This window comes from Aeromonas sp. DNRA1 (genome assembly GCF_963888745.1).
Lineage (GTDB): Bacteria > Pseudomonadota > Gammaproteobacteria > Enterobacterales > Aeromonadaceae > Aeromonas > Aeromonas hydrophila.
Genome location: NZ_CAWPKQ010000011.1, coordinates 1 through 56530, shown reverse-complemented (window position 1 = coordinate 56530; position 56530 = coordinate 1). Strand labels below are relative to the sequence as shown.

Annotated in this window: 51 protein-coding genes, 1 tRNA gene and 1 riboswitch (1 of these 53 cut by a window edge); of the genes, 24 read left to right on the top strand and 28 right to left on the bottom strand. The window is 61.2% G+C overall.

Going from position 1 to position 56530, the window contains the following annotated elements; genetic code table 11:
• A protein-coding gene (locus AACQ43_RS21690) for an OmpA family lipoprotein (RefSeq protein WP_043168054.1) crosses the window boundary here: on the bottom strand, positions 1–109 show its beginning. Its footprint begins 548 nt before the window's first position; 109 of the gene's 657 nt are visible here — the first part of the coding sequence; its start codon is at positions 107–109; its stop codon lies beyond the left edge, outside the window.
• Positions 110–359: 250 nt separating this feature from the next.
• Between AACQ43_RS21690 and AACQ43_RS21685 the strand changes: the two genes are divergently transcribed.
• A complete protein-coding gene (locus AACQ43_RS21685; protein ID WP_076362845.1) occupies positions 360–2396 on the top strand; it encodes a bacteriohemerythrin in 2037 nt (678 codons plus the stop codon).
• 76 nt (positions 2397–2472) lie between these two features.
• Here AACQ43_RS21685 and AACQ43_RS21680 read toward each other — a convergent pair whose 3' ends face one another.
• The gene (locus tag AACQ43_RS21680; protein WP_135320871.1) at positions 2473–3054 is read right to left on the bottom strand and encodes a DNA-3-methyladenine glycosylase I; all 582 of its coding nucleotides are present in this window, start codon (positions 3052–3054) and stop codon (positions 2473–2475) included.
• 209 nt (positions 3055–3263) lie between these two features.
• Between AACQ43_RS21680 and glyQ the strand changes: the two genes are divergently transcribed.
• The 3 genes from glyQ (at position 3264) to AACQ43_RS21665 (ending at position 7243) form a co-directional block, all read left to right on the top strand.
• Positions 3264–4193, top strand: a complete 930-nt coding sequence (gene glyQ / locus AACQ43_RS21675; RefSeq protein ID WP_010672400.1) for a glycine--tRNA ligase subunit alpha — start codon at positions 3264–3266, stop codon at positions 4191–4193.
• Positions 4194–4202: 9 nt separating this feature from the next.
• On the top strand, positions 4203–6272 hold the full coding sequence (gene glyS / locus AACQ43_RS21670) for a glycine--tRNA ligase subunit beta (protein ID WP_021229264.1): 2070 nt from the start codon (positions 4203–4205) through the stop codon (positions 6270–6272).
• 89 nt (positions 6273–6361) lie between these two features.
• Entirely contained in the window at positions 6362–7243 is an 882-nt protein-coding gene (locus tag AACQ43_RS21665; protein ID WP_168968672.1) for an FRG domain-containing protein, read from the top strand.
• A 610-nt stretch (positions 7244–7853) separates the two neighbouring features.
• On the opposite strand, the gene AACQ43_RS21660 is transcribed toward AACQ43_RS21665, so the two are convergent.
• Positions 7854–8360, bottom strand: a complete 507-nt coding sequence (locus tag AACQ43_RS21660) for an AAA family ATPase (RefSeq protein WP_168968671.1) — start codon at positions 8358–8360, stop codon at positions 7854–7856.
• A 565-nt stretch (positions 8361–8925) separates the two neighbouring features.
• Here AACQ43_RS21660 and AACQ43_RS21655 point away from each other — a divergent pair.
• From AACQ43_RS21655 to AACQ43_RS21645, 3 genes are all read left to right on the top strand, one after another.
• Complete coding sequence (locus AACQ43_RS21655) at positions 8926–9306, top strand: hypothetical protein (RefSeq protein ID WP_026141454.1); 381 nt, start codon at positions 8926–8928, stop codon at positions 9304–9306.
• A 260-nt stretch (positions 9307–9566) separates the two neighbouring features.
• Entirely contained in the window at positions 9567–9965 is a 399-nt protein-coding gene (locus tag AACQ43_RS21650; protein WP_168968670.1) for a g-type lysozyme inhibitor, read from the top strand.
• A gap of 112 nt (positions 9966–10077) precedes the next feature.
• Positions 10078–10557, top strand: a complete 480-nt coding sequence (locus AACQ43_RS21645; RefSeq protein WP_076362838.1) for a DM13 domain-containing protein — start codon at positions 10078–10080, stop codon at positions 10555–10557.
• Positions 10558–10647: 90 nt separating this feature from the next.
• Here the strand turns inward: AACQ43_RS21645 and AACQ43_RS21640 are convergent, their stop codons facing one another.
• The 3 genes from AACQ43_RS21640 to AACQ43_RS21630 form a co-directional block, all read right to left on the bottom strand.
• A complete protein-coding gene (locus AACQ43_RS21640; protein ID WP_076362837.1) occupies positions 10648–11874 on the bottom strand; it encodes an aromatic amino acid transporter in 1227 nt (408 codons plus the stop codon).
• 288 nt (positions 11875–12162) lie between these two features.
• Positions 12163–13380: a 4Fe-4S binding protein gene (locus AACQ43_RS21635; protein WP_168968669.1), complete on the bottom strand. Its 1218-nt coding sequence runs from the start codon at positions 13378–13380 to the stop codon at positions 12163–12165.
• Positions 13381–13624: 244 nt separating this feature from the next.
• On the bottom strand, positions 13625–14332 hold the full coding sequence (locus AACQ43_RS21630) for a GntR family transcriptional regulator (RefSeq protein ID WP_044798810.1): 708 nt from the start codon (positions 14330–14332) through the stop codon (positions 13625–13627).
• A 284-nt stretch (positions 14333–14616) separates the two neighbouring features.
• Here AACQ43_RS21630 and AACQ43_RS21625 point away from each other — a divergent pair, with 284 nt between their 5' ends.
• A complete protein-coding gene (locus AACQ43_RS21625; protein ID WP_168968668.1) occupies positions 14617–16203 on the top strand; it encodes an alpha-glucoside-specific PTS transporter subunit IIBC in 1587 nt (528 codons plus the stop codon).
• Positions 16200–17525, top strand: coding sequence for a 6-phospho-alpha-glucosidase (locus AACQ43_RS21620; protein ID WP_206540886.1), 1326 nt, complete (start codon positions 16200–16202; stop codon positions 17523–17525). Before AACQ43_RS21625 ends, AACQ43_RS21620 begins: the two co-directional genes overlap by 4 nt.
• 69 nt (positions 17526–17594) lie before the next feature.
• On the opposite strand, the gene AACQ43_RS21615 is transcribed toward AACQ43_RS21620, so the two are convergent.
• On the bottom strand, positions 17595–18599 hold the full coding sequence (locus tag AACQ43_RS21615; protein ID WP_073348574.1) for a substrate-binding domain-containing protein: 1005 nt from the start codon (positions 18597–18599) through the stop codon (positions 17595–17597).
• 435 nt (positions 18600–19034) lie between these two features.
• On the opposite strand from AACQ43_RS21615, the gene AACQ43_RS21610 reads away from it, so the two are divergent.
• The 6 genes from AACQ43_RS21610 (at position 19035) to AACQ43_RS21585 (ending at position 24829) form a co-directional block, all read left to right on the top strand.
• Entirely contained in the window at positions 19035–20156 is a 1122-nt protein-coding gene (locus tag AACQ43_RS21610) for a branched-chain amino acid ABC transporter substrate-binding protein (protein ID WP_016348967.1), read from the top strand.
• A 64-nt stretch (positions 20157–20220) separates the two neighbouring features.
• Positions 20221–21147, top strand: coding sequence for a high-affinity branched-chain amino acid ABC transporter permease LivH (gene livH, locus AACQ43_RS21605; protein ID WP_011704141.1), 927 nt, complete (start codon positions 20221–20223; stop codon positions 21145–21147).
• A 94-nt stretch (positions 21148–21241) separates the two neighbouring features.
• The gene (locus tag AACQ43_RS21600; protein ID WP_168968667.1) at positions 21242–22510 is read left to right on the top strand and encodes a high-affinity branched-chain amino acid ABC transporter permease LivM; all 1269 of its coding nucleotides are present in this window, start codon (positions 21242–21244) and stop codon (positions 22508–22510) included.
• On the top strand, positions 22507–23280 hold the full coding sequence (gene livG, locus AACQ43_RS21595) for a high-affinity branched-chain amino acid ABC transporter ATP-binding protein LivG (protein WP_024945484.1): 774 nt from the start codon (positions 22507–22509) through the stop codon (positions 23278–23280). Before AACQ43_RS21600 ends, livG begins: the two co-directional genes overlap by 4 nt.
• Before the next feature lie 10 nt (positions 23281–23290).
• Entirely contained in the window at positions 23291–23992 is a 702-nt protein-coding gene (locus AACQ43_RS21590) for an ABC transporter ATP-binding protein (RefSeq protein WP_011704138.1), read from the top strand.
• A 3-nt stretch (positions 23993–23995) separates the two neighbouring features.
• Positions 23996–24829 carry an AraC family transcriptional regulator gene (locus AACQ43_RS21585; RefSeq protein ID WP_168968666.1) on the top strand — a complete coding sequence of 278 codons (834 nt, stop codon included), beginning with the start codon at positions 23996–23998 and terminating at the stop codon, positions 24827–24829.
• On the opposite strand, the gene AACQ43_RS21580 is transcribed toward AACQ43_RS21585, so the two are convergent.
• Positions 24826–25512 (bottom strand): LysE family transporter, encoded by a 687-nt coding sequence (locus AACQ43_RS21580; RefSeq protein WP_168968665.1) that lies wholly within the window; start codon positions 25510–25512, stop codon positions 24826–24828. The two genes, AACQ43_RS21585 and AACQ43_RS21580, sit on opposite strands and share 4 nt — an antisense overlap.
• 70 nt (positions 25513–25582) lie before the next feature.
• Between AACQ43_RS21580 and glpE the strand changes: the two genes are divergently transcribed.
• Both glpE and glpG read left to right on the top strand, forming a co-directional pair.
• A complete protein-coding gene (gene glpE, locus AACQ43_RS21575; RefSeq protein WP_011704135.1) occupies positions 25583–25906 on the top strand; it encodes a thiosulfate sulfurtransferase GlpE in 324 nt (107 codons plus the stop codon).
• Positions 25903–26736: a rhomboid family intramembrane serine protease GlpG gene (gene glpG, locus AACQ43_RS21570; RefSeq protein ID WP_168968664.1), complete on the top strand. Its 834-nt coding sequence runs from the start codon at positions 25903–25905 to the stop codon at positions 26734–26736. The genes glpE and glpG overlap by 4 nt, the downstream gene beginning before the upstream one ends.
• 137 nt (positions 26737–26873) lie before the next feature.
• Here glpG and AACQ43_RS21565 read toward each other — a convergent pair whose 3' ends face one another.
• On the bottom strand, positions 26874–29297 hold the full coding sequence (locus tag AACQ43_RS21565) for a VolA/Pla-1 family phospholipase (protein ID WP_168968663.1): 2424 nt from the start codon (positions 29295–29297) through the stop codon (positions 26874–26876).
• A gap of 301 nt (positions 29298–29598) precedes the next feature.
• Here AACQ43_RS21565 and ubiK point away from each other — a divergent pair, with 301 nt between their 5' ends.
• Positions 29599–29856, top strand: a complete 258-nt coding sequence (gene ubiK / locus AACQ43_RS21560; RefSeq protein ID WP_005307315.1) for a ubiquinone biosynthesis accessory factor UbiK — start codon at positions 29599–29601, stop codon at positions 29854–29856.
• A 129-nt stretch (positions 29857–29985) separates the two neighbouring features.
• On the opposite strand, the gene fre is transcribed toward ubiK, so the two are convergent.
• From fre to trxA, 5 genes are all read right to left on the bottom strand, one after another.
• Positions 29986–30684, bottom strand: coding sequence for an NAD(P)H-flavin reductase (fre, locus tag AACQ43_RS21555; protein ID WP_168968662.1), 699 nt, complete (start codon positions 30682–30684; stop codon positions 29986–29988).
• 168 nt (positions 30685–30852) lie between these two features.
• Positions 30853–32322, bottom strand: a complete 1470-nt coding sequence (gene ubiD / locus AACQ43_RS21550; RefSeq protein WP_017410827.1) for a 4-hydroxy-3-polyprenylbenzoate decarboxylase — start codon at positions 32320–32322, stop codon at positions 30853–30855.
• Positions 32323–32352: 30 nt separating this feature from the next.
• Complete coding sequence (locus tag AACQ43_RS21545; RefSeq protein ID WP_168968661.1) at positions 32353–33360, bottom strand: hypothetical protein; 1008 nt, start codon at positions 33358–33360, stop codon at positions 32353–32355.
• Positions 33361–33466: 106 nt separating this feature from the next.
• On the bottom strand, positions 33467–34732 hold the full coding sequence (gene rho / locus AACQ43_RS21540) for a transcription termination factor Rho (RefSeq protein ID WP_005307308.1): 1266 nt from the start codon (positions 34730–34732) through the stop codon (positions 33467–33469).
• Between the two features lie 207 nt (positions 34733–34939).
• Positions 34940–35266, bottom strand: a complete 327-nt coding sequence (trxA, locus tag AACQ43_RS21535) for a thioredoxin TrxA (RefSeq protein ID WP_005307306.1) — start codon at positions 35264–35266, stop codon at positions 34940–34942.
• Between the two features lie 113 nt (positions 35267–35379).
• On the opposite strand from trxA, the gene rhlB reads away from it, so the two are divergent.
• From rhlB to AACQ43_RS21520, 3 genes are read left to right on the top strand one after another with little or no spacing between them, the layout of a single operon-like run.
• The gene (gene rhlB, locus AACQ43_RS21530) at positions 35380–36669 is read left to right on the top strand and encodes an ATP-dependent RNA helicase RhlB (RefSeq protein ID WP_011704129.1); all 1290 of its coding nucleotides are present in this window, start codon (positions 35380–35382) and stop codon (positions 36667–36669) included.
• A gap of 14 nt (positions 36670–36683) precedes the next feature.
• Positions 36684–38174 carry a guanosine-5'-triphosphate,3'-diphosphate diphosphatase gene (gene gppA, locus AACQ43_RS21525; RefSeq protein WP_016348957.1) on the top strand — a complete coding sequence of 497 codons (1491 nt, stop codon included), beginning with the start codon at positions 36684–36686 and terminating at the stop codon, positions 38172–38174.
• A 12-nt stretch (positions 38175–38186) separates the two neighbouring features.
• Positions 38187–38447, top strand: coding sequence for a Rho-binding antiterminator (locus AACQ43_RS21520; protein WP_168968660.1), 261 nt, complete (start codon positions 38187–38189; stop codon positions 38445–38447).
• 70 nt (positions 38448–38517) lie between these two features.
• Here the strand turns inward: AACQ43_RS21520 and AACQ43_RS21515 are convergent, their stop codons facing one another.
• Entirely contained in the window at positions 38518–39264 is a 747-nt protein-coding gene (locus tag AACQ43_RS21515; RefSeq protein ID WP_168968659.1) for a class I SAM-dependent methyltransferase, read from the bottom strand.
• 76 nt (positions 39265–39340) lie between these two features.
• Here AACQ43_RS21515 and AACQ43_RS21510 point away from each other — a divergent pair, with 76 nt between their 5' ends.
• Complete coding sequence (locus AACQ43_RS21510; RefSeq protein ID WP_168968658.1) at positions 39341–40081, top strand: substrate-binding periplasmic protein; 741 nt, start codon at positions 39341–39343, stop codon at positions 40079–40081.
• A gap of 3 nt (positions 40082–40084) precedes the next feature.
• Here AACQ43_RS21510 and AACQ43_RS21505 read toward each other — a convergent pair whose 3' ends face one another.
• On the bottom strand, positions 40085–42628 hold the full coding sequence (locus tag AACQ43_RS21505) for a putative bifunctional diguanylate cyclase/phosphodiesterase (RefSeq protein WP_168968657.1): 2544 nt from the start codon (positions 42626–42628) through the stop codon (positions 40085–40087).
• A 204-nt stretch (positions 42629–42832) separates the two neighbouring features.
• Positions 42833–44875 (bottom strand): oligopeptidase A, encoded by a 2043-nt coding sequence (prlC, locus tag AACQ43_RS21500; protein WP_076362825.1) that lies wholly within the window; start codon positions 44873–44875, stop codon positions 42833–42835.
• A 424-nt stretch (positions 44876–45299) separates the two neighbouring features.
• Positions 45300–45385, top strand: a riboswitch (cyclic di-GMP riboswitch).
• Between the two features lie 54 nt (positions 45386–45439).
• Here prlC and AACQ43_RS21495 point away from each other — a divergent pair.
• Entirely contained in the window at positions 45440–47632 is a 2193-nt protein-coding gene (locus AACQ43_RS21495; protein WP_168968656.1) for an immunoglobulin-like domain-containing protein, read from the top strand.
• Between the two features lie 172 nt (positions 47633–47804).
• Here the strand turns inward: AACQ43_RS21495 and hemB are convergent, their stop codons facing one another.
• The 10 genes from hemB to AACQ43_RS21445 all read right to left on the bottom strand — a co-directional run bounded on the left by hemB (position 47805) and on the right by AACQ43_RS21445 (position 56037).
• Complete coding sequence (gene hemB, locus AACQ43_RS21490; RefSeq protein WP_168968655.1) at positions 47805–48821, bottom strand: porphobilinogen synthase; 1017 nt, start codon at positions 48819–48821, stop codon at positions 47805–47807.
• A 3-nt stretch (positions 48822–48824) separates the two neighbouring features.
• The gene (locus tag AACQ43_RS21485; RefSeq protein ID WP_076362823.1) at positions 48825–49610 is read right to left on the bottom strand and encodes a TatD family hydrolase; all 786 of its coding nucleotides are present in this window, start codon (positions 49608–49610) and stop codon (positions 48825–48827) included.
• A 111-nt stretch (positions 49611–49721) separates the two neighbouring features.
• Positions 49722–50477 carry a twin-arginine translocase subunit TatC gene (gene tatC / locus AACQ43_RS21480; RefSeq protein ID WP_042065849.1) on the bottom strand — a complete coding sequence of 252 codons (756 nt, stop codon included), beginning with the start codon at positions 50475–50477 and terminating at the stop codon, positions 49722–49724.
• Positions 50474–50938: a Sec-independent protein translocase protein TatB gene (gene tatB / locus AACQ43_RS21475; protein WP_146061131.1), complete on the bottom strand. Its 465-nt coding sequence runs from the start codon at positions 50936–50938 to the stop codon at positions 50474–50476. The genes tatC and tatB overlap by 4 nt, the downstream gene beginning before the upstream one ends.
• Positions 50939–50941: 3 nt before the next feature.
• A complete protein-coding gene (gene tatA / locus AACQ43_RS21470; protein WP_076362821.1) occupies positions 50942–51190 on the bottom strand; it encodes a Sec-independent protein translocase subunit TatA in 249 nt (82 codons plus the stop codon).
• Between the two features lie 40 nt (positions 51191–51230).
• Positions 51231–52871: a ubiquinone biosynthesis regulatory protein kinase UbiB gene (gene ubiB, locus AACQ43_RS21465; protein ID WP_011704118.1), complete on the bottom strand. Its 1641-nt coding sequence runs from the start codon at positions 52869–52871 to the stop codon at positions 51231–51233.
• The gene (locus tag AACQ43_RS21460) at positions 52871–53479 is read right to left on the bottom strand and encodes a ubiquinone biosynthesis accessory factor UbiJ (protein ID WP_168968654.1); all 609 of its coding nucleotides are present in this window, start codon (positions 53477–53479) and stop codon (positions 52871–52873) included. The genes ubiB and AACQ43_RS21460 overlap by 1 nt, the downstream gene beginning before the upstream one ends.
• 8 nt (positions 53480–53487) lie before the next feature.
• On the bottom strand, positions 53488–54240 hold the full coding sequence (gene ubiE / locus AACQ43_RS21455) for a bifunctional demethylmenaquinone methyltransferase/2-methoxy-6-polyprenyl-1,4-benzoquinol methylase UbiE (RefSeq protein ID WP_168968653.1): 753 nt from the start codon (positions 54238–54240) through the stop codon (positions 53488–53490).
• 65 nt (positions 54241–54305) lie between these two features.
• Complete coding sequence (crcB, locus tag AACQ43_RS21450) at positions 54306–54683, bottom strand: fluoride efflux transporter CrcB (RefSeq protein WP_168968652.1); 378 nt, start codon at positions 54681–54683, stop codon at positions 54306–54308.
• An 88-nt stretch (positions 54684–54771) separates the two neighbouring features.
• On the bottom strand, positions 54772–56037 hold the full coding sequence (locus AACQ43_RS21445) for a cytosine deaminase (protein ID WP_168968651.1): 1266 nt from the start codon (positions 56035–56037) through the stop codon (positions 54772–54774).
• Positions 56038–56130: 93 nt separating this feature from the next.
• On the opposite strand from AACQ43_RS21445, the gene AACQ43_RS21440 reads away from it, so the two are divergent.
• The gene (locus AACQ43_RS21440) at positions 56131–56385 is read left to right on the top strand and encodes a hypothetical protein (protein WP_016348944.1); all 255 of its coding nucleotides are present in this window, start codon (positions 56131–56133) and stop codon (positions 56383–56385) included.
• A 49-nt stretch (positions 56386–56434) separates the two neighbouring features.
• On the opposite strand, the gene AACQ43_RS21435 is transcribed toward AACQ43_RS21440, so the two are convergent.
• Positions 56435–56510: transfer RNA gene (locus AACQ43_RS21435), tRNA-Thr, on the bottom strand.
• Positions 56511–56530: the final 20 nt, after the last annotated feature.

Here is a 56530-nt window from a genome sequence, read left to right as displayed (position 1 = left end):
CGCCCCAGGCACCCTTGGAGGTCTGGGATTCGCCAGTATAGGGGTTGGTGGTACAGCCGGTCAGGGCTACGAGCAGGGCAACTGCGGGAACAAGTGTCTTGAAATGCATGAAAAACCTCTAAAAAAACCGACTCAAATCCAAAGAGGGCGCATTCTACCCCAGAGGTGTGCCAAGGTGTGACGTTATCAACATTACGCTCCTCTCTGCTCACCCCCAGTATCTGCAGACCGGCTGGATGCCGCCTGAACCGGTAGCCGGATCAAGCTCGCAACTGTGACCTATCTCCTTGTTCAACGGACCAAATACGTCTCCATTGACTACTATTGAATGCACCATCAATAGTGCTCAGAGGTCTCTCATGTCCGCACTGCTTCGCAACGTCTCGATCCGGCACCTGCTGTTGAGTGCCAGCCTCATCATTCTGATCACCATGGCGCTGGGCGGGCTCTGGCGCAGCAGCCTGACCGCCCGCCTCGGCGAGCTGCCCAACCAGCTCATCGTCAGCGCCAACGAGCAGATCGCCCTGCAGGAGCTGCGTTATCACACCACCCAGGTCCAGCAGTTCCTGACCGATGCCGCCGTCTCCGGCGAGATGGACTCCATCGGCGAGGCCGAACAGCACGCCCAGGCGGCCCGCCAGTTGCTGGAGCGGCTGCCGCAGCTGAAGGCGCTGCTCACCCCGTTGCTGACCCGCCAGCTGGAGATCGGCAAGCGGATGGTGGACATCTATCTCAAGGAGGGGCGCGAGGCCGGCAACCAGCTAATGAAGCAGCCGACCGAAGGGTTTGACGCCCTTACCGACAACATCGCCAGCCAGGTCGAAGCGGTACTGGAACAGCAGCAACAACAGTTCCAGCAGCGAGAGCAGGAGATCCGCAGCCAGAGCGAGACCCTGCAGCATCAGGACATGCTGCAGCTGGCCGTCAGTTTGGCCATCATCCTGTTGATGCTGCTGCTCATCTACTTCAAGACCGTCGGCCCGCTGCAGCACCTGATGGGCCAGCTGGTCGAGCTGGCCAACCACAGCCACAACCTCACCTTCCGGCTGCACAGCCAGGGCAAGGACGAGTTCGCCTATCTGGCGGAGGTGTTCAACCGCTTCCTCGGTAATATCGACAGCCTGATCGGTACGGTGCAGCAGGTTTCGCGCAAGACCCACGACAAGATGGCCCTGCTCATGTCGCACTCCGGCAGCACCCTCAGCAGCATGCAGCAGGCTCAGCAGAACACCGACATGCTGGCGACCGCCATCAACGAGATGACCGCCACCGTCCACAACATCGAGCACAACACCGAGCAGGCCAGCCAGGATACCCTGCTCACCCAGCAGCAGGCCCACGACGGCCAGCGGCAGGTGAGCCAGACCATCTCCCTGATCCGGCAGGTGGCCGACCACATCGAGCAATCCGCCGGGGAAGTGACCCAACTGGATCAGGAGAGCACCCAGATCGGCAACATCCTGCAGGTGATCCGCACCATCTCGGAACAGACCAACCTGCTGGCGCTCAACGCCGCCATCGAGGCGGCCCGGGCCGGTGAGCAGGGCCGCGGCTTCGCGGTGGTGGCCGACGAGGTGCGCCAGCTGGCGACCCGCACTCAGGCCGCCACCGTCGACATCCAGCAGCGTATCGAGGCGCTGCAGCACAACACCCGCCATGCGGTGACCACCATGCACACCACCCGCAACGTGAGCGAACAGGCGGTCAGCCAGGCGGCGGGCACCGGCGAGACCCTGACCGCCATCGTCGAAGCCATCACCCGGGTCAACGACATGAACGGCCACATCGCCACCGCCGCCGGCCAGCAGGCCCAGGTCACCGAAGAGACCAACCGCAATGTGATGGAGGTCGCCAGCATCGCCCGCGAATGCCTGGAGCTGGCGCGCCAGAGCCGCAGCCACACCCGGGACATGAACCAGGCCAACGAGGAGATCGGCCTCATCAGCGATCAGTTCGACGTCAGCAAGGCTGGCTCAGCCAGCCAGGATCAGGAGCTGCTGCACTGGAACGAGGCTTTCATGGTGCAGGTGCCCAGCATGGACAGCCAGCATCTGGGCTTGTTCGAGGCGATGAACCGGCTCTACCAGGCGGTGCTCGACAAGAGCCCGGCCCAGCTACGCAAACAACGGCTCGACGAGCTGCTCAAGCTCGCCACCCAGCACTTCGCCGACGAGGAGCGCGTGATGGAGCAGGCGGGCTACCCCGAGCTGCGCCGCCACAAGCAGGAACACGCCCGGCTGCTGGCGGAGCTCGACACCCTGATGCAGCGCAACGGCACGGACGACGAGGAGTTCAACATGGAGCTGCTGGTGTTTCTCAAGAATTGGCTGCTCAACCACATCTCCAAGGTCGACAAACAGTATTCAGGCACGCTCCGTCAGGCCGGGATCGCCTGACGGCCCCATGGCTGAGGCCATGCCGATATGCAAAAGGGAGGCATCAGCCTCCCTTCTCTTTTACCTTGCGCCCGGTTTATTGGCGCGCAGGCCCCTGTTGGCACTCGGCGTGGCAGGGGCAGGTCACCAGATGATCGTTCACCATCCCCACCGCCTGCATGAAGGCGTAGCAGATGGTGCTGCCGACGAAGGTGAAGCCACGCTTCTTGAGCGCCTTGGACATGGCATCCGACTCCGCTGAGGTCGCCGGAATGTCGCCGTTGCCCTGACGCTGGTTGACGATGGGGGCGCCGCCCACGAAGCCCCACAGATAATCGACAAAGTCGACGCCTTCGGCCTCCAGCGCCAGATAGGCGCGGGCGTTTTTGATGATCGACTGCACCTTGAGCCGGTTGCGGATGATGCCGGTGTCCTGCATCAGCCGTTCCACATCCTGCTCGTCGAACTGCACGATGCGCACCGGATCAAAGTCGGCATAGGCGCGATGGTAACTCTCGGTGCGCTTCAAGATGGTGATCCACGACAGCCCCGCCTGCTGGCCGTCGAGGCAGAGCTTGGCAAACAGCTCGCGGGCGTCATACACCGGCCTTCCCCACTGTTTGTCATGGTATTCAATGTATTCCGGGTCCTTGGTCACCCAAGCGCAACGCAACTCCATTCCCTCTCTCCTGTCATTTCATCCAATCCCCGGGGTCGATGGCAACCCGGGCGCGGGAGTGCCCACAACCCCTCCCGCCCAGGCCCGGCGCAGCGCCATCACATTAATCCGCTGTAATTTCGCCTATTATCCGACCATGCCAGACGGTATACTCCTTCGGTTCACATTCAGCAAATCTTGCTCTGATTTCATTTCGCGCGAAAAAAATTATGCAAAAATTCGATGTCAAAACCTTTCAGGGCCTGATCCTGCAGCTGCAGGACTATTGGTCCCGCCAGGGCTGTACCATCATTCAGCCGCTGGATATGGAAGTGGGTGCCGGTACTTCTCACCCCATGACCTGCCTGCGCGCCCTGGGCCCCGAGCCCATCGCCTGCGCCTACGTGCAACCGTCCCGCCGTCCGACTGACGGCCGCTACGGTGAAAACCCGAACCGCCTGCAGCACTACTACCAGTTCCAGGTGATCATCAAGCCCTCCCCCGACAACATTCAGGAACTCTATCTGGGCTCCCTGAAAGAGCTGGGTATGGATCCCGAAATCCACGACATCCGCTTCGTGGAAGACAACTGGGAAAACCCGACTCTGGGTGCCTGGGGTCTGGGCTGGGAAGTGTGGCTGAACGGTATGGAAGTGACCCAGTTCACCTACTTCCAGCAGGTTGGCGGCCTAGAGTGCAAGCCGGTCACCGGCGAGATCACCTACGGTCTCGAGCGTCTGGCCATGTACATCCAGGGCGTCGACAGCGTCTACGATCTGGTCTGGTCTGACGGCCCGCTGGGCAAGACCACCTACGGCGACGTGTTCCACCAGAACGAAGTGGAGCAATCCACCTACAACTTCGAACACGCCGATGTGGAGTTCCTGTTCCACTGCTTCGAGCAGTACGAGAAGGAAGCCCAGAATCTGCTGGCACTGGAAAAACCGCTGCCGCTGCCTGCCTACGAGCGCATCCTCAAAGCCGCTCACTCCTTCAACCTGCTGGATGCCCGCAAGGCCATCTCGGTCACCGAGCGTCAGCGCTACATCCTGCGCATTCGCACCCTGACCAAGGCCGTGGCCGAGGCATACTACGCCTCCCGCGAAGCGCTGGGCTTCCCGATGTGCCAACGTGGCAGCAACGAGAACAAGCAAGGTTAAGGAACGGACATGGCACAACATACATTTCTGGTAGAGATCGGCACTGCTGAGCTGCCGCCCAAAGCCCTGCGCTCCCTGGCCGAAGCCTTTGCCGACAACTTCAAAGCCGAACTGACCAAGGCCGATCTGGCCTTCGGCGACGTCGAGTGGTTTGCTTCACCGCGCCGTCTGGCGCTGAAGGTAAGCGAGCTGGCTGGCGAACAGCCGAGCAAGAGCGTCGAGAAGCGCGGCCCGGCCGTGGCTCAGGCATTCGATGCCGAAGGCAAGCCGACCAAGGCTGCCGAAGGCTGGGCCCGTGGCAACGGCATCACCGTTGAGCAGGCCGAGCGTCTGGTCACCGACAAGGGCGAGTGGCTGGTTCACACCGCCAAGGTCGAAGGCCGTCCGGCCGTCGATCTGCTAGGCGAACTGGTTAGCCAGGCACTAGCCAAGCTGCCGATCCCGAAAATGATGCGCTGGGGCGACAAGACCATCCAGTTCGTGCGTCCGGTCTTCACCGTGACCCTGCTGCTGGATGGCGAGCTGGTTCCCGCCCACATTCTGGGTATCGACTCTGCCCGCACCATCCGCGGCCACCGCTTTATGGGCGAGAGCGAGTTCACCATCGATAACGCCAGCCAGTACCCGCAGATCCTGCAGGAGCGCGGCATGGTGATTGCCGACTTTATGGCGCGCAAGGCCAAGATCAAGGCTGACGTCGAAGCGGCCGCTGCCGCCTTCGGTGGCGTGGCCGATCTGGACGACGCCCTGCTGGAAGAAGTGACCGCACTGGTCGAGTGGCCGGTGGTGCTGACCGCCAACTTCGAAGAGAAGTTCCTGGCCGTGCCGGCTGAAGCGCTGGTGCACACCATGAAGGGTGACCAGAAGTACTTCCCGGTCTACGACAAGAACGGCAAGCTGCTGCCGAAGTTCATCTTCGTCACCAACATCGAGTCCAAAGACCCGAGCCAGATCATCAGCGGCAACGAGAAGGTGGTTCGCCCCCGTCTCTCTGACGCCGAATTCTTCTTCAAGACCGACCTCAAGCAGACCCTGGCCTCCCGCCTGCCGCGCCTTGAAACCGTGCTGTTCCAGCAACAGCTGGGCACCGTCAAGGCCAAGGTCGAACGTATCGAGACCGTCGCCGGCTTTATCGCCGAGCGTATCGGCGCCGACGTGGCTCAGGCCAAGCGTGCCGGCCTGCTCTCCAAGTGTGACCTGATGACCAACATGGTCGGCGAGTTCACCGACACCCAGGGTGTCATGGGGATGCACTACGCCCGTCACGATGGCGAAGACGAAGCGGTCGCCGTGGCCCTCAACGAGCAGTACATGCCGCGCTTTGCCGGCGATGCCCTGCCGTCCGGTCTGGTTGCCTGCGCCGTCGCGCTGGCCGACAAGTTCGACACCCTGGCCGGTATCTTCGGCATCGGCATGCTGCCGAAAGGTGACAAGGACCCGTTCGCCCTGCGTCGCGCCGCCATCGGTGCCCTGCGCATCATGACTGAGAAGCAGCTGGATCTGGATCTGGTTGAACTGGTTGAAGAAGCGGTACGCGTCTACGGCGACAAGCTGACCAACAAAACCGTCGTCACCGACGTGGTCGACTTTATGCTGGGCCGCTTCCGCGCCGCCTATCAGGACGAAGGCATCGGTGCCGACGTGGTGCTGGCCGTACTGGCCCGCCGCCCGACCCGTCCGCTCGACTTCGATCGTCGCGTCAAGGCCGTCAGCCACTTCCGCACGCTGGATGCCGCATTGGCACTGGCTGCCGCCAACAAGCGCGTGAGCAACATTCTGGCCAAGGTCGAAGGCGAACTGCCGACTGCCGTCAAACCGGAACTGCTGGTCGATGCCGCCGAGAAGGCGCTGGCCACCCAGGTTGCCGAACTGCAAGCCGAACTGGCCCCGCTGTTCGCCGCCGGTGACTATCAGGCAGCCCTCACCCGTCTGGCCGCCCTGCGCGAGCCGGTCGATACCTTCTTCAACGAGGTGATGGTGATGGCCGACGACGAAGCCCTCAAGGCCAACCGTCTGGCACTGCTGAACAACCTGCGCAACCTGTTCCTGCAAGTCGCGGATATCTCCCTGCTGCAGTGATCTTGGTTGAGTAAGTGATATTAAAAACGGCGCCGTAAAGGCGCCGTTTTTGTTTAGAATAGCGAAATACTCCGCAATGAGGATTAAAAATGGCGATCGAGACAATAAACACAAGTTCTGTTGAGGAATTTTGGGAATATATCTCACCGATAGGGAAATTCGCTTCAAAACTTAGGAGGCCAATATATAGAGGCCAAGGAAATGCATCTTGGCCTCTCACTCCGTCCGTATTACGTTCAGATTTAATAGATAAATATCTAGACTCTCGCCATATAGCACATCATTCAGAAACGGATTTCATTATACTTTTCGAATATTTAATGATTGCAGACTTTGTAAATATGTGTGATCAGGCTGGTTATGATATACCAGCAGAGTCTGACGACTTTAGAAGGTCTATCGACCTCTCCACTTTTGCTGATAAACATCATAGAAATGCATCTGATTGGCCATCTAATAAATATTATTCTATTTTAGCTCTCGCACAGCATCACGGGATTCCGACTCGTCTTCTAGACTGGACATATAACCCCATCGTCGCATCATATTTTGCTACATCTCAAACTCTCAACATGCAGAATAGCGAGCATCCTTTAGCTGTCTGGATAATAGATAAAGAGGATATTCTCGCTAATAGTAGTAAAAGAATAGAAATAATCAGTGTTCCCGGAGGTACAAGCAAGAATTTAGCAGCCCAAAAAGGTTGCTTTATGATTTGCCGCAAAGAACATGGTGTAACACGAAACGATAAGTTTCTAAAAGGAACATATGAGAACCTAACAAACAATACATTGGATGAACTAAATATAAAAACCTACAAAATAACACTGCCAAATGATTTTGCCCCAGAACTATTTAAGCTATGTGGGAAGTTTCATATTTCTTCGGCAACATTATTCCCAGGAATAGATGGAATTGCACGCTCAGTGCTTGAGTTTCAATTAGCGAAGAAAAAGGGTGGCTGGTTATAATTTTTCATTCTCTAATAATATGTAGCCGGTAGGTTCGATTAGCCGTCAGGCGTAATCGGACGTTCGCGTAAATAGGTTCTATCGCCATAACGGCCAGCCGATTTCCCCCTACGGCTGGGCGCCCCTGCGTCACGGCAACAACCGTAATCAAAGCCTCTCGATCGTCCGATTACGCTGCGCTAATCGAACCTACATAAGGCGGTGAGATATGGTGCATGCCAGTCGGTGCCGAACATCGAGAAGCCCAACATTGACCTTGGGTTGGCATAACTCCCCCTCATCCCCACCCCTTCTCCCACAAGGGGAGAAGGGGGCAACTCGCAGGTTCGATTAGCAGTCAGGCGTAATCGGACGTTCGCGTAAAGGGATTCTCTCGCTATAACGGCCAGCCAAATTTCCCCTCCGGCTGGTCGCCGCTGACCCACGGCTACAACCGCAACAACAGCCCGTAGGTTCGATTAGCCGTCAGGCGTAATGGTGCATTCGCATAAATGGATTCTCCCACCATAACCGCCAGCCGAATTTCCCCCTCCGGCTGGCCGCCCCTGTTTCACGGCAACAACTGCGGCAAAAGCATCTCGTTCGTCCGATTACGCTGCGCTAATCGAACCTACGATTCCTGTACCAACGCGGCAATGATCCGCTCCACACTCTGCTCTACCGACAGGGTGGCGCTATCCAATACCAGACGCTCACTGTCCCAGGGTTGATAGTCGCGCTCGATCACCGCCTGCCAATCCGGCAACACCTGCCCCTCGATATCCGCCGTCCGATTTTCGACCCGCTCGCGGTGCAGCTTCGGATTGGAGCAGATCACCTCGACATCGAGACAGGGCACCCCGACCGAGCGGGCGATGTCGTGGTAAGCATCCCGGGTCAGCTGGATGGGATTAACGGAATCCGTGATGACGATCGAGCCAAGTGCCAGGTTCTCTCGAGCCAACCCATAGGCAACGAAATAGCCGGCGGGCCCCATCTCGTTATCCGCCTGCTCAGCGGCACGAATGGCCTGCTCTATGGTATCGATGCACAGGTAGACGGCGCCCAGTCGCCGGGCCAGGGTCCGTGCTATGGTGCTTTTCCCGCTGCCCGGCAAACCACTGAAGATGATCAGCATGTCCCATTCCCGTGATAAAAGAAGAATCCGAGCCATAGGGTATCGGATTGTCATCGCGCCCACAGCATCTTGTTCAGGGCTGCACGGATATGCCCGCCAGCGGCTTCTCTTGCTCGACAGTCGTCATCGAATATGCGCGAATATAAGCCTGCCTCTCTACCGACCATCCAAATTCATATGCAGGCTGGCTGATGGATAGCAATAACCACAAAAGATACTTTGTATGCCCTATTTCTTCTTGTTGTGCCTCATCAATGAAGCTGTTATTTATGCCAAGACATACCTAAAAATAAACAACGCAGCATTAAAATGGCGTTGTTTTATATATCCAACCATCTTTCATATCACCGTGATGATGAAAAATGATGACATCCACATTCAAAAACAAACCTTTGAAAATCAATGTTTTATTTTCAAATAAAAATAGGATGCCCAAACAACGCACTTGCAAAATAATATATAAAATCAATATCAGACTTATCAGGATTAAATAGGCATGGCCTTTTCCACCTCCCCATTTTAATTTCCGCCATTCACCCAAAACACACAAATGGAGATGTGTAGAATGATAATGAAACAGAAGTTCGTTATGTTGGCCGCCTTGTCCACCCTGATGTTATCTACCAGTGCTTTGGCCACTTACCGGGTCGACGTGCAGTGTCTTGATCGGGTCATGTTGACCGATGTGCATGCCGGTTATATCAAATCGGCCAGTGGCGGCCCCGACGCGGGCAATGCGGTGGTGATTTCATGGGAAAAGAATTATGAGCAGGGCAGCACGAGCTTCCATGTCTTCAAAAACCTGAATGATTACCCCGGCAGGGGCATGTTCGAAATGGCCCTGCTGGCGCTGGATCGCGGCCTGCCGGTCAGTGCCTGGGGCAATGATGCCCAATGCTCCGGTGGGATTCATCAGTTGAAGATTACCCGCAGCTTCAACCCCTAATCCTGCCCGCGCACTGATTCGTGCGATAAAGGGAGTGAACACCAAGCCGGGCCAGGCAGCTGCGCCCGGCTTTAACAACCCGTACGACCGTCGCTTGCCTTGCGCTGCAACATGCGAAGCAGCGTCGCCACCTATCTCACCTGTTCATGCCAACTCGGCCGGGACGATATCTCTGAGCCGGATAGGCAACCCGCCGATTTGGGCATATCTTGTCGAGGCGGCTCTGCCAGGGTGACAGGGCCCCTTCACGAGGTGCAACGATGAAACGAGCAATCCAGGCCGCCCTGCTGGCCGTCACCATGGCCGCCGGTGCGCAGGCCGCCGACAAGGTCACCACGATTCCGGTACAGTTTGCCAAGGGGGCCCACAGCGCCCAGCTCAAGGGCAGCTTCACCGGCTATGACACCATCCATTACACGCTGGTGGCCAAGGCGGGCCAGACCATGACGGTCAAGATCGGCGGCAGCAGCAACGCCAACTTCAATGTCTTCGCCCCCGGCGCCCAACCCGGCCAGGCCGAGGCGCTGGGCAGCAGCGATGGCCAGTGGCAAGGCGCCCTGCCCGCCTCCGGCAAATACCTGATCCAGGTCTATCAGATGCGCGCCTCCGCCCGTCGTGGCGAGCAGGTGCCCCACACCCTGGCGGTCAGCATCCAGTAAACCCCGCCCACGCGATGCCCGTGCCACCACCGTCATGCCCCATCCCGGGGTGGGCATGACGGCGGCCTGCTGGTAGGGTGGTGCCATCAATTAATCAACGACCGAGACAGCCATGCAACGCAAAACCCTGGCCCTGCTGCTGGCCAGCCATCTGCTGGTGGGCGCCGCCGGCTTTGCGGCCGGCATCTATGCCCTGCCGATCCTGATAGCCCCACCCGCTCCAGCCAACGAGCAGGTTGCCGCCCGGCAGGCCCAGGCCAGCTTTCACGGCACCTTTCGCCGGGATCTGCAAGACAGCGACCGGCTGCACTGGGGCGAAGGGCAGGTCAGCATCGGGCCCGATGCCATCAGCCTGATGGGCAAGCTGGCACCGGGGCCCGACTACCAGCTTTATTTGTCGCCCACCTTCGTCGAGACCGAGGCCGACTTTGCCCGCCTGAAGGAGAAGATGGTGAAAATCGGGCCGGTGAAGACCTTCGACAACTTCATCGTCCCCCTGCCTGCCGATATGAACCCGGCCGACTATGACAGCGTGATCATCTGGTGCGAGACCTTCGGCCAGTTCATTACCGCCGCCCGCTACCGGCAGTAACTCCACAAGTAGCCGCCAATGCTGCATCATAAAAAACGGCGCCATCAGGCGCCGTTTTTTGTCGCAGTCTGCCGGGGCAGGCCGGGGTGGTCAGCCGGTGTAAACGGGCAGCATGCCCGCCATGTTGAGCAGGTGGAATGCCGCGGTCAGCACCCCGAACAGGAAGACGCCGGCGATCATCGGCATGCCGCCCGGCACCCGGAAGCCATCCTGTTTGTCCCCTTGCTTGCCCTTGCCGGCGCGCACCTTCCAGGCCAGCAGGGCCGGGATGATGCAGGTCCACAGGGTGGCCACGGCGCCCGCATAGCCGATGGCCATCAGGAAGCCGAACGGGAACAGCAGGGAGAGCAGCAGCGGCGGCAGGAAGGTGGCCGCCCACGACTTGGCGCGGCCGCCACGGCCGTTGTCGAACTTGAACAGATCCGCCAGATAGTCGAACACCCCCAGCCCCACCCCGATGAAGGAGGAGAGGATGGCGGCCATGGAGAAAAGGTTGAGGGCGTTGGCGACCGCATCGGATTCGATCACCGAGGCCAGCGCCTTGAGCAGCACGTCGACGTTGCCACCCTGGGCCACCACCGGGCCGAACTCGCTGCGCGGCAGGTTGCCGAACACGCTCACCAGCCAGATGAGGTAGAACAGCAGCGCGATGGCGGTGCCGCCGAGGATGGCGTAACGGGCGCGGCGCTCCTCGCCGTAGTAGGCGCGCATGGACGACACCGAGTGGTGATAACCGAACGAAGTGAGTGCCACCGGCAGCATGGCCAGCGCATAGGGGGCATAGCTGGCATGCTCGCTCAGGGTATCGAACAGCAGGGTCGGTTTGATGTTGAGCGACAGGCCCGAGATGCCGAACACGAAGCTCAGCCCCATGGCGATGACCAGCACTACTGAGATGCGATCCACCGCCCGGGTGGAGTGCCACACCAGGCCAGAGAAGCCCAGGGTAAACAGGATTGAGCCCAACTGGCTGCCGATGCCGGTCATGCCGTCAATGATGAGGCCGGCCGAAGTGATGTAGGCGTAGAGCAGGATGCCGCCAACGAAATAGACGGTGAGGTTGTTGATGGCATTGAGCTTCTCCCCCAGCAGTTCGCGGGTAACGGTATCGAACGACACGCGCAGCGGATAGCCCTGATAGGACTCCAGCAGCATCCAGCCGGAGAGCGTCATCACGATCATGGTCAGGGTGATGGCCAGCACCGACCAGATGGTCCAGGCGCCCGCCCCCGCACTCGGCAAGCCCAGCATGCCGGCCCCTACACAGACGCCGGCAATGATGCATGCCCCGCCCACCAACGATGGTTTTTGTCCCATTTACTTCTCCAAAGACGATTGTGGATCTGATCGCGACCGCGGACCGTTGCATGTGCTACGCCGGTTGTCATGGTAGATCGCGCTCATCTAGGTGCCGGCGCCCGGCGCTGGCTGCTTCGCGTGGGAAGCAAGGTGCGCTCAAGGCGGGCTGCCGGCCCGACACGGCAGCAGAGCCGCCAGGTCGGGGAAGGGACTTTACCCTGCTACCCCTCAGGTATCAAATGCGGGTGCATGTTCAGGCTGCCCAACGGGCCCTTCGCAGACAGCCTGCAACTGGCTCCTCGCCACTCAATGGGTCAATTGCGGCAGCAGTTGCAGCAGGTGGGCGCGATCCGCCAGCGGCGTCTGGCTGACCCAGATCCCCAGCAGGCCGTAAGCGAGCAGCGGCAGCACCAGCAGCAACAGGCAGAGCAGCCCCAGCAGCTGGCGGGGAGCAAGCCGGCGCCCCCGTGTGCCCAAGTGCAGCGCATCGGCCCGCTTGGGGCAGGCGGCCACACAGCTCAGGCAGCTGGTGCACTCGAGACTGCGCACCGCGATAAGCTGGTGTACCTGAATACGCGACGGACAGGCCCGGCTGCACTTGTCGCAGTCGTGGCCCGCACTGCGCAGGCAACGGGCCGGGTCACGGCGAATGCGCAGCGGGGTCAGCAGGCCAAGCAGGGCCAGCCAGGCGCCATAGGGACAGAGGTAGCGGCAGAACCCTTGCCGGAAGGTGGCGGTGAGCAGCAGCACCCAGCCGAGGCACAGACCCGAGATCAGGGTCAGGTTGAAGAAGAAAGCCCCCATCTTCATGTCCGCCGCCTGATGGTAGGGGCTGGTGAAGTAGCCGGGCAGGGCGGCGCTTGGCACCGCGATCAGCACGATAAACAGCAGAAAGGCGAGCACCAGAAACTTCTGGCCACGCAACACGACATCAAGCCAGCGCGGCGGCGTCCACTCCCCCGCCAGCCATCGGCTGCGCAGGCCGTGCAGCCACTCGCCCACCAGCCCGAGCGGGCAGAACCAGGCACAGAACGCCCGCCCCAGCAGCAGGGCCGACAGCGAGAGCACCAACACAGTCACGGTGGCCGCCGGATGGTGCGGATCCACCAGCCCCTGCCCGAGCCAGGCCCGCAGCCCGAGCCCGCCGGCGATGGGCAGGAAGCCGTCCACCACGTCAGGGCGTACCAGCCAGGGGCTCATCCCCTGCCCCAGCTGCCAGACATGCAGGCCGTACTGCAGCGTCACCAGCCCCCAGCAGAGCAGCAGCAGCTGGCGTGTGCGCGTCCGCAGCCACTGGCTGTTGAGCGCCTCGAGGGCGGGCAGCGGCCGCCGCTGGTGCCAGAAGACAAGCACTGCGGCCACCAGCCCGACGCCGAGCCAGAGCAGGCTGTCAGCCGCCAGCAGCCAGAGCATGAGCAGCAGGCCGAGAGCAAGACGCCACTGCCAGCCCGATCGCGCCTGCCACGCCAGCAGCACCAGATAGGCCAGGCCGGCGGCCATGGTCACGGCTTCGATCACGCTCATGTTTCCCTCACTGCCTCATCCACCACTGGCGGCAAGGATAACGGACATCTGAATTGATTATTTTGATCTGCATGGGCAGAGGGGGACATTTGCGCCCAATGCCCCTCCCCATGGTTGAATCTATGCCTTGCGGCTGTTGAACAGCGGCTGGTCCGACTCGAACTGATGTGCCAACCCCAGACCCATCAAACAAAAACCCCCTCGCTGGCGAGGGGGTTTGCATACGCAACAAGGTGGGGGCAGGCTAGCCACGGGCGCGGCGCAGGTGGTAGTCGACGTGATAGTCGTTGGCATTGCGGAACATGATGGAGTAGTTGAGAAACTCGCCGTTCTCACCGTAGGAGAGCGAGGTGAGCCGCAGGATGGGCGCCCCCTGCTCGATATGCAACAGCTCGGCCATGCGCCGGTCGGCCAGCACGGCGCTGAAGCTCTCGTAGTTGCCGGCGATGGGGAGCTGGCACTCGTTCTCGATGTAGGCGAACTTGGATCCCTCCAGATGGGCCACCGAGAGGGTGCGAAACAGCCGCACCGGCATGTAGCTCTCCTCCACCAGCAGGGCCCGGCCGTCCACCGAGCGCACCCGGTTGGAGAAGTAGACCGGCTCGTTCACCTTAATCCTGAGCTGGCTGGCGATGGCGGGCGGGGCCGGCATGGTGCGAAACTCCAGCACCTCGCTGGTCAGGGTGCGGCCCTGTTCACGCATCAACTCGGTGAAACCGCTCAGCCCCTTGGTCTCGTGCTGCACGTCCTTCTTGGTCACGTAGGTGCCGCTGCCGTGGCGCCGCTCCACCAGCCCCCACTCGATCAGCATGTCCACCGCCTTGCGCACCGTCATCCGCGATACCCCGAACTGACTCGCCAGGGTTTTCTCGCTCGGCAGGACATCCCCCACCCGGCAATCCGCCCCGTTGACCCTGATACGCAACCGATCCGCCACCGATTTGTAGATCACTGCTAGACCTCTCTTCACCCAACCGAGGTGGCGACCCATTTGCTCGCCTTTATTTCAACCATCTGAAAATAAACAACTTTAAATTCAAATAACCCGATAAAAACGTCACAAAAACAAGACGTACAACAATATCGCAAAATTTAGATCTCTTTGTCTAAATAAGTGCATGCGCCGGATCACATAACCACCACATATTTCATGAGGGCCTGATCGCTTGTTGTTAGGTTCAATTCAGCAACACGACAACAGCAGTCAGACAATTCTCTAATAAAAAGGGACGCTATATGCTCAGTCAAATTCAACGTTTTGGCGGGGCAATGTTTACGCCTGTATTACTGTTTCCATTCGCAGGTATGGTGGTAGGCATTGCAATCATGCTGAAAAATCCCATGTTCGTGGGAGAGACGCTGGCCAATCCTCAGGGACTGTTTTTTCAAATAGTTCATATTATTGAAGAGGGTGGCTGGACGGTATTTCGAAATATGCCGCTGATATTTGCCATCGGCCTGCCGATCGGGCTGGCAAATAAGGCTCAGGCCCGCGCCTGCCTCTCCGTGCTGGTCAGCTTCATGACCTGGAACTACTTCATCAATGCCATGGGGATGACCTGGGGCGACTATTTCGGGGTCGACTTCAACCAGACGGTGGGTGGCGAGAGCGGGCTGGCCATGGTGGCCGGCATCAAGACCCTGGACACCAGCATCATAGGAGCCATCGCCATCTCCGGCATCGTCACCGCCCTGCACAACCGGCTGTTCGACCGGCAGCTGCCGGTCTTTCTCGGCATCTTCCAAGGCAGCTCGTTCGTCACTATCGTCGCCTTCTTCGTGATGATCCCCTGCGCCTGGTTGACCCTGCTGGGCTGGCCCAAGGTACAGATGGGCATCGCCTCCCTGCAGGAGTTCATGCTGGTCTCCGGCCCGCTCGGCGTCTGGGTTTACACCTTCCTCGAGCGGATTCTGATCCCGACCGGCCTGCACCACTTCATCTACGGCCCCTTCATCTTCGGCCCGGCCGCGGTGGAAGGCGGTATCCAGCTCTACTGGGCCCAGCACATGCTGGAGTTCAGCCAGAGCACCCGGCCGCTGATCGAGCTGTTCCCCCAGGGCGGCTTCGCCCTGCACGGCAACTCCAAGATCTTCGGGGCCATGGGGATTGCGCTCGCCATCTACGCCACCGCCGCCAAAGAGAACAAGGCCAAGGTGGCCGGCCTGCTGATCCCGGCGACCCTGACCGCCATGCTGGTGGGGATCACCGAGCCGCTCGAGTTCACCTTCCTCTTCATCTCGCCCCTGCTGTTCGCCATCCATGCCCTGCTGGCGGCCACCATGGCGACCGTGATGTACCTGTTCGGGGTCGTCGGCAACATGGGCGGGGGTCTGCTCGACCAGTTCCTGCCGCAGAACTGGATCCCCATGTTCCACAATCACGCCGGCATGATGTTTACCCAGATTGCCATCGGCCTGACCTTTACCGGGATCTGGTTCCTGATATTCCGCACGCTCATTCTGAAATTCAATTTGAAAACCCCTGGGCGGGATGAAAGCGAAATAAAACTGTATTCCAAGGCTGATTATCAGGCCGCCAAAAAACAGCGTGGCCATGATATTGCCGGCCATATTCTGGCGGCGCTCGGTGGCGCGGAAAATATCAACAGTCTGAACAACTGCGCCACCCGGCTGCGCATATCGCTACGCGATGCGAGCCTGGCGGCACCGGATGATGCTTTCAAACAATTGGGTGCCCACGGCGTGGTCCGCCACGGTGACAGCATCCAGATCATTATCGGTCTGCATGTCCCCCAGCTGAGGGAAAACATGGAGAGCCTGATGAACAACCCCTCCTCCTCTTCTTTCGTAACGGAGTCATGATCATGAAAAAATTCTCTGTCGTCATTGCCGGCGGTGGCAGCACCTTTACCCCGGGCATCGTTCTCATGCTGCTGGAGAACCAGCACCGCTTCCCGCTGCGGGAGATCAAGTTCTACGACAACGATGGCGCCCGCCAGGAGGTGATCGCCGAAGCCTGCCGCGTCCTGCTGCGGGAGCAGGCCCCGGATATCGCCTTCAGCTATGGCACCGACCCCAAGGCGGCCTTCAGCGGGGTGGACTTCGTGATGGCCCACATTCGGGTCGGCAAGTACCCCATGCGCGAGCTGGACGAGAAGATCCCGCTGCGCCATGGCGTGGTCGGTCAGGAGACCTGCGGCCCGGGCGGCATCGCCTACGGCATGCGCTCCATCGGCGGCGTGCTGGAGCTGGTCGACTACATGGAGCAGTACTCGCCAGATGCCTGGATGCTGAACTACTCCAACCCGGCCGCCATCGTGGCCGAGGCGACCCGTCGCCTGCGCCCCCACGCCAGGATCCTCAACATCTGCGACATGCCCATCGGTATCGAAGGGCGGATGGCCCAGATCGCCGGCCTGCCGTCACGTAAGGAGATGCGGGTACGCTACTACGGTCTCAACCACTTCGGCTGGTGGACCCGCATCGAGGATCTGGCGGGCAACGACCTGATGCCGGCTATCAAGGCCCACGTGGCCAAACACGGCTATGTGCCCAAGCAGGCCGGCCACGCCGAGGCCAGCTGGAACGACACCTTCGCCAAGGCCAGGGACGTGTGGGCCCTTGATCCTGACACCCTGCCCAACACCTATCTGAAATACTACCTCTACCCGGACTATGTGGTGGCCCACTCCAATCCGGAGCACACCCGTGCCAACGAGGTGATGGAGCACCGCGAGAAGCACGTGTTCAGCGCCTGCCGCGCCATCGTGGCAGCCGGCAACGCCGCGGCCGGCGAGCTGGAGATCGACGAGCACGCCTCCTACATAGTGGATCTGGCCACCGCCATCGCCTTCAACACCCAGGAGCGGATGCTGCTGATCGTGCCGAACCGGGGTGCCATCCCCAACTTCGACCCGGAGGCCATGGTCGAGATCCCCTGCCTGGTGGGCAGCAGCGGCCCCGAGCCACTGCAGGTGGGCAACATCCCGCTGTTCCAGCAGGGCATGATGGGTCAGCAGGTGGCCGTCGAGAAGCTGGTGGTGGAGGCGTGGATCGAGCGCTCCTATCAGAAACTGTGGCAGGCAATCACCCTCTCCAAGACGGTGCCGAGCGCCTCGGTGGCCAAAGCCATCCTGGACGACCTGATCGCCGCCAACAAAGAGTACTGGCCGCCCTTGCAATAAACGCGGGCCAAACAAAAACCCCCTCGCTGGCGAGGGGGTTTTCTTGTTGATGGCGCTGCCGTGGCGCGATCAGCGCAGGGACTTGACCGAGCGGCGGACGATCAGCTCCGGCTGGACCGTCATCGACTCGACCTCCAGCTCCTTGTTGCGGATCCGGCTCACCAGCTGCTGCACCGCCAACAGGCCGAGCTCGGCCTTGGGGTGGCGGATGGTGGTCAGCGGCGGGCTGGAGAAGCGCGCCATCTCCACGTCGTCATAACCGATCATGGAGATGTCGTCCGGCACCTTGACCCCGGCTTCCCAGGCGGCGCAGATGGCGCCGATCGCCATGGGATCGTCAAAGGCGAATACCGCGGTCGGTCGCGGCTTGAGGGCCAGGATCCGCTGCATGGCATCGAATCCGCTCTGGCTCTCGTAATCCCCTTCGAAGATCTGCTCGTCTTTCAGGGTCAACCCTTGTTCGGCCAGGGCATCGCGCACCCCGTCCAGCCGCTGCTGGGTAGTAGGCTTGGCGAGATGGCCGGTGATGCAGACGATGTCGCGGTGACCCTGCTCCAGCAGATGGCGCACCGCCAGACGCGCGCCGATGCGGGCGTTATCGTTGATCACGTTGGCGAAATCGCACTCATTGCCCCAGTCCAGCACCACCTGCGGCACATTTTTGTGGATACGCAGCATGTCCCTGAACTGGGTGTCGATATCGGTTCCCAACACCAACAGGCCGTCGACCCGCTTCTCCATCAGCATGCGCAGGTAGTGCTGCTGACGGGGCGGCTGGTTCTCGGTGTTGCAGAGGATCAGGCTGTAGCCCTGCTCGAAGCAGTACGCCTCCACCCCTTGCACCACTTCCGCAAAGAAGGGGTTGGCACTGGTGGTCACCAGCATGCCGATGGTCTTGGTCGAGTTTATCTTGAGGCTGCGCGCTACCGAGTTGGGCGCGTAGTTGAGTTCTGCCACCGCCTCAAGCACTTTTTGGGTTGCGTCTTCGCTGACCCGACGGGTGTGATTGAGTACATGTGAGACGGTGGAGATGGATACGCCTGCGCGGGAGGCGACATCCTTGATAGTGGCCATCTCTGTCTCCTGAAGATCAAAGGCGGAACATTAGCAGATTTCCCGAATAAAGGCTTGGTTTTAACGAGCACTGCCAATGAATTGTCAATGCTGGCTAATCTAGGCGCTCATTTCTATTTGCGCAAACGGATTTTGGTCAAAATGGGAGCAGTGTCAGGGTAAAATATCGTCAGTTTTTTCATCTATCATTTATCGAAAGAACACCTTGTTGAGAAGATGTTAATCAACACATTTAGCATCAATATCTAAATCAAATTTCAATATTGGTTATTTGTTTCAAAAAAGCACTATTCCACCCTCTCTGGTTAGTATCTTTAACAGCTTGTTATTGCCCAGCGAGGAATGATAGAACCATACCTATTGCCGGACTGGCGGGATCACGGTTCGGAATGGCACACGGAAAATGAAACAATCCACTGATTAAGGGACGAATCGATGAATAAGTTGAGCAAAATGGCAGTCAGGACAGCGGTTTCTATGGCCCTGTTCGGATCGGTATCACTGGTCCACGCGGCGGACACCATCAAGATCGGCATCGCCGGTCCGGTCACCGGCCCGGTCGCCCAATACGGCGACATGCAGTTCACCGGCGGCAAGATGGCGGTCGAGCAGATCAACAAGGCCGGTGGCATCAAGGGCAAGCAGATCGAAGCCGTCATCTATGACGACGCCTGCGATCCCAAGCAGGCCGTGGCGGTCGCCAACAAGGTGATCAACGACGGCGTCAAGTTCGTGGTAGGCCACCTTTGCTCCGACAACACCCTGCCCGCTTCCGACATCTATGAAGATGAAGGCGTGCTGATGGTCACCCCGGCCTCCACCAACCCCAAGATCACCGAGCGCGGCTATCAGCTGGTGCTGCGTACCATCGGCCTGGACAGCGACCAGGGGCCGACCGCCGCCAAGTACATCATCGAGCAGGTCAAGCCCAAGCGCGTGGCCGTCATCCACGACAAGAAACAGTACGGCGAAGGCATTGCCTCCAGCGTGAAAGCGGCGCTGGACAAGGCCGGCGTCAAGGTGGTGGCGTTTGAAGGCATCACCGCCGGCGACAAGGACTTCTCCGCCCTGATCGCCAAGCTGCAGAAAGAGAACGTCGACTTCGTCTACTACGGCGGCTATCACCCCGAGCTGGGTCTGATCCTGCGTCAGGCTGGCGAGAAGGGGCTCAAGGCCAAGTTCATGGGTCCGGAAGGGGTCGGCAACAAGGATATCTCCGCCATCGGCGGTCCGGCCTCCGAAGGCCTGCTGGTGACCCTGCCGAACAAATATGACCTGGTGCCGGCCAACGCCCCGTTGGTTGCCGCGTTCAAGGCCAAGGGCCAGGACTCCTCCGGTCCGTTCGTGTGGACCACCTATGCCGCGGTACAAACCCTGGCTGCCGGTATCGCCAAGGCGGGTGAGGATGACCCGGCTGCCGTGGCTGCCGCCATCAAGGCCGCACCGATCGATACCGTCATGGGCACCCTGAGCTGGGCGCCGAGTGGCGACCTGAAAGGCTTTGAATTCGGTGTGTTCCAGTGGCACGCCGACGGTACCTCCACTCAAGTCAAATAATCTGCCGGTCGGGGTGACATGAGTCACCCCTCCTTTCTTTGCGGGCAAGTACAGGGAACGCAGTATGTCCGAACACTTCCTTTACCTGGTTCAGCAGTTGCTGAACGGGTTAACCATAGGCAGCACCTATGCGTTGATCGCCATCGGCTACACCATGGTCTATGGCATCATCGGCATGATCAACTTCGCCCACGGCGAGGTCTACATGATCGGCTCCTATGTCGCTTTCATGGTGATGGCGGGGCTCATGATGATGGGCATCGACAGCACCTTTCTGCTGCTGGGGGGCGCCTTCCTGGTCAGCATCGTCATCACCGGCACCTATGGTTGGACCATAGAGCGGGTCGCCTACCGCCCGCTGCGGGGCGGCAACCGGCTGATCCCCCTCATCTCCGCCATCGGCATGTCGATCTTCCTGCAGAACATGATGCGGATGGCCCAGGGCTCGCGCGACATCGCCATGCCCACCCTGATCTCCGGCGGCTGGACCCTGGGTGAAGCCGACGGCTTCCAGGCCAGCCTCTCCTGGATGCAACTCATCATCTTCGTGGTGACCTTCATCACCATGTTGGCGCTGACCCAGTTCATCGGTCGCTCCCGCATGGGCCGCGCCTGCCGCGCCTGTTCAGAAGACATCAAGATGGCCAACCTGCTGGGGATAGACACCCACGTGGTCATCTCCATCACCTTCGTGCTGGGGGCGACCCTGGCCGCCGTCGCCGGCGTGCTGCTCGGCATGTATTACGGCGTCATCAACCCCTACCTCGGCTTCATGGCCGGGCTAAAAGCCTTCACCGCAGCGGTACTGGGCGGTATTGGCAGCATTCCCGGCGCCGTGCTGGGCGGCCTGCTGCTCGGCGTGGTCGAGGCGCTCACCGCCGGCTACCTCAGCACCGAATACAAGGATGTGATGGCCTTTGCCCTGCTGATCGGCGTGCTGCTGTTCATGCCGACCGGTATTCTCGGCCGTCCGGAGGTGGAGAAGGTATGATGCAACATCAATTCATTCATGCACCTATCACCTGTCTGATGCTGCTGTTCATGTCCATATACAGCATCCTGGGTCGCCCGGAGGTCGAAAAGGTATGAAAAAACAATTCATTCATGCCTGCATCGCCAGCCTGGTGCTGCTGGTGCTCTCCTTCTGGCTGCTCGGCTTCAAGCTCGAAACCGACGGTACTCGCCTGCTGGTAACCAGCCGGCTCGACGTGTCGCTGGCCTGGCTGCTGGGCGGCGCCACCCTGGTGTTCTGGTTCCAGATGCTGCGCGGCCAGATAAGCCGGCTGTTTCAGGCCTCCATCAGCGGCTTCTCGGTCGGCTTCACCAAGCTGGTGCTGCCGAGCCCCGAAGAGGCTCCCAAGCTCTATAACCTCACCGCCGTGCTGGTGCTGCTGTTTGCGGTGAGCTGGCCCTTCATGGCCTCGCGCGGTGCCATCGATCTGGCCACCCTGGCCCTCATCTATATCATGCTGGGGCTGGGCCTGAACGTGGTGGTCGGCCTCGCCGGCCTGCTGGATCTCGGCTATGTCGGCTTCTACGCGGTCGGCGCCTACAGCTATGCCCTGCTCAACAGCTACTTCGGGCTCAGCTTCTGGGAGTGTCTGCCCATCGCCGGGCTGACGGCGGCCACCTTCGGCTTCCTGCTCGGCTTCCCGGTGCTGCGACTGCGGGGGGATTATCTGGCCATCGTCACCCTGGGCTTTGGCGAGATCATCCGGATTCTGCTCAACAACATGACCAGCCTGACCGGCGGCCCGAACGGCATCTCCGGCATTCCCAAACCGACCCTGGGCGGCCTGGAGTTCAACCGCACCGTCAAGGATGGCGGCTTTGATACCTTCCACAACTTCTTCGGCATCGCCTATAACGCCAACCACAAGGTGATCTTCCTCTACCTGATGGCGCTGGTGCTGGTGATCGCCACCCTGTTCGTCATCAACCGCCTGCTGCGCATGCCGCTCGGCCGCGCCTGGGAGGCATTGCGGGAAGACGAGATCGCCTGCAAGTCGCTGGGGCTCAACCCCACCATCATCAAGCTGACCGCCTTCACCATTGGCGCCTGTTTTGCAGGCTTCGCCGGCAGCTTCTTCGCCTCGCGCCAGGGCTTCATCAGTCCGGAGTCCTTTGTCTTCATCGAGTCGGCCATCGTGCTCGCCATCGTGGTGCTGGGCGGCATGGGCTCCCAGATCGGAGTGGTGCTGGCCGCCATCGTGATGACGGTGCTGCCTGAGCTGGCGCGCGAGTTCAACGAGTACCGCATGCTGATGTTCGGTCTCTTGATGGTGTTCATGATGATCTGGCGGCCACAGGGATTGCTGCCGATGACCCGTCCGCATCTGGAGTTGAAAAAATGAGTACGCATCAGAAGTTAATGGAAGTCTCTGATCTGTCGATGCGCTTCGGAGGGTTGCTGGCCGTCAACGGGGTCAAGCTGGACGTGGACAAGGGGGAGGTGATCTCCATCATAGGTCCCAACGGGGCGGGCAAGACCACCGTCTTCAACTGCCTGACCGGCTTCTACCGCCCGAGCGGCGGCATCATCCGCTACAAGGGTGAGGAGATCCAGGGGCTGCCCGGCCACCTCATCGCCCGCAAGGGGATAGTGCGCACCTTTCAGCACGTGCGACTGTTCAAGGACATGACGGCGGTGGAAAACCTGCTGGTAGCCCAGCACAGGCACCTCAACACCGGCTTTCTGGCCGGACTGTTCAAGACCCCGGCCTTTCGCCGCGCCGAACGGGAGGGGCTGGAGCAGTCCGCCTTCTGGCTGGAGAAGGTGGGGCTCAAGGATCTCGCCAACCGCGCCGCCGGCAACCTGGCTTATGGCCAGCAGCGCCGGCTCGAGATTGCCCGCTGCATGGCGACCCGGCCCGAGCTGCTGATGCTGGACGAGCCGGCCGCCGGCCTCAACCCGCACGAGACCGACGAGCTGAACGAGCTCATCTCCAACCTGCGGGACGAGTTCGGGGTCTCGGTGCTGCTGATCGAACACGACATGAAGCTGGTGATGGAGATCTCCAACCGCATCTTCGTGGTCAACCAGGGCACCCCGCTGGCCCACGGCAAGCCGGACGAAATCCGCAGCAATCCGGCAGTGATCAAGGCCTATCTGGGCGAGTCGTAAGGACAAAAAGATGTTAGAACTTCGCAACGTATCGACCCATTACGGCAAAATTCAGGCGCTGCACGACGTCAGCGTCCAGGTAAAAGAGGGGGAAATCGTCACCCTGATCGGCGCCAACGGTGCCGGCAAGACCACCTTGCTGATGACCCTGTGCGGCGAGCCCAAGCCCAGCAGCGGCTCCATCTGGTTTGAGGGAGAACAGATAGACTCGCTCTCCACCGCCCGCATCATGCGTAAAGACATCGCCGTGGTGCCGGAGGGGCGCCGCATCTTCGCTCGCCTGACGGTGGAGGAGAACCTGCTGATGGGGGCCTTCTTCGTCGACAAGGCCGAGCAGCGCGGGCTGCTGGATCAGATTTTCACCCTGTTCCCCCGCCTGCACGAGCGATTGGAGCAGCGCGCCGGCACCATGTCCGGCGGCGAGCAGCAGATGCTGGCCATCGGCCGCGCCCTGATGAGCAAACCGCGCCTGTTGCTGCTGGATGAACCCTCGCTGGGGCTGGCCCCCATCGTCATCCAGCAGATCTTCGACACCATAGAGCAGCTGCGCCGCGACGGCATGACCATCTTCCTGGTGGAGCAGAACGCCAACCAGGCGCTCAAGCTGGCCGATCGCGGCTATGTGCTGGAAAACGGCCACGTGGTACTGCAGGACACAGGGGCGGCCCTGTTGGCCAACCCGGCCGTCCGCCAGGCCTATCTCGGCGGCTGACCCATGAGCAGGGCCGACACGGCGCCGGATCACCACAGTTTCTGGCACGATCCGGCCCTGCCTTTCATTGAGGCGCGGGCGGTGCAGGATGGCCGCCGCGTCTGCTACGACAAACACAGCCACCCCCACTTCTCCATCGGCGCCATCACCGGCGGCCACAGCCACTACCTCAATCAGCGCAGCCGGCAGGAGGTCGGCCGCGGCCATCTGGTGCTGATGAATCCGGAAGAGGTGCACGCCTGCAACCCCGTTGCGGATGAGCCCTGGTCCTATCTGATGTTCTACCTCGATACCGGCTGGCTGCAGCGCCAGCAGGAAGAGGCGGGTCTGGGCAACGCGTTTCGTCCCTTCGACATGACCGCAAGCCGGGATCCCCAGCTCTACCAAGGGCTGTGCTGGCTCCATCGGCAGCTGTGGCAAGAGCCGGAGCCGCTCGCGCGCGAGGTGGCCTGCCACCAGTTCAGTCGCCAGTTGCTGGCCAGGCTCACCCCGGCCAGCTGGGACGATCGGCCGCCGCAGCACCTGCAGCGGGCCGCCGAACTGATGCAGGACGACTGCAGCAGCCCCCTCACCCTCGCGCAATTGAGTACAGTGGCAGGGCTCACCCCCTCCCATTTCGTGCGCAGCTTCAGCCGCCATTACGGCATGACGCCCCACGCCTACCTGCTCGATCAACGCATCCGCCATGCCCGTACCCTGCTCAGGCGGGGAGAGCCACTGGCGGAGGTGGCGCTGGCCAGCGGTTTTGCAGATCAGGCCCACTTCCAGCGCCAGTTCAAGCGGCGGGTGGCCGCCACCCCGGGTCACTACCGCAATCAGCTGATCCGGCAAGGCTAGCGCACCAGATAGGCGGCGCAGAGCAGCAACAACAGCGCCATCGCCCGGTTGAACCAGCGCAGCCGCTGCGGCGCGAGCAGCAACCCCTGCAGGCGACTGCCGGCATAGGCCCAGCAGGCGATGGAGCCGAGACAGATGACCAGATAGAGGCCGCTGAACAGGGCCACCTGCCCCACCCCGCCCGCACTGCCATAGGCGCCCATCCCCATGCTGGCGGCGAGCCAGGCCTTGGGGTTGAGCCACTGCATCAGTGCCCCGTACCAGAAGGAGGGTGCCACCCCGTCGACCCCCTCCACCCGGCCGCTGTCCACCAGCAGCTGCCAGGCCATCCAGCCGAGAAAGATCACCCCGGCCCAGCGCAGTACCTCCGCCGCCAGCGGCCATTGCAGCAGGGTGGCACCCAGCCCCAGTCCCATCAACAGCAGCAACAGAATGAACCCCAGGGTGGCCCCGACCACATGGCGCAGGCTGGCCGCAAAGCCGTGCCTGGCGCCGCTGCCGAGGGCGACCAGATTGACCGGCCCCGGGGTGATGGACATGGCCAGGGCAAACCCGGCCATGGATAACAGCAGACTCGTCTCCATGAATAACGCTCGTAGCAGCAAAAGGAGCCCCCAGCCTAGCCGGCACCCCGCCCCCGGTATTGAAGGAAATTGCGATCGGTCACGGCAATAACCGGACACATTGCGGGCTTAGCGCCGGCCCCCGCTTGCGGTAAACTGACCCTCAATCACCTATTCGCAGGACATGTTAATGGACCAGTTTGCCCATATCAGTGCCCATGATGCCCACCAGAAGCTTGCCGCCGGTGCAGCCCGCCTCGTGGATATTCGCGACCCCCAGTCGTTCGAGACGGCCCACGCGGTCGGCGCCTTCCACCTCACCAACGGCACCCTGGTGCGTTTCATGAACGAGGTGGACTTCGATACCCCGGTGATCGTGATGTGCTATCACGGCAACAGCAGCCAGGGTGCCGCCCAGTACCTGCTGCAACAGGGGTACGATGAAGTCTACAGCCTGGATGGCGGCTTCGAGGCGTGGCGCAGGGAGTTCCCGATCCAGGCGGGCGACGCATGATCCAGCTGCTGGTGCTCGACAATGCCCGCATGGCCCAGGCGCTGGTGGACTATCTCTCCACCCTCGGCATCTCATGCGAACTGACCCAGTCCGAGCTTGGCGTCTCGGTCTGGCTGGCGGACGAACAGCGCCTCGCTCAGGCCCAGCTGGAGGTGAAACGCTTCCTGGCCGAGCCGACCCACCCCCGCTACATGGAAGCCTCCTGGCAATCCGGCCGGGCCGATGCCCGCATCGACTACAGCAAGGGGATGACCGACCCGGTCACCGACTTCCTGCATCAGGCCGGGCCGCTGACCCTGGTGGTGATCATCGCCTGTCTGGCCATCTACGGACTCGATGCCATCGGCCTGCCGATCTTCGATGAGCTGGCCTTCCACCCGACCCTGGCCCAGTTCACCGACTGGCAGGCGTGGCGCTACTTCACTCCGGCCTTCATCCACTTCTCGGTGCTGCATCTGGTGTTCAACCTGCTGTGGTGGTGGTATCTGGGGGGCCAGATCGAACAACGGCTCGGCAGCGGCAAGCTGCTGATCCTGCTGCTGGTAGGCGCCGCCCTGCCCAACCTGGCCGAGTTCTTCGCCAGCGGCCCGCTGTTTGGCGGCCTCTCCGGGGTGGTCTATGCCCTGCTCGGCTACTGCTGGCTGCGCAGCAAGTTGCAGCCGGCCTGCGGCCTCACCCTGCCACCGGCGCTGATGGGCTTCATGCTGTTCTGGCTGGCACTCGGCTTCTTCGATCTGCTCGGCACCCGCACCGCCAACATGGCTCACCTGGCCGGTCTGCTGGTCGGGCTGCTGCAAGGCTGGTTCGACAGACACCACCAGCCCGCCTGAGTGGTGGTCATCGAGGTGCAGCAAGCTGCTCGGCAACCAGAGCGGTCACCAACCAGGCCAACCTGAACCAGCGACAAGCGCGATGCTGGAAAACAAAACGCCGCCCCGAGGGGCGGCGTTTTTATTGGCCGACTGACTTACTGCTTGAGCAGGCTGCTGTCGGTCACCTTGACCGCAGTGCCGCCGCTCATGAAGAAGCTGGCGAACTGGGACTGCATCTCGGTGGTCACATCGCCGCTCGGGTCGAAGTTCTCGTCCGGCGCCAGCAGCGAGCTGTGGCCACCGGCCACGAAGCGGGCCGCGTTGTGGCTGGCCGCACCGGTGGCGGTCAGCGGCTGCAGAGCCAGCACCTTGAACAGCGGCTCGGTACCACCCAGCGGAGCAGAGGCGATGCTGTTCGGGATCACCTGGTCAGACAGGCTCAGCGCGCCATCGCCGACGATTTCGGTGGCGAACAGCGGGAAGCTGCTCTGGATGCCGCGGCCGAGGTTGATCGGGTCAGCCGAATCCAGCACCGACTGGGCCGCGAAGCTGTAGCTCTGCAACGTGCTGGCCGCCGCCGCCTGCTGGGTGGTGCTCAGGCTTGGCAGGAACTCGTTGACGAAGCAGGTCGGCACCGCAGTCTTGCAGTTGGGCGCGTAGGCGGTGAAGCCGGCTTTCAGCTCGGCACTGCCACTGGTCAACACGCCCATCTTGATGGTCGGACCGAAGGTCGGCGAGTTCAGCAGCAGCGGCGCGATGCCGCCACCCGGCATGGCCAGGCCGCCGGTGTCGAACTTGAACAGGGCATCCGCCTGCGCATTGCCGATGGGCTGGTTGGCAACCGCCAGCAGGTTGGTACCGGAGATGGCACCCAGGGAGTGGCCCAGGAAGTGCACCTTGACGCCAGCCACGCCCAGAGCCCCCTTGGCATTGGCCAGACCGACCGCCAGACGCAGGCCCAGCAGATCCGCCACGCTCTGTTTCAGGTTGTCGCGGGCCACGGTCAGGTAGCTCAGGTTCAGATACGGGGTCGGATTTTCGGAGGTGGTCACGGTCGCCATGCTGCCGCTCAGGGCGAAGCCGCGCTCGCCGTGCAGCGGGTGATCGATCACCACAACGGCAACATTCTTAGGTGTTGGGGCCTGCAACCCTGCACCAATCTGACCCAGCGCCAGCGCATAGGCGTTCTCTTTCACCGAGGTGACGCCGTGTTGATAGATGATGACATCCGTGATGGTCTTCAAGTCTGCTGTCGCAGCGAAGATCCGCATCGGCACCGACTGTACCTCTTCCAGCTTGGGCAGCGGGTTGAAGCGACCAATGTTCTGCTCGGCATCCAGCGGCTTGCCGCCGGAGGTGAGGGTCACCCCGATCAGCTTGCTCGCCTCGGCCAGCAGCTCGGCCTGACGGGTCGGATCGGCAATCAGCGTCGCCAGCAGGGCCGGGTCCACACCCGCACCCACCAGCCCGGCGATCACTTCGCTGTCGGACGCTTTCAGGGCATTGGCGATGGCATACAGGCTGGGGATGGCACCGTGCCAGGACTGGGTCTTGGCCTTGTCCCAGGAACCGGCGGTGGCCGGCGAGGAGAGGAAGTAAGGCAGCTTGACGGTACCGGTATAGACATTGGTGATGCCGGCAACATAGTTCAAGGTTGGGTTGGCGGAAACAGCAGCGGCAATCGCATCTTTCTGCTCCTGTGGCAGGAACTGTTCGTCGTCCAGCTGGGTCAGGAAGGGGTTGCTGCCGGTCACGGCCAGAGTATAGGTGCCCGGCAGGCTGGTGTTGCCCTTGGCATCGTGCTTCCACAGGGCGGCCGCATCCAGGGTCGGGCTCTTCAGCACGGACGCCGCAGCGCCTTTCACCGCCACCAGCACGTCGGCACCGGACTGGGTACCGAACCAGTCGGAGAAGATGACGTGATCGGTGGAGACGCCGGTGGCAGCCTTGAACAGGCCTTCCTGCAGGGCGATCAGACCGTTGATGGTCTGCTCCTGGGCATTGCTGCCGACGTTGTTCTTGTAGTTGCCGTAGTCGTTGCCGGCCTTGACCGCGTTGCCGCTGCTGTCCTTGAGGGAGTCGGTGGCCACGATCATGTAGTAGGAGGAGGGATTCAGCGGCTTGAGCGGCACCAGGTTCAGCTTGCCAGCCGCAGCGGCCACCACGAAGTCCACCCCGTAGGTCAGCACCTTCTTCACGCCGTTCGGGCGCAGGGCGGCGCTGTCAAAGCTCAGTTCCAGCAGGTAGAGCGGCGCGACCGAGGCGGCAAACTCCGCCGCGGCCGGGGCCTGCACCTGGATGCCGGATGACGTCACGGGCACAATCTGGATAGCCTGGGTCGTGGACCAGCCATCCAGGGTCGACATGGCCGAGACCGGGTTGGAGAGATCTGCCGTTTCGGTAGAGAATTTCAGGGTGCCATCGCTGGCCCGGGCTGCCAGAGCACTGGGGCGCACGGCGTTGGAACCGGTCAACAGATAGTCGAGATAGCTGGAGGTGTCGCCTTTGTTATCGTCACTGCCACCACAGCCAGCCAGCATAGCACTGACAACCGCGGCATAAATTAGCTTCTTTTTCATATCCTTATCTCTTTTTAGTTGTTATCCATGAAATGCTGACTGAGTTGGGTGAGAACCCGACCGGTACATCTTAACAGCAACGCAACAATTATTAAGCCTCTGGTCGGTCATCTGATCTGCTTTTTTTGTGTACAGCATCAAGGAATTGGAATAGAAACGGGACTCGATAGGTTAACAGCTTCATCCCGAATACCAGACCCGACCAGCGACTGCCCCTATGGCTGCTGGCAAAAAGCGACCCTCGATCTCGGCAAAGCGGATCAATTGCCGGTAGAATGGCGCATTGCTTAAGGAGAACCACATGATCGACCCGAAGAAACTGGAAGAGATCGCCAAACAGGTGCACAACTCCCTGCCGCCCGGCATTCGCAGCATGGGTGAAGAGGTAGAGAAGAAGATCCGTCAGGTGCTGCAGTCCCAGCTGGGCAAGCTGGATCTGGTCAGTCGCGAAGAGTTTGACGTACAGACCAAGGTGCTGCTGCGCACCCGCGAGAAGCTGACTGCGCTCGAGGCCAAGCTGGCCCAGCTCGAGCAGCAGCTCGGCGCCAAGGGCGAATAACGCAGGTCGCCCATAAAGCAAACCCCAGCCAGGCTGGGGTTTGTTGTTTCTGGCCTGCCGCAGGGCAAGCAGCAGGCTGGCTCAGCGAGGCCTCCTCGGTCACGCGATGGGACCGGCCTCATGCCGAACTCAGATGAATTCGTAGGCGTCGCCGAAGATGCGCTCTGGCTCGGCGCCCAGGATCTTGAACTCCTCCCGCGCCGCGCCTGCCATCTCGAAACGACCGGCGACATAGATGTCGTAGTCGTGCAGGCTGACGAAGTCATCCATGATGGCCTTGTGCACCATCCCGGTCTTGCCGGTCCAGTCCGCTTCCGGCTCCTGTACCACCGGGATGAAAGTGAGCGGGGCGTAGTCGCGCTCCCACTGCTGCATCTGCTCCTGCTCGTAGAGCCAGTGCGCCTGGCGCACGCCCCAGTACAAGAACACCGGGCGCTTGCTGCCGGTATCGATCAGGTATTCCAGAATGGAGCGGGCATAGGAGAAACCGGTGCCGCCCGCCATCAGGATCAGCGGCCGGGGTGACTCTTCCCGCAGGAAGGCCTTGCCCGCCGCCAGTTCAATCTCGATCTCCCCCTGCTCGCGCATGCGGGCCAGCACCTGGCCGGCATAGGCGTTTTCCGGGGTGGCGCCGATCTGCAGCTCCAGCATGCCCGGACGGGTCGGCGAGTTGGCGATGGAGAAGGGACGCTTGTCCGAATCGCTCATCACCACCAGCAGATACTGGCCCGGCTTGAAGCTGACCTCTTGCAGCGGCGTCAGGGCCACGTGCCAGATGGTGTCGACATATTCGCGCAGTTCCTCTACGCGGCACTTGATACGTTGCATTCTTATCCTTGTGACGGGCTCGCTCGGCCCGCTTTCGCTCTTGATTCACTGTGGACTGGCGACCAGCAAAGTGGTCAGGTCAGTCGAGCATACCCAATTCAGCTCAAATGGCATCAATCTTTTGCATCCCGGCCAGGCGGCATGGCCCGTCGGGCCTGCCGCCGGTCTTCAGCCGAGAATGTTCAGCTCGTCCCAGAGGGCGTCGATCTTCTGCTTCACCGCCTCGTCCTGGACGATGGGCTGGCCCCACTCGCGATTGGTCTCCCCCGGCCACTTGTTGGTGGCATCCAGCCCCATCTTGGAGCCGAGCCCGGAGACCGGCGAGGCGAAGTCCAGGTAGTCGATGGGAGTGTGCTCGATCAGGGTAGTGTCGCGAGCCGGGTCCATCCGGGTGGTGATGGCCCAGATCACGTCCTTCCAGTCGCGGGCGTTGATGTCGTCGTCGCAGACGATCACGAACTTGGTGTACATGAACTGGCGCAGGAAGGACCAGACCCCCAGCATCACCCGCTTGGCGTGGCCCGGGTAGCGCTTCTTGATGGTCACCACCGCCATCCGATAGGAGCACCCCTCCGGCGGCAGGTAGAAGTCCACGATCTCGGGGAACTGCTTCTGCAACAGCGGCACGAACACCTCGTTGAGCGCCACCCCGAGCACCGCCGGCTCATCGGGCGGACGACCGGTGTAGGTGCTGTGATAGATGGCATCCTTGCGCATCGTCATGTGGGTGATGGTAAAGACCGGGAACTCGTCCACCTCGTTGTAGTAGCCGGTGTGATCGCCATAAGGCCCTTCGGGGGCCATCTCGCCCGGCTCCAGATAGCCTTCCAGCACGATCTCGGCGCTGGCGGGCACCTCCAGATCGCAGCTGATGGCTTTCACCACCTCGGTGCGGCTGCCCCGCAGCAGACCGGCAAAGGCGTATTCGGAGAGGGTATCCGGCACCGGTGTCACCGCGCCGAGGATGGTCGCCGGATCGGCACCGAGCGCCACCACCACCGGGAAGCGCTCACCCGGGTGGGCCTCCTGCCACTCGCGAAAATCGATGGCACCGCCGCGATGATCCAGCCAGCGCATGATCAGCTTGTTCTTACCGATCTTCTGCTGGCGATAGATGCCGAGGTTCTGCCGCTTCTTGTAGGGGCCGCGGGTGATGGTCAGACCCCAGGTCACCAGCGGGGCCACGTCGCCAGGCCAGCAATGCTGGATCGGGATCTGGTCCAGATCGACCGCCTCTCCCTCCAGCACCCGCTGCTGACAGGGGGCAGAGGAGAGCCGCTTGGTCGGCATGTTGAGCACCTGCTTGAAGATCGGCAGCTTCTCCATCAGCTCCTTGAAGCCGCGGGGCGGCTCCGGCTCCTTCAGGTAGGAGAGCCAGATCCCCACTTGGCGCAGGGCGGCCACGTTGGGCTGGCCCATGCCCATGGCGACCCGATCCGGGGTGCCGAACAGGTTGGTCAGCACCGGCATGGCGTAACCCTTGGGGTTTTCGAACAGCAGGGCAGGGCCGCCCGCCCGCAGGGTGCGGTCGCTGATCTCGGTCATCTCCAGATAGGGGTCTATCTCGCGACTGATGCGCTTGAGTTGTCCGCTTTGTTCCAGCTGCGCGATGAAATCACGCAAATCCTTGTATTTCATGCAGGTACCCTGTGTTCAGGCGATGCCGCATTATAACCCTGGGCGGGCGGCGGGTGTACCCGAATCGGGCAGCATCACCGGACTTGCATGGCGCTTTTCCTGCCGGGTCAGCCGATCGGCAAGCTGAGCCAGCAGCCTGGGTTCGTCCATCTGCAGCAGCAGGCTGGCCACCTGACCGCTGTATTGGCGATTGCCGAGCTCCGCCAGCAGGAACTGCTGGGCCGTGTCCGGCAGCGGCGAAAGTTGACTGAGTTGCTGCAGAGCGGGCAGCTTGAGACGGGCATTGCGACTGGCGGCAATCAGCAGATCGCTGGCCGCCTGGCCCTGATGAAAACGGCTCACGCTGGCGAGCGCGGCCACGCTGTCGTGATCCACCGGTTGATGCCACAGCTTCTGATAGAGGGTGCTGTCGCCGGTACGCTCGGCCAGCAGCCGCAGCAGCCGGTTGTCGGGCAGGAAGATGCTCATGGCGGCCAGCGTGTGCGCCTCCCGTTGCAGGAGCGGGAGCGGCTGCCGATCGAGTACGGTCAGCAGCGCCTGCTGCTGCTGGGCCAGATCAGGATTGCGGCTGTTGTAGATCTGCTTGAACTCGAACGTGCCCTCTTCCAGCTGCTGGCGATAGTTGTCCTGCCAGGCCTGCTGTTGCCAACGGCTCAACACCTGCCGCGCGGCGGCGGCAAAGTCGTAGGCGGGTTGCTGCACCAGAAAGCCGTCCACCTCTTTTTCCACCAGCCAGCTGGGGGCCTTGAACGACTGGGCACGCACCCAGGCCAGCAGTTGTGGACTGGTGGCCCTGGGTTGACTATTGAGGGTGGCAAGCAGCTGGCACAACAGATACTCCCGCTGCCCCACGGCAAGGGAGTCCAGCAGGGTGTCGATGGCGGCAAACTGCCCCAGCTGCAGCCGGCCGGTCAGATAGTCGAGGTGACCCTGCAGCCCCTCATCGGCCACCAGTGCCGTCCGGGGCGACTGCGTCTCGGCAGCCCCGACCGGCAGCACCAGCAGCCAGCTCAGCAATATCAGGAGTACATGCTTCATGACGTCCCTATCCTTGTGACATCGAGGTTTCATACTACTCAGGCGACCGCAAAATAGATAAACAAAAACCGCGACCTGGGCCGCGGTTTGATGATTTTCGAGTCGGTTACTTCTGCTGGCGCCGCATGGCGTCGAAGAACTCGTCGTTGGTCTTGGTCATGGCCAACTTGTCGATCAGGAACTCGATGCCGTCGATCTCGCCCATCGGGTGCACAATCTTGCGCAGGATCCACATCTTTTGCAGCTCGTCGCCGGTGGTCAGCAGCTCTTCCTTGCGGGTGCCGGAGCGAGTGATGTCGATGGCCGGGTAGACGCGCTTCTCGGCAATCTTGCGCGAGAGGTGCAGTTCCATGTTGCCGGTACCCTTGAACTCTTCGTAGATGACTTCATCCATCTTGGAGCCGGTATCGATCAGCGCGGTGGCGATGATGGTCAGGCTGCCACCCTCTTCGACATTGCGCGCGGCACCGAAGAAACGCTTCGGACGGTGCAGGGCGTTGGCGTCCACACCACCGGTCAGTACCTTGCCGGATGACGGGATAACGGTGTTGTAGGCACGGGCCAGACGGGTGATGGAGTCCAGCAGGATCACCACGTCCTTCTTGTGCTCGACCAGGCGCTTGGCCTTCTCGATCACCATTTCGGCGACCTGGACGTGACGGGAAGCCGGCTCGTCGAAGGTGGAAGCGATCACTTCACCCTTCACCATGCGCTGCATCTCGGTTACTTCCTCGGGACGCTCGTCGATCAGCAGGACGATCAGTTCGCAGTCAGGGTGGTTGTAGGCGATGCTCTGAGCGATGTTCTGCAGCAGCATGGTCTTACCGGCCTTGGGCGGTGCCACGATGAGGCCGCGCTGGCCTTTACCGATCGGGGAAGCCAGATCCAGTACGCGGGCGGTGATGTCTTCGGTGGAACCGTTGCCACGCTCCATGCGCAGACGCTCGTTGGCGTGCAGCGGAGTGAGGTTTTCAAACAGGATCTTGTTGCGGGAGTTTTCCGGACGGTCGTAGTTGACCTCGTTGACCTTGAGCAGCGCGAAGTAACGTTCGCCCTCTTTCGGCGGCCGGATCTTGCCGGAGATGGTATCGCCGGTGCGCAGGTTGAAACGGCGGATCTGGCTCGGGGAGACATAGATGTCGTCCGGGCCGGCCAAGTAGGAGCCGTCTGCACTACGCAGGAAGCCGAAACCATCGGTCAGGATTTCCAGCACACCGTCGCCAAAGATATCCTCGCCACCCTTGGCGTGCGCCTTGAGGATCGCGAAAATAATGTCTTTCTTGTGCGCCCGAGCCAGATTTTCCAACCCCATGGATTCGCCAAGCTGTACCAGCTCGGACACAGGAGTGTTCTTTAATTCAGTCAGATTCATAGTGGTGAAAGTCTGTAAGCAAGGATTGAAATGAGGAGACAGTCTGCTGGATTGATGCTGATCGGATTTGATTTGCCAGGCTGATGTGTGAGCAAAGAGTCAGGCAAAAAGGTTAGCAAACGAGCGATAAATTAGCACCAATCGGGGTGAGCGTCTAGGTGATAAAACAGAAGGAGCGCATTATTGCAATGCGCTCCTCTTTGATTATTACAGGTTACCGTCCAGAAACTCTTTCAGCTGAGTCTTGGACAGGGCACCGACCTTGGTCGCTGCCACTTCGCCATTCTTGAACAGCAAGAGGGTCGGAATACCACGAATGCCATACTTGGGCGGAGTGTCGGCGTTATGGTCGATGTTCAATTTCGCCACGGTCACGCGACCGGCATACTCTTGGGCGACTTCGTTCAGGATCGGGGCAATCATCTTGCACGGACCACACCATTCGGCCCAGAAGTCGACCAGAACGGCGCCATCGGCTTTGATTACATCTGCCTCGAAGCTGGCATCGCTCAGCTGAACAATCTTGTCACTCATCTCCAACTCCAGTCAGTAATTAAGGCTTTATTGACGTATCAACAAAGGCAATAGTTGCCCTATTTGAAATGATCCTGTTTATTATTGCAAGCCTAACCTGATAACCTACCGCCATGAGCAAAACACATTTAACGACCGACAAATTCGCCCAAATGGGCCTCGAACCCGAAGTTCTGGCTGGTCTGGAATCAAAGGGATTTCACTATTGCACCCCCATCCAGGCACTGTCTCTGCCACTGCTGGTAGAAGGTCATGACCTCGCCGGTCAGGCCCAGACAGGGACCGGCAAAACCCTTGCCTTCCTGGCCGCCACCTTCAACTATTTGTTGACCCATCCGCTGACCAAGCCGCGCCTCATCAACCAGCCGCGCGCCATCATCATGGCCCCGACCCGGGAGCTGGCGGTCCAGATCTACAACGACGCGGAGAGCATGTCCGCCTCGACCGGCCTCAAGCTCGGCCTCGCCTACGGTGGCGAAGGGTACGACAAGCAGCTGGCCGTGCTGGAGCAAGGGGTCGACATTCTGATCGGCACCACCGGCCGCATCATCGACTATTTCAAGTCCAAGGTCATCGATCTGAGCAACATTCAGGTCGTGGTGCTGGACGAAGCGGATCGCATGTTCGATCTCGGCTTCATCAAGGACATCCGTTTCCTGTTCCGCCGCATGCCGCCCGCCACCGAGCGTCTGAGCATGCTGTTTTCCGCCACCCTCTCCCTGCGGGTGCAGGAGCTGGCTTACGAACACATGAACCACCCGGAACATGTGCAGATCGAGCCGGAGCAGATGACCGGCGTGCGGATCAAGGAGGAGCTGTTCTACCCCTCCAACGAAGACAAGATGTTGCTGCTGCTCTCCCTGATGGAAGAGGAGTGGCCGGAGAAAGCCATTGTCTTCGCCAACACCAAGCACGTCTGTGAAGACGTTCATGCCTGGCTGGAGAACGACGGCCACCGTGTCGGCCTGCTGACCGGTGACGTGCCGCAGAAGAAGCGGATGAAGATCCTGGAAGACTTCACCAAGGGCACGGTCGACATTCTGGTTGCCACCGACGTGGCCGCCCGCGGTCTGCACATCCCGGACGTGACCCACGTCTTCAACTATGACCTGCCCGACGACGCCGAAGACTACGTACACCGCATCGGTCGTACCGGTCGTGCCGGCAAGAGCGGTCACTCCATCAGCCTGGCCTGTGAAGACTATGCCTTCAACCTGCCGGCCATCGAGGAGTATATCCACCACCCGATCCCGGTCAGCAAGTATGACCGTGAGGCGCTGCTGGATGACGTGACCGCACCGAAGCGGGTGTTCCGCAACCGTCAGCCGGTGAATCGCAACATGCGCGATCGCCAGGGCGGTGGCAACAGCAACAACCGCCGTCGTCCGCCCCGCAAGAGCTGAAAGGACTGGCCCAGTTGCACAACTCGCCGCTCTATGCTGCCATCGACCTCGGCTCCAACAGCTTTCATATGCTGGTGGTGCGCGAGGTCGCCGGTGCCCTGCGCACCGTCACCAAGGTCAAGCGCAAGGTTCGCCTCGCCGCCGGGCTCGATCCGGAGTTTCGCCTCAGCCGTGCCGCCATGGAGCGGGGCTGGGACTGTCTGCGCCTGTTCTCCGAACAGTTGCAGGACATTCCGGCCGACAACATCCGGGTAGTGGGCACCGCCACCCTGCGCCTTGCCACCAACGTCGACGAATTCCTCAGCGAAGCGGAACGGGTGCTCAACCACAGCATCGAGATCATCTCGGGCGAGGAAGAGGCCAAGACCATCTACGAGGGGGTCTCCTGGACCTCGGCCGGGGAAGGCAACCGGCTGGTGATCGACATCGGCGGCGCCAGTACCGAATTGGTGATCGGCGAGCACAGCGAAGCGAAACTGCTCAACAGCCTGCACATGGGCTGCGTCACCTGGCTCAACAACCACTTCGGTGACGGCGAGCTCTCCGAGGCCCGCTTCAAGCAGGCCATCGCCGCCGCCAAGGCGGTGCTGGAGAAGGTGGCGGAAGATTATCGTGCACTCGGCTGGCGCACCTGTGTCGGCGCCTCTGGCACGGTGCAGGCGCTGCAGGAAATCATGCTGGCGCAGGGGAAGAGCGAGCGGGTCACTCTGCCCAAGCTGCAGGAGCTGATGGGTCAGGCCATCGCCTGCGGCAAGCTCGACCAGCTGCAACTGGAAGGACTGGCGGCCGAACGGCTGACCGTGTTCCCCTCCGGTCTCGCCATCCTGATCGCCATCTTCGAAACCCTGAACATCGAGAGCATGACCCTGGCGGGTGGCGCCCTGCGCGAAGGGCTGATCTATGGCCTGCTCGGCAACAATCACGACTGTGATGCCCGTGATCGCACCGCCGACAGCCTGATCAATCGCTACCAGCTGGACAAGGAGCACGCCGAACGGGTGCGCGACACCGCCGTCGAGGCGTTCAACCAGCTGCAGCCGGCCTGGCGACTCTCGAAACGCTACGGTCGCCCGATCCTGCGCTACGCGGCCCTGCTGCACGAGATCGGCCTCTGCATCGAATACAAGAAGGCGCCGCAACACGCCGCCTACATCATCGACAACATCGACATGCCTGGCTTTACCCCGGCCCAGAAGAAGCTGTTGTCGGCCCTGCTGTTCAACCAGCGGGACGAATTCAAGCTGGAACCGCTGGAGAAACAGGGCGCCGTCACCGGTCGCCAGGCGATCCGGCTGGCCCGCATCCTGCGCATCGCGCTGATCCTCTGCATGCGCCGCACCCAGGGCACAGTGCCCCGCTTCACCCTCGAAGCCGATGAAGATGCGCTGACCCTGACCCTGCCGAGCGGCTGGCTGGACGAGCACTACCTGCGCGCCAGCGAGTTGCGTTTCGAGGTGGAACGCCAGCAGAAGATGGGCTGGCCCACCCGGCTGCTGGAAGCCTGAGCCGCACACCTCATGGCCGATTACCAACCCGTCAGCTGTGACCTGTACGACTGGCTGGAGATCGCCGCCAGCTGGCAACTGCCAGTCACGATCACCGACCGGGATGGACGAACCTGGACGGACAGGATCCGCACCATAGAAGCCAGCGACGGAGTGGAATATCTGCTGCTGGAGAGCGCTGAGCGCCTCAGTCTGGCGGACCTAGCGACCATGAAGCTCGTCTGGCAAGGGGAAGAAAAGCGGATCCACTTCGCTCCACCCCGCAACCAATGAATAGCAAGAGGGCCAACCTGATCAGGTTGGCCCTCTTCGTTTGACGCTCAGACTCCCTGCCAGTCGCAACTCAACTCGCCAGCGCCGCCATCACGTAGACGTCGAAGCGGTTGCTCTTGGTCTCGATGGCCATGCTCGGCTTGTGCTCGTTGAGCCAGCCGGCGTAGTCCGGCCGTTTCACCACCACCCGCTTGTCCGCCATGGCGAGCGCCGCCGGCAGCAGGGCATCGGCGTCAAGATCCGGCCCCACCAGCGACTGAAACACCCGCATCTCTTTTTTCACCAGCGCCGACTTCTGCTTGTGGGGGAACATGGGGTCGAGGTAGATGACATCGGGCCGCTCACTCAGCCCCAGCAAGGTCTCCACCGCCGGGCCGTGCAGCAGCTGCATCCGCTCGCGCACCCAGGGGCCGATCTCGGGGTCCAGCGCGGCCCGCGCCAGCCCGTCCTGCAACAGGGCGGCCACCACGGGGCTGCGCTCGATCATGGTTACCTTGCAGCCGAGGGAGGCGAGCACGAAGGCATCGCGTCCCAGCCCGGCGGTGGCATCCACCACGCGCGGCATGGCACCCGCCTTGAGCCCCACCGCCTTGGCGATGGATTGGCCACGACCACCGCCGAACTTGCGGCGATGGGCGACCGCCCCTTCGACGAAGTCCACGTAGACCGCGCCCAGCTTGGGCTCGTCCAGCTTGCGCAATTCCAATCGATCCGGAGTGAACACCAGGGCAAACTGGGGAAGGTCGGTCTGGCCGAGCTGGCTGGCCAGGGCTGCTGCCTGAGGTGCCTTGGCGGGGTCTTCGAGGAGGATTTGCATGGTCTCTGGATGCGTTCTAAGTTCAGTGAAGCGAGTGTATCACAGCCTCTTTGTGCCGCCGTAGGGAGGATCCCTCATGCATCTGCTCATCGCCCTGCTTCTCGCCGTGCAGAGTGGCCCCCATCTGAAAGTCTGCGGCGTAGACTGGCCACCCTTCTCCTACGCCGAGCAGGGCAACCTGATGGAGGGCATATCGGTCGAGATCCATCAGGAGGTGGCACATCGCCTCGGCATGAGCCTCACCCTGCTCGAACTGCCGTGGGGACGCTGCGAACAGTATGTCAACACGGAGCTGGCGGACGGCATTCTCGACAATGCCCCCCTGCCCGGCTGCCACCACTCGGATCTTGCCACCGCCTTCTATCCGCTGGCTGCCTATGTGCGCAGCGACAGCCCGCTGCAAATCTTCTCATGGGAGATGGCCAAGGGGCTGAAAGTGGGGATGGTCAGGGGCTATGACTACACCGAGAAGATCAGGAGTTTCACCGGCTGGGAACCCATCAAGGCCCACTCCGACAAGCAGTTGCTGCTGATGCTGGAGAAGAGCCGGGTCGACATGATAGTGCTGGATTACTTCTCAGCCCCCATTCTCTCCAAAGAACAGGACGTCAAAATCCGCGCACTTACCCCCTTCATGGACTCGACCCCGCTCTACCTCTGTTTTGGCAAGCACAAGGCAGACCTGCTGCCTGCCTACAACAAGGCACTGCAACAGATGCTGGACGAGGGCGTGCTGGATCGCATCTATCTGCGCTACCTCGGGGAGGATTACCGGACACTGAAGGAGAAACAGGAAAAGATCAAAGCGGCGCAGTAACGCTTAGCTGGTCTGCAGGAACATGCTCTTGTCGTTGAGCTGCAGGTACTCGGTAAGGTCGTCGTAGGCCAGCGGCCGGCTCAGCAGATAGCCCTGCGTGAAGGCACACCCCTTCTGGCAGAGGAAGTTGAGCTGCTCGCGAGTCTCCACCCCCTCGATCACCACTTGCATGCCGAGGTTGTGCACTATGTTGATGATGCCGTCCAGCAGCAGCCGGTCCTGTTCATTGAACGGGATGTGGCGCACGAAGGCCCGATCGATCTTGACCAGATCCACCGGGAAGTTGCGCAGATAGTTGAGCGCCGAATAGCCGGTGCCGAAGTCGTCGATGGCCAGCTTGCAGCCGGCCTCACGCAGGGCATCGATCCGCACCCTGTGCTGATCGCTGGTCTCCATCAGCAGAGACTCGGTGATCTCGATGACGATGTCCGCCGGGTCCAGCCCGAAGTGGTGGATCACCTTGAGCCACTCGCTCGCCTCCGGGTCTATGGTCTGGAACTCCAGGGTGGAGCGATTGATCGACATCTGCAGATCCGGGAAGCCGGATTGCTGCAGCCGCGCCAGATCCCGGCACGACTGCCACAGCACCAGCGCCCCCAGCCCCTGGATGAGCCCCGCCTCCTCCGCCAGCGGAATGAAGTCCGCCGGCGACACCTGGCCCCAGTGCGGGTGGTACCAGCGCACCAGCGCCTCCAGCTTGGCGACCCGGCCGCTGCGGTTGTCCCAGATCGGCTGGTAGGCCATGGTCAGCTGCTCGAGCTTGATCGCCTCCGCCAGATCCTGCTGCATCTGGTGGCGCTGGCGCACCTCTTCGCGCATGGAGGCACAGTAGCTGCCGAGCAGCCGTCCCTGCCGCTTGGCGGCAAACAGCGCCTGTTCGGCGTTGCGCAGCAGCTCGTCGCTCTCCAGGCCATCGCCCGGGCAGAGGGTGATGCCGATGGTGGCTGTCACGTAGAGGTGCTGGTTGGCCAGCATGAAGGGGCGGGCGAAGCCGCCGATCACCTGCTTGGCAAACACCTCGGCCTGACGGCGGTTGACGATGCCCGGCACCAGGAAGGCGAACTCGTCGCCGCCGATGCGGGCCACCAGGTCCTCGGTGCGCACCCGGCTCACCAGCCGATCCGACACCTCCCGCAGCAGGGCGTCACCGGCGTGGTGATCCATGCTGTTGTTGACCGCCTTGAAGTTGTTGAGGTCGAGCACCATCAGCGCGAAGCGCTCGCCCCGCTCGCAGAAGCGGCTCAGGCAACGGCCGAACAGCCAGCGGTTGGGCAGCCCGGTGAGGTTGTCGTAGTTGGCCTGGGCGGCGATCTTCTGCTCCGCCAGCTTGGTCTGGGAGAGGTCGCTGAAGATGGCGATGTACTGGCTGATGCGCCCCCCTTCCCGCAGGGTGCTGATCATCAGCTGCTGGGGGTAGAGCTTGCCGTTCTTGCGCTTGTTCCACACCTCGCCACGCCACACCCCCACCCGCTCCAGCGCGTGGTACATGTCGGCGTAGAAGGCCTGATCGTGCAGCCCGGACTTGAGCATGCTGGGCCGCTGGCCGCACACCTCCTCCTCGCTGTAACCGGTGATCTGCTCGAACGCCGGGTTGACCGAGATGATGCGACTGTCGGCATCGCACACCAGGATCGCCTCGGAGAGGTTGTCGTAGACCCGGTGGGAGAGCTTGAGCTGTTCGGCGTGGCGCTTGAGAGGATCGATGTTCTCTAGCACCACCATCAGGTAGTCGGGCTGCAACTGATCGTCCCGCACCAGGGTGACGGTGACCCGCCCCCACAGCACCTGACCGTCCCGGTGCAGGTAGCGCTTCTCCTGGGTGAAGGCGGTGCGCTCGCCACGCTTGAGTTCTTCATAGCAGGAGGCGCTGCGCAGCCAGTCTTCCGGGTGATTGAGCTCGGCGGCGGTGCGGTGCAACAGCTCGCTCTGGCTGTAGCCCAGCATCTTTTCGATGGCCGGATTGGTCCAGAGGATCTTGCCGTTCAGATCGAGCTTGCCGATCCCTACCGGCGCGTGGGACATCATGGTGTGCAGAAAGTCGTGGTACTCGGGCTGGGGCGGTGCCGGCTGTTGCAGCATCAGCGCCAGTTCGCGCCCGGCCAGCGGAGCCAGCAGGCGCAACAGGCCCATCACCTTGTCCATGTTGGTGAGCGGCCGCTTGAACAGCACGCTGCAGATGCCGACCGTCTCCCCCTGGGCACTCTTGAGGGCGATGCCGGCATAGGCCTGGATGTGCCAGGCCTGCAACACGGCGGCATGGGGAAACAGCTGCTGTACCCGATCGCTGAACCAGGTCTCTCCCTCCTGCAGGGTGATCTCCCCCAGGGTGGCGCTGACCGGAAAGCTGAAGTTGGTGGTGTCGAGAGACGCGGGGTGGGCGGCGTGCACCTTGAAAGAGAGCCCCGCTTGATCCCTGCCTGAAATCAGGACGAAGTCGGCCCCGACCGCTGCTGCGATTTCACTCACAAAGGTATCGAAATATCCCTGACCACTCGAATGAGACAGACTTGAGATGATTTGATAGACAGACTCGAGTGCTCGCCTCATGGCAAGGTTCTTTCTCTCCTTGGAAGGTAGGACCCGACTCTACTGAAGAGCCGGGGACAGTGCAAACATGCTATCCGCAAGATATTAAAAAGCCTTGAGAAAAGGGACCAAAAGGTCCCTTTTTATCTCAAAAATCACGCTGTGATCCCACTATGTGGCAAAACTGTACCTGCTTGAAGCTCACGCCAGCCTGGGCCTGCAAACTCACGCGGCAATCCCGCTGTGACGGAGCAGCGCATCCACCTGAGGCTCGCGGCCACGGAAGGCTCGGAACAGCTCCATCGGCTCCTTGGAACCACCCTTTTCCAGGATGTTCTTCAGGAAGGACTGACCGGTAGCCGGGTTGAAGATCCCCTCCTCCTCGAAGCGGGAGAAGGCATCCGCAGAGAGCACCTCGGCCCACTTGTAGCTGTAGTAGCCCGCCGCATAACCGCCGGCGAAGATATGGGAGAAGCTGTGCTGGAAGCGGTTGAACGCCGGCGGCGTCATCACCGCCACCTGGCTGCGCACCTCATCCAGCAATGCCGGGATCTGATCCGCGCTGGCCGGGTCAAACTCCTGATGAAGACGGAAGTCGAACAGGGCGAACTCCAGCTGGCGCAGCATCTGCATCGCCGCTTGGAAGTTGCGGGCGGTCAGCATCTTCTCCAGCAGGTCAGCAGGCAGCGGCTCGCCGGTTTCGTGATGGCCGGAGATAAAGGCCAGCGCCTCGGACTCCCAGCACCAGTTCTCGAGGAACTGGCTCGGCAGCTCCACCGCGTCCCAGGCCACGCCGTTGATGCCAGCCACGCCGGCCACGTCGATGCGGGTTAGCATGTGATGAATGCCGTGGCCGAACTCGTGGAACAGGGTGACCACTTCGTTATGGGTGAACAGGGCGGGTTTGCCATCTACCGGACCGTTGAAGTTGCAGGTCAGGTAGGCCACCGGCTTTTGCAAGGATCCATCCTGACGGTAGCGACGACCCAGGCAGACGTCCATCCAGGCACCGCCCTGCTTGTGCTCACGGGCATAGAGGTCGAGGTAGAAGCTGCCACGCAGCTCGTCCTCGGCGTCGAAGATGTCGTAGAAGCGAACGTCAGGGTGCCAGGTGTCGATGCCGAGGCGCTCGCGCACCTTCATGCCGAACACCCGCTTGACCACCTCGAACAGCCCCTTCACCACCTTGCTGGCGGGGAAATAGGGGCGCAGCTGCTCGTCGGAGATGGAGAACTTGTGCTGTTTGAGCTTCTCGGCGTAGTAGGCGAGATCCCAGGCGGCCAGCTCGCTCTGACCGTGTTGCTCGGCGGCGAAGGCGCGGATCTCTTCCAGCTCGGCCTTGCCCTGCGGCAGGGACTTGGCCGCCAGATCGGTGAGGAAGTTCACCACCTGCTCGGGCTTGTCCGCCATCTTGGTGGCCAAGGAGAGCTCGGCGTAGTTGGCAAAGCCGAGCAGCTGGGCCAGCTCGCGGCGCAGGGCAAGCAGCTCGGTCATGATGGCAGAGTTGTCCCACTTGCCAGCGTTGGGGCCCTGATCCGAGGCGCGGGTGGTGAAGGCCTCATACAGCTCGGCACGCAGCGCACGGCTGTCGGCATACATCATCACCGGCAGGTAGGAGGGGATGTCCAGAGTGAACAGCCAGCCTTCCTTGCCCTTCAGCTCGGCCAGCTGGCGGGCGGCGGCCTGTGCGCTCTGCGGCAAACCGGCCAGCTCGGCCTCGTCGGTCACCAGCTTGTGCCAGCCCTGGGTCGCGTCCAGCACGTTGTTGCTGAAACGGGAAGCCAGCTCGGAGAGGCGGGCCTGGATCTCGCCGTAGCGCTGCTGCGCCTCGGCGGGCAGACCGATGCCGGACAGACGAAAATCGCGCAGGGTGTTCTGGATCTCCTTGCGCTGGGCGCCGCTCAGCAGCGGGAAGTCGTCGCTCTCGGCCAGTTCGCGATAGGCCTGATAGAGCCCCTCGTGCTGGCCGACATAGGTCTGGAATTCAGACAGCAGCGGCAGGCAGGCGTCGTGGGCCGCGCGCAGCGCTTCGCTGTTGAGTACGGAGTTGAGGTGACTGACCGGCGACCAGATCCGCGCCAGGCGGTCGTTGACCTCTTCCAGCGGGGCGATCAGGCTGTCCCAGGTGTGCGGATCGCGCTGGGCCAGCACATCGCTGATCTTCTGTTTGCAATCGGCGATGGCCTGCGTCACGGCAGGCTGGACCTGATCGGGCTGGATCTGGCTGAAAGGGGGCAGCGAGTCCATTGTCAGCAAAGGGTTATTCATCCCGGTTACCTCTTGTTTGGTCTTGAACAGACCGCTTTAGCAGCTCTTCATGGTTCTCTAACATGTGGCCAAGTCACGCAATAATCAAGCTTCAATCCGCCTGTCAGCACTGTTTTCCCCTCTTTGTGAGCTCAAACACCTCTCTGCCAGATACTTGACGGCAACAGCATGAATAATCGGTACTTTTTTGCCCTTTTTGCGGCTTTTTCAGCTCTCGAACCACAAGGGAGCAGAGCAAATCCAATCGACAAAGGAGTAGTTCACAGCAGCGTATCACCGGCCCTTTCCATGCTTGGAAAATAACTAATCAACAAGTTAATAACCATAACAAATCATGCACATACGTTGATTAATTTGTTTTTAAGTGCGTATCATAAGCAGCCTGTTACTCAGGTCACTTGATTCTCCGCGCCGCACGGAGAACGGGTGAAAAAGGCAAAGTGACCCGAAAGGGCACGACGCAAAGCCACCGGTCTAAGGGAGATTTCCTATGACAGCGGGGCTGCCCCCGGGAGCGTTCGGCCATAGCTGGACGCTCCGTTTGTACTGTATGGAGATATCAAGATGAACAAATTGAAGTTATCCCTGCTGGGCTGTCTGCTCGGCATGGGCGCCCCCATAGCGCAGGCCGCATCGGCCGGTCAGGCCATGGTCAATCCCCAATCCGGTGTCGTAGTGGGTTACTGGCACAACTGGTGCGGTGGCTCTGGCTATCAGGGCGGTACCGCTCCCTGCGTCAAGCTCGACCAGGTCAATCCGCAATATAACGTGGTCGATGTCTCTTTCATGAAGGTGTACGGCAGCGATCCCATCCCCACCTTCAAACTCGACCCGGCTACCGGCATGAGCGAGAGCCAGTTTATCGAGCAGATCGCCGAGCTCAACCGTCAGGGCCGCTCCGTGCTGCTGGCGCTGGGCGGTGCCGATGCCCATATCGAGCTGCGTACCGGTCAGGAGCAAGCCTTCGCCGACGAGATCATCCGTCTGGTGGAGACCTATGGCTTCGACGGTCTGGACATCGATCTGGAGCAGTCCGCCATCACTGCCGCCAACAACCAGACCGTGATCCCGGCAGCCCTGCGGCTGGTCAAGGATCACTACCGCGCCCAGGGTAAAAACTTCCTCATCACCATGGCGCCCGAGTTCCCCTACCTGACCGCCAGCGGGCTCTATACCCCCTATCTGCGGGCGCTGGAAGGCTACTACGACTGGATCAATCCCCAGTTCTACAACCAGGGTGGCGACGGTATCTGGATCGACGGGGTAGGCTGGATCGCCCAGAACAACGATGCCCTGAAAGAAGAGTTCATCTACTACATGGCGGACTCGCTGATCAACGGCAGCCGCGGCTACTACAAGATCCCCCACGACAAGCTGGTATTCGGCATTCCGACCAATATCGATGCGGCCGCCACCGGTTACGTCAAGAATCCGCAGGCTCTCTTCGACGCCTTCAACCGCCTCAAGAGCCAGGGTCAGCCCCTGCGCGGCGTGATGACCTGGTCCATCAACTGGGACATGGGTCGTAACGCGGCCGGGCAGGCCTACAACGAAGCCTTCATCAAGAGCTACGGCCCCTTCATCCACGATCAGAACATCACCCCGCCGGACGAAAACGGCAAGCCGGTGTTCAGTGGTCTGAGCGATGCCCGCGTCAAGCACGGCACCCGCTTTGACCCGCTGGCCGGCGTCAGCGCCAGCGACAAGGAAGATGGCGATCTGACCGGTCAGATCCAGGTGGAAGGGAGCGTCGATACCCAGCGCATCGGTCTCTATCCCCTCACCTACAAGGTGAGCGATCGCGACAATAACGTCACCGAACAGGTGCGTACCGTCGAGGTCTACAGCATGAAGCCGGTCTTTACCGGTATTGCGGACACCACTATCGAGCTCGGTACGCCGTTCAACGCCATGGCCGGCGTCAGCGCCCACGATGAGGAAGATGGCGATCTGACCGCCAACATTCAGGTCAGCGGCAACGTCGACAGCAGCAAGGTCGGCCGCTACACCCTCACCTATCAGGTGAGCGACAGTGCCAACCAGCAGGTAACCCAGCTGCGCAACGTGACCGTCAGGGAGCAGGGTGCCATCTGTCAAAACAGCTGGGATGCCAAGAAGACCTACGTCAGCGGCGACATCGTCAGCCACAACGGCAAGAGCTGGCGCGCCGAGTGGTGGACCCAGAACGATGAGCCGGGCACTACCGGTGAGTGGGGCGTCTGGCGTCTGCAGGGAGACAGCGACTGCGATGGTGGCGAGAAGCCGCCGGTGATCGGCAGCAGCGACTTCACTGTCAGTGCTATGGGTTCCGACTACACCATAGTTAACGGTCAGGTCTCCATCCGCTTCAACATCACCACCGCCAACCCGGTGCAGATCTCTGCCACGCTGGAGCAGCACGGCCGCAGCTATGGCAACACTACCAGTCTGGTGAACGGCACCAGCGCGCTGGTTTTGCAGGGCAGCAATGTGACCAATGGTAGCTATGAAGTGGTGATCAACGGTCTGGCAGATGGCCAGCAGCCGGTGGTACAGCGCTTCCCGGTTGCGCTGACCGAACAGAGCAGCGGCGGTGGCGAGGGTGACTACCCGGCCTACGCCCCCAATACCAGCTATCAGGCCGGTGATCGGGTCAGCAATGCCGGTGGCAACTACGAGTGCAAACCCTGGCCCTACAGCGGCTGGTGTGGCGGCTCGACCAGCCACTATGCGCCGGGTACCGGCACAGCCTGGAGCGATGCCTGGATCAAGCTGTAATTAGCCGGTCATAAAAAAGGGAGCCGTTGGCTCCCTCAGCCACTATGCATCAACCGCTACCGGCACTGCCTGGAGCGATGCCTGGATAAAGCTGTAATCAGCTATCAGTAACGAAAGAGGGGAGCCATCGGCTCCCCTCTTTTCTATCCGTTACACGCTCGGACACATCAGCTTAGCGGGCATCTTCCTTCAGCCACTGCGCCACGCGCTTGGCGAAGTAGGTGAGGATGCCGTCGGCACCGGCCCGCTTGAAGCAGAGCAGGGACTCCATGATGCTCTCTTTCTCCTTTAGCCAGCCGTTCTGGATGGCCGCCATGTGCATGGCGTACTCGCCGCTCACCTGATAGGCGAAGGTCGGCACGCCGAACTGATCCTTCACCTGGCGGATCACGTCCAGATAGGGCATGCCCGGCTTGACCATCACGCTGTCGGCCCCTTCCTGGATATCCAGCGCCACCTCGTGCAGGGCTTCGTTGCTGTTGGCCGGATCCATCTGGTAGGTGGCCTTGTTGCTCTTGCCGAGGTTGCCGGCAGAGCCCACCGCGTCGCGGAACGGGCCGTAGTAGCAGGAGGCGTACTTGGCGGAGTAGGCCATGATCTGGGTGTTGATGAAGCCGTTCTCTTCCAGCGCCGCGCGGATGGCGCCGATGCGGCCATCCATCATGTCGGACGGCGCCACGATGTCGACCCCGGCAGCGGCGTGGGAGAGCGCCTGTTTCACCAGGATCTCGGTGGTGATGTCGTTCAGCACATAGCCTTCGTCATCGATGATGCCGTCCTGCCCGTGGGTGGTGAACGGATCGAGCGCCACGTCGGTGATGACCCCCAGCTCCGGGAAGCTCGCCTTGAGGGCGCGCGTCGCCCGCTGGGCCAGCCCGTTCGGGTTGTAGGCCTCTTCCGCCAGCAGACTCTTCTGCTCCAGCGGGGTGACCGGGAACAGAGCGATGGCCGGTACGCCCAGCGCAACCAGCTCGGCAGCCTCTTTCAGCAGCAGATCGATGGAGAGCCTGTCCACCCCCGGCATGGAGGTGACGGCCTCACGACGGTTCTCCCCCTCCAGCACGAACACGGGATAGATGAGATCGTTGGCGGTCAGTACGTTCTCGCGCACCAGACGACGGCTGAAATCATGTTTGCGCACCCGGCGCAGACGGCGACCCGGAAAGGCGCCTGGAAGAGTTGTAGCCATGAATCACTCCTGAAGAGGAAGTTGGAAGAACGCGGCGGAGGTGGCCCGGGTGTGGGCCAGCAAGGCCTCGGGCGCTTCACCACGGCAGGCCGCCACCACCTGGGCGATGTGCGGCAAAAAAGCGGGTTCGTTGCGTTTTGGTCTGGGCTTCAGATCCCGCGGCACCAGATAGGGGGCATCGGTCTCGATCATCAGCCGGCCGGCCGGAATGCGGGCCACCTGCTCGCGCAGCAACTGGCCGCGACGCTCGTCGCACAGCCAGCCGGTCACCCCAATGTGCAGCCCCAGCGCCAGACACTGGTCCAGCTCCTCGTCGGAGCCAGTGAAGCAGTGCAGCACGGCTCCCGGCAGCCTCGGCAACCAGGGACGCAAGATCTCGATGAAACGGGCGTGCGCATCGCGGCAGTGGAGAAACACCGGCATCCCGAGCTCGGCGGCCAGCGCCAGCTGGGCATCGAATACCGCATCCTGCACCAGACGGGGGGAGAAATCGCGGTTGTAGTCGAGGCCGCACTCGCCGATGGCCACCACCTGTGGCAGCGCCGCCAGCTCGCGCAGGGCTGGCAGGGTCGCCTCATCAACACTCTTGGCGTCGTGGGGGTGGACCCCGGCGGTGGAGAAACAATAACCCGGCCAGCGGGCGGCAAGGGTGGCGCTCTCACGGCTGCCGACCAGATCGGTGCCGGTCAGGATCAGCGCCTCCACCCCGGCGGCGCGGGCGCGGGCCACCAGATCGGCCTGTTCATCGGCAAACTGGCTGCTGGTCAGGTTTACACCTATGTCGATCATGGGGTCAGCGGGTCCGAACAAAAGGAAGACATATCAGGTATTTGAAAACCATCTACTCAATGGGGCCTTACCATACGCCTCGAACGGGAGCATGAAAAGAGGAAGGGAGCCTCAGCTCCCCTCTTCCGTTGATTCCTGTTGCTCCTCGTCCTCTTTCTTCACGTAGAAGCGGGCGAAGAACAGACCTATCTCCCACAAGCCCCACATGGGGATCGCGAGCAGGGTCTGGGAAAAGACATCGGGCGGCGTCAACAGCATGCCGACCACGAACACCCCGACGATAACGTAGGGACGCTTCTCCCGCAGGCTCTTGGGACTGGTCACCCCGGTCCAGCACAGCAGTATGGTGGCCACCGGAATTTCGAACGCCACCCCGAACGCGAAGAACAGGGTCAGCACGAAGTCCAGATAGCTGGCGATGTCGGTCGCCACCGTCACCCCGGCGGGCGCGGTGCTGGTGAAGAAACCAAACACCAGCGGGAACACCACGTAGTAGGCGAACGCCATGCCGGCATAGAACAGCACGGCACTGGAGGCGACCAGCGGCATGATCAGGCGCCGTTCATGCTGGTACAGGCCGGGGGCGATAAAGGCCCAGGCCTGATAGAGCAGATAGGGGATCGCCACGAAGAAGGAGACCACCAGGGTCAGCTTGATCGGCGTCAGGAAGGGGGTCGCCACATCCGTCGCTATCATGCTGGTTCCTTCCGGCAACTGACTTAGCAGCGGCTGGGCCACGAAGTCGTAGATGTTGTTGGAGAAGTAGATCAGCGCAATGAACACCAGCAAGATGGCCGAGATGGAGCGCAGCAGGCGCGTTCTCAGCTCGACCAGATGGCTGATCAGAGGTTGCTCGGCCTGACTCATGGCTTCACCTCCCCTTTTACTGCGGAGTCGCTGACCGGCACCGGCTCGCTCTCCCGCTGGCTGTTGACCGGCGGCACGTCGTAGCTCAGCTGCACTGCAGGCTCAACCGGCGTGGCAGGTTCAGCCTGAGCGACCGGTTCGGGACGTGGAGGACGGATCTCGTTCTCCCCCTGATAGGGGCGATTGACCGACTGGGCCGCCGCCTTGAGCTGCTCGATAGACTCCTGCAGCTCTGGGCTCAGGTTGTTCATCTGCAACTGTTCGGCCTTCTTCAGGTCGTTGTGCAGCTCTTGCAACTTGAGTTCCTGCTCCAGCTCGGACTTGACCGAGTTCGCGGTCGAACGAATGAGGCGGATCCAGTGGGCAGCCGTGCGGATGGCAACCGGCAGCCGCTCGGGCCCCAGTACCACCAGTGCTACCACACCGATAACGACCAGCTCCCAAAAACCGATATCGAACATGGCTTAGGCCTGGTCTTTGTCTTTCTGTTTGGCGGTCTCACTGCTCTGAGTGGCCGCTTCGTTCAGCTGTTTCGGGGGAAACTCAGCATCCTTCTGCTCGGACTTGGTCTCCGGCTCATCGGACAGCGCCTTCTTGAAACCTTTGACCGCGGCACCCAGATCACCACCGATACCGCGCAGTTTCTTGGTACCGAACAGCAGCACGACGATGACTGCGATGATCAACAATTGCCAAATACTGATACCACCCATGACTTTCTCTCCAGAGCTGGCGCCCACTGGCGCAGTTTGTTTAATGAGAACGGGTTCGCAACCAACCCAGCAGCCAGCATAACCCGGCGCCGGCGAGGCTGATTTGTCCCCACTCAATGTGTTGTTTTTGGGTCAGCAAGAATACACCGGCCAATAGCAGGCTGGCTCCAACCCCTAAGAGGTAGCGAGCCTGACCCTGGCGGCGACTGTGCCGGCGAAAATCGGCAAACATCTGGTCGAAGTGGCGCTGCTGATGACGGGTCTGGCGCAGGGTCTCGTAGACCAGCTCCGGCAGTTCCGGCAGCTTTTCGGCCCAGAACGGCGCCTTCTCCTTGATAGCATTCCACACCGCCTTGGGCCCCACCTGTTGGTACATCCAGTTCTCCAGGTAGGGCTTGGCGGTCTGCCACAAATCGAGCTGCGGGTAGAGCTGGCGACCCAACCCCTCCACATAGAGCAGGGTCTTCTGCAGCAACACCAGCTGCGGCTGCACCTGCATGTTGAAGCGGCGCGCGGTGTTGAACAGGTTGAGCAGCACGTGGCCGAACGAGATTTCGGACAGCGGCTTCTCGAAGATGGGCTCCAGCACGGTGCGAATGGCGAACTCGAACTCGTCCACCTTGGTATCGGGCGGCACCCAGCCGGACTCCACGTGCAACTCGGCCACCCGGCGGTAGTCACGGTTGAAGAAGGCGAGGAAGTTCTCGGCCAGGTAGCGCTTGTCTTCCCGGTTGAGGGTGCCGACGATGCCGCAGTCGATGCCGATCCAGAGCGGATTCTCCGGATGTTCGTAGGAGACGAAGATGTTGCCCGGGTGCATGTCGGCGTGGAAAAAGCTGTCGCGGAACACCTGGGTGAAGAACACCTCCACCCCGCGCTCGGCCAGCAGCTTCATGTTGGTGCCGTTAGCCTCCAGCGCGGCAATGTCGGAGACCGGAATGCCGTAGATCCGCTCCATCACCAGCACCTGCTCACGGCAGTGCTCGGTGAACACCTCGGGCACGTAGAGCGCCTCGGAGCCGGTGAAGTTGCGGCGCAGCTGGATGGCGTTGGCCGCCTCGCGCATCAGGTTGAGCTCGTCGAGGATGGTCTTGCGATACTCTTCCACCACCTCGATGGGGCGCAGGCGTCCGCTCTGGGGCACGAAACGGGCTACCAGACGGGCCAGCGCCTGCATCAGTCGCAGGTCGGCCTCGATGACCGGCTCGATGTCGGGACGGATCACCTTGATGACGATCTCGCGGCCATTCTCCTTCAGCCGGGCGGTGTGCACCTGGGCGATGGAGGCCGACGCCAGCGGCGTCTCGTCGAAGTCGTCAAACAGGGTCTCGATGGTGCAGCCCAGGCTCGCCTCGATCTGGCGGCGGGCCGCCTGACCACAGAAGGGGGGCACCCTGTCCTGCAGCAGTGCCAGCTCCTCGGCGATGTCCGGCGGCAGCAGATCGCGCCGGGTGGAGAGCATCTGGCCGAACTTGATGAAGATGGGGCCGAGCGCCTCGAAGGCGAGGCGGATGCGGGCACCGCGGTTCAGCCCCTGACGCTTGTTCTTGAGCCAGAACAGGCTGCGACGGGCCAGCCGGCCGGGCCAGGGCTGGTAACGAGCGGGTACCAGCTCGTCGATGCCCTGCTCCAGCAGAATGCTGATGATGCGATAGAGGCGCTTGAACTCCTTCGGGGTCATCAGGCTACCTGCTGCTCGAAGCGGGCCAGCCGCAGCTCGACCGCTTTCATCTGCTGGGCCAGCAACTCGACATCGTCGTTGAAGCTGGCCACTTCCAGCGGACCCGGCGCAAGCCGGATCTCTTCGGTCAGGTATTCGGCCAGCTGGCGCTGGCTGCGGCACAATTCACGCCCCAGCAGCCGGCATGCCTGACTGGCACCGCGCAGCAGGGTGTGGGCCAGCACATCGCCGGTATAACGGGACAGCTCCTCTTCCCAGTCGATATTCAGCTCGCCCAGCAACATGCTGAAAGCCTGCACCAGCTGAGGGTCGCCGCTCAGGTCCAGCTTCTCCTCGCGGATGTAGCGGGTCAGGGCGGAGGGGTCCTTGAGCAGGCCGAGCGCGGTCAGGGAGAGGCTCAGCACCGCATCGGCCTCCCCTTCGAATTTGGCCAGCACATCCAGCCGGCGCTCGGAGAAGACAAACCAGAGTGGCTTGAGCTCGCGCAGCTCCAGCTTGAGTACCTTGCCCGTCAATTTGCGCAGCCGCTCCGGACTCTGCTTGTCGAGTCGCAGCAGCTGGTTGAGGCTGGTTTCGATCACCGCGGTGACCATGGCATCCATCGGCATAGGCGACCTTAAAACTTGTAACCGCGGTGCAAGGCGACCACGCCCTGGGTCAGGTTGTAAAACTCGACCTGCTCGAAACCGACATTCTCCATCATGCCTGCCAGGGTCTGCTGATCCGGGTGCATGCGGATCGATTCCGCCAGGTATTTGTAGCTTTCGCTGTCGTTCGCGACGATTTCGCCCATTTTCGGCAGCAGTTTGAAGGAGTAGAGATCGTACAGCTTGGCGATCACTTCGCTGACCGGCTTGGAGAACTCCAGCACCAGCAGGCGGCCACCCGGCTTGAGCACCCGGAACATGGAGGCGAGCGCCTTGTCCTTGTCGGTGACGTTGCGCAGGCCGAAACCGATGGTGATGACGTCGAAATGGTTGTCAGGGAATGGGAGCGCCTCGGCATTGGCCTGCACGTAGGCGACGTTGTTGGCCACCCCCAGATTGCGCAGCTTGTCGCGGCCCACCTTGAGCATGGAGTCGTTGATGTCCGCCAGCACCACCTGGCCGGTCTCGCCGACGATGCGGGAGAACTTGGCGGTCAGATCACCGGTACCACCGGCCAGATCCAGCACCTTCTGACCCTTGCGTACGCCGGAGCAGTCGATGGTGAAGCGCTTCCACAGGCGGTGGATGCCGAACGACATCAGATCGTTCATCAGATCATACTTGGCTGCCACCGAATGGAAGACGCCGGCGACCAGGGTTTCCTTCTCGGTCGAGGCCACGGTTTTAAAGCCAAAATGCGTTGTCGTAGTCTGTTCTGACATCCCTTAAACACCCATAGAGCAAAGAATGGCCGCCAGTTTACCAGAGCCAATGGCGTGCGGACACCTTAAACCCGGCTGGCGACCAACTGCATCCCCAACGCCACCATGGCCAGACAAAGAAACAGGTTGAGGCCGATATTGAGGGCGGCTTTCAGATAGGCCCCCTGCTGGGCCAGTACAACTGTATCCAGCGCGAAGGAGGAGAAAGTGGTCAGGGCGCCGAGGATACCCACCATCAGCAGCGGCTTCAGCGGGTGCTCCACCACATGACCATGGCTGATCAGCGCAAAGGCAATGCCCATGATGAAGGAGCCGACCACGTTGACCATCAGGGTGCCATAGGGGAAATGACGTCCCAACAACAGCGCCATCAGTTCGGCGATACCAAAGCGCAGGCAGGCGCCGATGGCCCCGCCGGCGGCAACATATAACCAGGTTTGCATGGGAGCACGCCTCCATAGTATCGGGCCGACATTATGCAATAATGTCAGGCCCGGGGGACAGCAGGGCAATTAATCGACATCACCCGCATCAGCGGCGAAAGTCGACCGGCTCGACCTGAGCCATATGAATCGAGGTGCGGGATGGACTGGTTTGCGCAATCACCCGGCCGCGGCGAATGGAGTAACGCACCGGCACCTGGCGGCGCACCGCATCAAAGCCGCTCTCGGCGGGCAGGATCAGCAGGTTGGCCGGTTTGCCCACCTCGATGCCATAGCGATCCTGCACGTTCAGGGTGCGCGCGCTGTGGCAGCCGATCAGCTTGAGGCTGTCGTTGATCTGCTCGTAACCCATGATCTGGCAGACATGCAGCCCCATGTGCAGCACCTGCAGCATGTTGGCGGTGCCCATGGGATACCAGGGATCGAACACGTCGTCATGGCCGAAACAGACATTGATGTTCGCTTCCAGCATCTCCTTCACCCGGGTGATGCCGCGACGCTTGGGATAGCTGTCGAAGCGCCCCTGCAGGTGGATGTTCACCAGCGGGTTGGCGACGAAGTTGATGTCCGCCATCTTCAGCAGCCGGAACAGGCGGGATGCATAGGCGCCGTTATAGGAGTGCATCGCGGTGGTGTGGCTGGCGGTGACTCTATGGCCCATGCCCCGCTCGTAGGCCAGGGTCGCCAGCGTCTCTATGAAGCGGGACTGTTCGTCATCGATTTCGTCGCAATGCACATCCACCAGAACCTGATATTTCTCCGCAAGATCGAAGACGTAGTGCAGACTCTCGACCCCGTACTCCCGGGTAAACTCGAAATGGGGGATGGCACCGATCACGTCGGCCCCCAGCTTGAGAGCCTCTTCCAGCAGCGCCTTGCCGTTGGGGTAGGAGAGGATCCCCTCCTGCGGGAAGGCGACGATCTGCAGCTCCACCCACTCCTTCATCTCCTCCCTCACCTCCAGCATCGCCTTCAGGGCGACCAGATTGGGATCGGAGACATCCACGTGGGTGCGGACGAACTGGATGCCGTTGGCGATCTGCCACTTCAACGTCTGGATGGCCCGCTGCTTCACATCCTCGTGGGTCAGCAGTGCCTTGCGCTCAGCCCAGCGTTCAATCCCCTCGAACAGGGTGCCGGAGAGGTTCCAGCTCGGTTCACCGGCCGTCTGGGTGGTATCAAGATGGATGTGAGGCTCGACAAAGGGGGCGATGGCGAGCCCCTCCTCACCATCAAGCTCATGGGCTGCGAGCAGAGGGGTGCTCATGGGTTCGATGGCACTGATCTGGCCATCCTGGCAGAGGATCTGCCACATCCCCTCCCTGCCGACCAGACGCAGGTTCTTTATCAGCATGTTTTTGCTTCCTTTTTTCAAACACCAACGGCTTTTTCAATCCACAACTTAGCTTGGATCAATTTGATAGAAAAGCGTTCATATTGAATACATATGAGACTGTTACTATTGATAAACAGCAACAATAAAAGGGAGTTGATTGGGATGAAAGCAGGATTGACCGAGATCGGCAGCGCAGGCTTGTTTCACGAGTATCTGCAGACACTGGGTATCAACAAGCCACCGTTGACGTCGATCGACAAGCAGTGGGAATACACTCGCAATGAACGACTGGTGGCGGCCATTCAGATAGAAGCCTCCGGACAAGCTCGGTTCTATCTCGATGCCAGGCAGATTTCGGTAAACTGAGAAAAGTGGATATAAAAAAGCCTCCCGATTGGGAGGCTTTAATATTTAATGGTGCTGATACCCAGAGTCGAACTGGGGACCTCATCCTTACCAAGGATGCGCTCTACCAACTGAGCCATATCAGCACACTAACCGGTAAAGACCG

Excerpts from the sequence above, each read along its gene's own strand:
- AACQ43_RS21685 (WP_076362845.1), top strand. The coding sequence starts at position 360 with ATGTCCGCACTGCTTCGCAACGTCTCGATCCGGCACCTGCTGTTGAGT.
- AACQ43_RS21680 (WP_135320871.1), bottom strand. The coding sequence starts at position 3,054 with ATGGAGTTGCGTTGCGCTTGGGTGACCAAGGACCCGGAATACATTGAA.
- glyQ (WP_010672400.1), top strand. The coding sequence starts at position 3,264 with ATGCAAAAATTCGATGTCAAAACCTTTCAGGGCCTGATCCTGCAGCTG.
- glyS (WP_021229264.1), top strand. The coding sequence starts at position 4,203 with ATGGCACAACATACATTTCTGGTAGAGATCGGCACTGCTGAGCTGCCG.
- AACQ43_RS21665 (WP_168968672.1), top strand. The coding sequence starts at position 6,362 with ATGGCGATCGAGACAATAAACACAAGTTCTGTTGAGGAATTTTGGGAA.
- AACQ43_RS21660 (WP_168968671.1), bottom strand. The coding sequence starts at position 8,360 with ATGCTGATCATCTTCAGTGGTTTGCCGGGCAGCGGGAAAAGCACCATA.
- AACQ43_RS21655 (WP_026141454.1), top strand. The coding sequence starts at position 8,926 with ATGATAATGAAACAGAAGTTCGTTATGTTGGCCGCCTTGTCCACCCTG.
- AACQ43_RS21650 (WP_168968670.1), top strand. The coding sequence starts at position 9,567 with ATGAAACGAGCAATCCAGGCCGCCCTGCTGGCCGTCACCATGGCCGCC.
- AACQ43_RS21645 (WP_076362838.1), top strand. The coding sequence starts at position 10,078 with ATGCAACGCAAAACCCTGGCCCTGCTGCTGGCCAGCCATCTGCTGGTG.
- AACQ43_RS21640 (WP_076362837.1), bottom strand. The coding sequence starts at position 11,874 with ATGGGACAAAAACCATCGTTGGTGGGCGGGGCATGCATCATTGCCGGC.
- AACQ43_RS21635 (WP_168968669.1), bottom strand. The coding sequence starts at position 13,380 with ATGAGCGTGATCGAAGCCGTGACCATGGCCGCCGGCCTGGCCTATCTG.
- AACQ43_RS21625 (WP_168968668.1), top strand. The coding sequence starts at position 14,617 with ATGCTCAGTCAAATTCAACGTTTTGGCGGGGCAATGTTTACGCCTGTA.
- AACQ43_RS21620 (WP_206540886.1), top strand. The coding sequence starts at position 16,200 with ATGATCATGAAAAAATTCTCTGTCGTCATTGCCGGCGGTGGCAGCACC.
- AACQ43_RS21615 (WP_073348574.1), bottom strand. The coding sequence starts at position 18,599 with ATGGCCACTATCAAGGATGTCGCCTCCCGCGCAGGCGTATCCATCTCC.
- AACQ43_RS21610 (WP_016348967.1), top strand. The coding sequence starts at position 19,035 with ATGAATAAGTTGAGCAAAATGGCAGTCAGGACAGCGGTTTCTATGGCC.
- livH (WP_011704141.1), top strand. The coding sequence starts at position 20,221 with ATGTCCGAACACTTCCTTTACCTGGTTCAGCAGTTGCTGAACGGGTTA.
- AACQ43_RS21600 (WP_168968667.1), top strand. The coding sequence starts at position 21,242 with ATGAAAAAACAATTCATTCATGCCTGCATCGCCAGCCTGGTGCTGCTG.
- livG (WP_024945484.1), top strand. The coding sequence starts at position 22,507 with ATGAGTACGCATCAGAAGTTAATGGAAGTCTCTGATCTGTCGATGCGC.
- AACQ43_RS21590 (WP_011704138.1), top strand. The coding sequence starts at position 23,291 with ATGTTAGAACTTCGCAACGTATCGACCCATTACGGCAAAATTCAGGCG.
- AACQ43_RS21585 (WP_168968666.1), top strand. The coding sequence starts at position 23,996 with ATGAGCAGGGCCGACACGGCGCCGGATCACCACAGTTTCTGGCACGAT.
- glpE (WP_011704135.1), top strand. The coding sequence starts at position 25,583 with ATGGACCAGTTTGCCCATATCAGTGCCCATGATGCCCACCAGAAGCTT.
- glpG (WP_168968664.1), top strand. The coding sequence starts at position 25,903 with ATGATCCAGCTGCTGGTGCTCGACAATGCCCGCATGGCCCAGGCGCTG.
- AACQ43_RS21565 (WP_168968663.1), bottom strand. The coding sequence starts at position 29,297 with ATGAAAAAGAAGCTAATTTATGCCGCGGTTGTCAGTGCTATGCTGGCT.
- ubiK (WP_005307315.1), top strand. The coding sequence starts at position 29,599 with ATGATCGACCCGAAGAAACTGGAAGAGATCGCCAAACAGGTGCACAAC.
- fre (WP_168968662.1), bottom strand. The coding sequence starts at position 30,684 with ATGCAACGTATCAAGTGCCGCGTAGAGGAACTGCGCGAATATGTCGAC.
- ubiD (WP_017410827.1), bottom strand. The coding sequence starts at position 32,322 with ATGAAATACAAGGATTTGCGTGATTTCATCGCGCAGCTGGAACAAAGC.
- AACQ43_RS21545 (WP_168968661.1), bottom strand. The coding sequence starts at position 33,360 with ATGAAGCATGTACTCCTGATATTGCTGAGCTGGCTGCTGGTGCTGCCG.
- rho (WP_005307308.1), bottom strand. The coding sequence starts at position 34,732 with ATGAATCTGACTGAATTAAAGAACACTCCTGTGTCCGAGCTGGTACAG.
- trxA (WP_005307306.1), bottom strand. The coding sequence starts at position 35,266 with ATGAGTGACAAGATTGTTCAGCTGAGCGATGCCAGCTTCGAGGCAGAT.
- rhlB (WP_011704129.1), top strand. The coding sequence starts at position 35,380 with ATGAGCAAAACACATTTAACGACCGACAAATTCGCCCAAATGGGCCTC.
- AACQ43_RS21520 (WP_168968660.1), top strand. The coding sequence starts at position 38,187 with ATGGCCGATTACCAACCCGTCAGCTGTGACCTGTACGACTGGCTGGAG.
- AACQ43_RS21515 (WP_168968659.1), bottom strand. The coding sequence starts at position 39,264 with ATGCAAATCCTCCTCGAAGACCCCGCCAAGGCACCTCAGGCAGCAGCC.
- AACQ43_RS21510 (WP_168968658.1), top strand. The coding sequence starts at position 39,341 with ATGCATCTGCTCATCGCCCTGCTTCTCGCCGTGCAGAGTGGCCCCCAT.
- AACQ43_RS21505 (WP_168968657.1), bottom strand. The coding sequence starts at position 42,628 with ATGAGGCGAGCACTCGAGTCTGTCTATCAAATCATCTCAAGTCTGTCT.
- prlC (WP_076362825.1), bottom strand. The coding sequence starts at position 44,875 with ATGAATAACCCTTTGCTGACAATGGACTCGCTGCCCCCTTTCAGCCAG.
- AACQ43_RS21495 (WP_168968656.1), top strand. The coding sequence starts at position 45,440 with ATGAACAAATTGAAGTTATCCCTGCTGGGCTGTCTGCTCGGCATGGGC.
- hemB (WP_168968655.1), bottom strand. The coding sequence starts at position 48,821 with ATGGCTACAACTCTTCCAGGCGCCTTTCCGGGTCGCCGTCTGCGCCGG.
- AACQ43_RS21485 (WP_076362823.1), bottom strand. The coding sequence starts at position 49,610 with ATGATCGACATAGGTGTAAACCTGACCAGCAGCCAGTTTGCCGATGAA.
- tatC (WP_042065849.1), bottom strand. The coding sequence starts at position 50,477 with ATGAGTCAGGCCGAGCAACCTCTGATCAGCCATCTGGTCGAGCTGAGA.
- tatB (WP_146061131.1), bottom strand. The coding sequence starts at position 50,938 with ATGTTCGATATCGGTTTTTGGGAGCTGGTCGTTATCGGTGTGGTAGCA.
- tatA (WP_076362821.1), bottom strand. The coding sequence starts at position 51,190 with ATGGGTGGTATCAGTATTTGGCAATTGTTGATCATCGCAGTCATCGTC.
- ubiB (WP_011704118.1), bottom strand. The coding sequence starts at position 52,871 with ATGACCCCGAAGGAGTTCAAGCGCCTCTATCGCATCATCAGCATTCTG.
- AACQ43_RS21460 (WP_168968654.1), bottom strand. The coding sequence starts at position 53,479 with ATGCCGATGGATGCCATGGTCACCGCGGTGATCGAAACCAGCCTCAAC.
- ubiE (WP_168968653.1), bottom strand. The coding sequence starts at position 54,240 with ATGTCAGAACAGACTACGACAACGCATTTTGGCTTTAAAACCGTGGCC.
- crcB (WP_168968652.1), bottom strand. The coding sequence starts at position 54,683 with ATGCAAACCTGGTTATATGTTGCCGCCGGCGGGGCCATCGGCGCCTGC.
- AACQ43_RS21445 (WP_168968651.1), bottom strand. The coding sequence starts at position 56,037 with ATGCTGATAAAGAACCTGCGTCTGGTCGGCAGGGAGGGGATGTGGCAG.
- AACQ43_RS21440 (WP_016348944.1), top strand. The coding sequence starts at position 56,131 with ATGAGACTGTTACTATTGATAAACAGCAACAATAAAAGGGAGTTGATT.